Below are 57,069 nucleotides of genomic sequence, written 5' to 3' on the forward strand. Positions count from 1 at the left end.
ATCTGGGCCCCCCCCACACGTCGGGCGGGTCCCCATTGTTACGGGGGGGGCGCCGGGTGGTGCGGGGCGCCCGACCTTTTTCGTGTGGCTCGCGTGCTTGTTGAGCCTCAGCGTCGTTTCAGAGCCATCAAAGCCGCCGTATACGCAACGGACACTCATCAAGCGCGCGCGTTGCCGCGGTCGCGGCCGTGAGCTCAGCGCCGACGACGGCGGGCGCGGGCGTTCCAGCAGCCGGTGTGCCAGTGCCGCCGTTCATCGATCCCCGCACCCGTGAACGTCGAACTCTCGGTGGGCCACGCGACGATGTGCGGTGTCGCGGGCCTGATCAGCTGGTCACAGCCCGGACATCGGTACGGCTTGGTGGAGGCGCTGCCGGTGATGCGGCGGACCACCCAGTCTCCGTCGGGCCAGGACTCAACGTTCTCGTGCACCTGGATATCGTCTCTCATATGTTTGATCGCTGGGGCCGGGCCGTCGCCAGGCGTCGCCGATCTGTGCTTCTGGTGGCCGTCGTCATCGCCATCGTCGGTGGAGGTTTCGGGGTCGGTGTCTTCGACGCGACGGTCCAGGGCGGATACGAGGATCCGAACAGTGAGGCAGTCCAGGCCGAGCGGTTGATGGAGTCCGACCCGGCCGTGACGTCCGCCGACGTGGTCGCCGTCTACCGCGCGCCGGACGGCGGACGTGTCGACACCGAGGCGTTCGGTTCACGGGTCCAGGAGGCGATCGACCGTCTGCCGGAGGATGCGGTCGCCGGCGCGACGACCTACTGGGATTCCGGGGCGACCTTCCTGATCAGCGACGACGGTCGCAGTGCGCTGGCGCTGGTGACACTGGCCGGCGCCGACTCCAGCGAGAAACAAGAGCAGCTGGACGCGGTCGAGGAGATCCTCCAGGTCGAGGGTGCCCGCACGACGCTGACCGGCCCGGTACCGCTCGAGTCGGCGATGTCGGAACAGACCAGGGAGGATCTCTTCCGGGCCGAGGCGATCGCCCTCCCGGCGACGATGATCCTGTTGATCATCATCTTCGGCGGCCTGGTCGCCGCGTCGCTGCCGGTGCTCATCGGCGTGCTGACGGTTCCGACCGCGTTCGGAGTTCTCCGGTTGATCGCCGCCGCGACCGAGGTGAACGAGTTCGCCGTGAACGTGGCGGGCCTGCTCGGCCTCGGGATGGCGATCGACTACGGGCTGTTCATCGTCAATCGGTTCCGGGAGGAGCTGGCTGCCGGGAACGACACCGAGAGCGCCGTGGCACGCACCGTCGGCACGGCCGGACGCACGGTGGCGTTCTCCGCGACCCTGCTGGTGGTCGCGCTGTCCACGCTGCTGCTGTTCCCACAGAACTTCCTAGTGTCGCTCGCCTACGGCGGGATGGGTGCCGTCGCGCTGGCGGCGGTGGTGGCGCTCACGGCCATGCCGGCGATGCTCGCCCTGCTCGGACACCGTGTGGATGCCGGCCGGGTCCGCGTGCTCAGGGCCGAGCGCACCGAGCGGACCGCGTTCTGGTCGCGGCTGGCCGACGGCGTGATGCGGCGACCGATCCTCATCTCGGTGCCGATCCTCGCCGTCCTGGCCGTGTTGATCTCACCCTTCCTGAACACCACCTTCGCGACCCCGGACGAGCGGGTGCTTCCGGACGGCAGCCCGGCGCGCGTCGCCGTGGAGGAACTCGAGGCCGGGTTTCCGGCCATCGGAGGCGACAACATCGAGGTGGTGATGCACGCCGACGACGGCGATGTTCCCGACGACGCGGCCGCCGCCTTCGCCGAACGCGTTCAGGCCCTGCCGGACGTCACAGCCGTCGAACGCACCAGTCCGCCGCAGGCGTCACTGGTGGTGTTCGAGGCGCAGTACGACGGTGATTCGACCGGCGGCCCCGCTCAGCGCGCGGTGGACGACATCCGGGCACTGGAGCCGCCGCCAGACGCCGAGGTGCTGGTCGGCGGCATCACCGCACTCGACACCGACAGCCTGGACGCGATCGTCGAGCAGCTGCCGCTGATGGCGCTCGTCTTGGTCGGCGCCACGTTCGTCCTGTTGTTCCTGGCGTTCGGCTCCGTGGTGCTGCCGATCAAGGCGGCGATCATGGCGGCGGTCAGCCTCTCCGCCACGTTCGGCGTGCTGACCTGGATATTCGTCGACGGGCACGGGGCTGGGTTGCTCAACGTCACACCCCAGCCGATGGTGCTCGGCATGGTGGTGCTGATGGCAGCGGTCATCTTCGGGCTCTCCACCGACTACGAGGTGTTCCTGCTGTCGCGGATCGTCGAGGCGCACGCCGGTGGCGCCGGCACGGAGGAAGCCATCCGCATCGGGTTGGTCAAGTCCGGCCGGGTGATCACCGCCGCGGCGTTGCTGCTGATCGTGGTCACCGGAGCGTTCTCGCTCTCCAGCATTCAGATGATGCGATTCGTCGGAATCGGCATGATCTTCGCGTTGGCGCTGGATGCGACGGTGATCCGCATGCTGCTGGTACCGTCGGTCCTGAAGCTGATGGGTCCGGCCAACTGGTGGGCGCCGGGACCCTTCCGCCGGATCCAGCGCCGCCTCGCCCTCCGGCATTGATATCCATATGTTCGACGGGCTGTCGGCTCCCTACTGAGCTCTGACTCCGGGTCGTTTCGCCGACATGCCGCACACAACATCGAGAGGAGCATGTGCATGGCTGTGGCATCGCACGTGGTGACGGGAGGCGGGCGTGGTGTCGGCCGTGCCGTCGTGGAGCGGCTGCTGACCGGGGGCGACCGCGTCGTCGTCGTGGAGGTCGAGCACGAGCTGCTCGGCTGGGTCGACGATCATCCGGCCAAGGATCGCATCCATGCCGTCATCGGCAGCGCCGCCGAGGAGGACGTCGCGAACCGGGCGGCGGAGCGTGCCCAGGAGGGCGCCACCCTGTCCGGCTGGGTGAACAATGCGGCGGTGTTCCAGGATGTCTCGCTGCACGACGGGGACCTCGCCGCCGTGCTCGGCGCCATCGACGTCAACCTCCGGATGGCCGTCACCGGCTGCGCCGTCGCGGTCCGGACGTTCCTGGACGCCGGCACCGCCGGCGCGATCGTGAACCTCTCGTCGCATCAGGCGCAGCGGCCCGTGCCCGGATGCCTGCCGTACGCCACCGCCAAATCGGCCATCGAAGGGCTGACCCGGGCCGTCGCCGTCGACTACGGACACCACGGCATCCGCGCCAACGCGGTGGCTCTCGGCACCATCGCGGTCGAACGCTACGTGAACGACGTCGCCAGGTTCGGAGCCGAACACGGCTCGGCCTGGGCGCGCCAGACGGAGATGCTGCACGCCCTGGAGCGGGTCGGACGACCGGACGAGGTCGCGGGCACGATCGCGTATCTCCTCTCCGAGCAGGCGAGCTTCGTCAGCGGCACGGTCATCCCCGTCGACGGCGGCCGGGCCGCCCTGGCGCGGGAACCGGAGCTCCCGCAGTAACGACCCGGCGCCGTCGGCCTCCCGGCGGCGGCGCACCGCCCACCTGCCTGCCGGCCCCCGTCAGGCGGGCAACTCACCCCGCTGCAACAGCTTGTCGTAACAGAACGCTCCCAGCACACCACCCAGCGTCGGCGCGATCAGGTAGAGCCACCAGTGGGAGAAATCGGCCGCCACGATCATCGGTCCGAGCGTCCGCGCCGCGTTGAACGATCCGCCGGAGACGTTCAGGGTCACGATCACGCCGGCGGCGATCGTCAGGCCGATGGCCAGTCCGGTCCCTGCCGCCGTCGCACGCTCGTCGACCGCCGTCGCCATGACGACGATGACCAGGATCGCACCGAGGATCACCTCGGTGGCGAAGGCGGCGCCCCAGCCTCGATCACCGACCGCGGTGGTTCCGAGATTCACCGGATCCTCCCGTGCGACCCCGCTGAACATCATCCACAGCGCGAGTGCGGCGAGAACCGCTCCGGCCAGCTGTGCGGCGAGGTAACCGGGAACGAGCCGCCACGGGAACTTCCCTACCGCGGCCAGCCCCACGGTGACGGTCGGGTTGATGTGCGCACCGGAGACGTGCAGGAATGCGTAGACGCAGATCAGCACGGCGAAACCGAAGGCGATCCCGATGGCCAGCGCCGCCAGCGGCGGGAGGTCCACCGGACCCCCGACCGGCTCCTGCAGCGCCACCACCGTGCCTGCACCGAAGAACACCAGGATGAAGGTGCCGACGATCTCGGCGCCTACCGAAGCCAGCGCCGCTACCGGCGGAGCTCGGCGTGCAGCTGCTTGTCGCTCCGTCGTCTGTGGTTCCGTGGCCGCCTCGTCACTCATCTCAACCACCTCCTTGTGGACGAGCACCGGGCGGCGGCCCCGCCCGTTCTCAGGCGGCGGGCTTCAGCACGACCTTCGAGTAGCCTTCCTCGCGCCGGTCGAACCGGGCGTACGCGTCCGCCGCCTGGTCGAGGGGCACTTCCTTGGAGACCACGAAACTCGGCTCCGCCTTACCTTGGATGATCAGATCGCGCAGGAAATCCGAGTACATGCGCGAGTTGGCCTGGCCGGTACCCATCCGCAGGCCCTTCTCGAAGAACTTGCCGATGTCGAACAGCAGCCGTCCCTGCGCGGCGTTCTCGTCCGGCGCGCCGGGATCGGACGTCAGGTACAGGCCGACCACGCCGAGGGTCCCGGTCGGCCGCACCGTGTCCACCACATTGTTCAGCACCAATGCGGGCTGCTCTTCGCCTTCGGCGACGGTGGCCTGGTAGCCGACGGCGTCGATGCCCTTATCCGTCTGCCCGCCGTTGCGATCCTTGATCTGCTCGACGGCGTCGCCCTTCGAATAGTCGATCGGCACCGCGCCGATCCGCTCGGCGAGCCGGAGCCGGTCCGGCACCTTGTCCACCACGTAAACGGGGGCCGCTCCGCGGATGATGGCCGAGTACGCCGCCATCAGGCCGACCGGTCCGGCGCCGTACACGGCGACGGTCTCTCCAGGACGTACGTCGGCGAGCTGGGTGGCGTGGTAGCCGGTGGCGAAGATGTCCGCCAGCATGGCGAAATCCTGCTCGTGCTCCTCGCCCGGCGGAAGCTGGACGCAGTTGTAATCGGCGAACGGCACCCGCAGGTACTCCGCCTGCCCACCCCGGTACGGGCCCATGCCGACGTAGCCGTAGGCACCGCCCGCGCCCGGCGGGTTGACGGTCAGGCAGAACGCCGGGTTGCCCCCGCGACAGTTCTTACAGAACCCGCACGCCACGTTGAACGGCATCACGACGCGGTCACCCTGATTGACGGTGGCCACACCCGGTCCGACCTCCTCGACGACGCCGAGGTTCTCGTGTCCGAAGACGATTCCCGGCTCGGCGGCCGTCCGTCCCTCGTACATGTGCAGATCGCTGCCGCAGATCGCCGTGGTGGTGATCCGGACGATGACGTCGGTGGGATCCTCGATACGGGGATCGTCGACCTGTTGGACCTCGATCTCGTTCGGTCCTTGATACACGACGGCACGCATGGCTCCTCCTCTTGGAGACGCTTTGCTCCTGTTGACGACGCTTTGCCCCGGGCCCTACCCGGTACCGGCTCGGGTATGCGCCGCCCCCTGGCGCTACCTCGCGCGCCGCCGGAGGAACCGCCACCACCTGCGGCGACGTTCTCCAGCCGGGAGAGCATCGACGCCCGCATCCGTGGCGTCGGAGCTCACCTCACACCGGGGCGTGGCCGTGACGCCCCGGGCCGCACGCCAGCCTTCGACGATCTCGTCGACGTCGGCCAGCGGAACGATGATCCGCGGACCGGACGGGGCGCGCAGATGCTCCTTAATCTGCTGGTTGAGGGCGATCACCGCGTCCCGCACCGCCTGCTCGGTGCGCAGGTCACGCACCGTCTCCGGCAACCGGGCGAGCTCCTTGCGCAGCCGCAGCGGCGTCGGAAGCGCGTCTTCGGTGGAGAGCCCTTCGCTCTCCATCTTCTGCCGGATCCACCACATCTCGTCGTCGGACCGGCCGAGGTTGGTGAGCGGCTTGCCGGTGCCCGGGAGATCGTCGAACTCCCCGCGCTCCTCCGCCTCGCGGATCTGCTTGTCGATCCACGATTCGAAGCTCATGCCCCCGGGCTTGCGCTCGGTCATGGCTCCATTGTGCGAGGCACGACCCGCCCGGTGGCCACCGCCCTACGACCCTGTCCGCGAGCGGCCATCCAGAATCAGCATCGCCACATGCAGGGACGTGACCGACTCGGCATGCGACAGGCCGACACCGAGCACCTGCTCGATCCGGGCCAGGCGCTCGTACAACGCGGGCCGGGACAGGTGTAACGCAGCCGCCGCCGCGCTCTTACGTCCGCCGTGATCCAGATATCCGCGCAGGACGTTCATCAGTGTGGTGCCGTGCTGCTGATCGTAGGTGCGCAGCGCCCCTAGCTCCCGCTCCGCGAAGGCCAGCATGCGCTCGTCGTCACCGAGCAATCGCAGCAACCCGGGCAGCCGGACGTCCTCCAGCCGGTGGCAGTCGACATCCGCGCGGGTCGCGGCCCGCGCCGCTGCGGCGGCCACCTGCCGGGCTTCATTGAGGGTCCTGCGGGCGGCCTGCACCGCACTGACCGTCGTACCGGCGGCCACCAGCACCGGTACCGGGCGTGGCGCGGACGCGGCGGCCCGGCGGATCCGCCGCGCGAGCCCGTCGACGGTGCCGGTGCCGTCGGCGGTGCGCGGCAACGACAGCAGGCAGAGCACCGCCTCGTCGTCCACCACACTGGCGAGCATGGGCAACTCCGCGGCCCGGGCAGCGGCGGCAGCCACTTCGGTGAGGTCGCGCAGCTTGGGCGCGGACGGCGCGTTGTCGTCGGCGGGCAGGACCACCAAACCGACCAGTTGCCGGTCCGGCAACGGCACGCCCGCCGCGGCACAGCGGGCCAGCACCGCGTCGTCCCACGGGCGTTCGGCGGTGAGCGCGGCCAGCAGCGTCCGGTGTGTCTGCCGTTCGAGGCTCTCCCGATCCCGGGCGGCCAGGCGCTGCAACGCGAGCGCCGACGCGCCGCGCTCGGCAAGGACGACGAGCCGCTGCGGCGGCGTGTCCGGACAGACGATGATCAACCGGCCCCAGTCGTCGCCGCGGGCTCCGACCACGGTCACCAACCACCCGGTCGCCTCGTCATAGGCGGTGCGTTCCACCGGCGCCACCGACCTGGACCGGCGTTCCCAGCCGGAGATCAACTCGTCGACGTCGACGTCGATGTCGTCGTCGCCGGCGTCGAGGTGGAGGATGTGGTGCCGGGTGGACTCCAGCACGACCGGGTAGCCGGCCAACCTGCGGATCTCGGCGAGGATCTCGCCGGGTTCCGCGCCGGCGATGCTCAGCTCGGTGAACGTCTGGTGCATCTGTTCGGCTGCCCGCAGTTCGCCGAGTTGCGCATCGACCACCAGTTCGCCGATCGCCTCGGTGACCCGGGCGAAGCGCACCTCGCGCCGCCAGATGACCAGTGGCAGGTCGACGTCGTCGCACGCGTCCAGCATCGGTGCCGGCAGCTCCGACTCCCAGCGGCGACCGAGCTCGACGATCAGCCCGGCGGCACCGGCCTCGACCAGATCGGCCACGTACGCCGCGAGCCCGGCGTCATCCGACGGCAGCGCGATGCCGGTGGTGAGGACGAGGTCACCGCCGCGCAGCAGGCGCGCGATGTCCGACACCTCGGCGGAGTGGCTCCACCGTACGCGCCGATTCAATCCATCGACCCCGGCCACCACGTGTGGTCTCCCCTGGCGGACGGCGGGCAGCGACAGCACCTCCGCCACCGTCGGTAACATCCAGGAGTCTCCTGACAGTCTGTCGTGAATTGCTTGTAACGCCGACAGAATGCCGGTTGCCGGCTCCACAGGCAAGTTGTTCGATGAGTACGCGCGCCGCCCCGTCGAACCCCCACAAGCCTGAGGAACTCTCATGAAGGTCGGTATCCCCCGCGAGGTCAAGAACCACGAGTACCGCGTCGCCGTCACACCGGCAGGCGTGCGCGAGCTGTCCGAACGCGGCCACGACGTGTACGTCGAACGGCACGCCGGCGCCGGGTCCGCGATCGGCGACGACGACTACCTGGCCGCCGGCGCCAAGATCCTCGACACCGCCGACGACGTCTGGGCCGAAGCGGAACTGGTGCTCAAGGTCAAGGAGCCGGTGGCCGAGGAATACCCACGCATGCGCGCCGGCCAGGTACTTTTCACCTACCTGCACCTGGCTGCCTCGCGCGCCTGCACCGATGCGCTACTGGAACGCCGCGTGACCGGCATCGCCTACGAGACGGTCCAGCGCGCCGACGGCGCTCTGCCGCTGCTCGCCCCGATGAGTGAGGTGGCCGGCAGGCTGGCACCGCAGGTCGGTGCGTATCACCTGATGCGGTCCGCCGGAGGGCGCGGCGTGCTGCCCGGCGGGATTCCGGGCGTCCGGCCCGCCGAGGTCGTCGTCATCGGCGCGGGCGTATCCGGGATGAACGCGACGGCCATCGCGGTCGGTATGGGCGCCGCCGTCACCGTGCTCGATCTCGACGTCGACAAGCTCCGGGCGGTCGATGCCAGATATACCGGCCGAGTGCGCACGGTCGCCGCGAACGCGTACGAGATCGAACGGGCCGTCCTGGGGGCGGACCTAGTGATCGGGGCTGTCCTGGTGCCGGGGGCACACGCGCCACGGGTGGTCACGCTCGACACGGTGGCGCGGATGAAGGCCGGCGCCGTGCTGGTCGACATCGCCGTCGACCAGGGCGGCTGCTTCGAGGGAACCCGTCCGACGACGCACGACGCGCCCACCTTCGCCGTGCACGACACGGTGTACTACTGCGTGGCGAACATGCCGGGCGCCGTCCCGGCGACCTCCACGCACGCGCTGACCAATGCGACGCTGCCGTACGCACTCCGGCTGGCGGACCTCGGCTGGCGAGAGGCGGTACGACACGACGACGCGCTGGCCCGCGGACTGAGTACGCATGACGGCCGGCTGCTCAGCGCGCCCGTCGCAGCGGCATTCGATCTTCCCCACGACGACGGGCTGCTGGGCGCCGGGCGGTGACCGAGCCCTTGGTGGCGGGCAGCCACCAGGATGGACATGCTGTCATCCGCGACGGCGGCCGTCCGCATCGCCGGTCGCCGCCTCCGCCTCCGCCTCGCCGTCCAGGTCGGAGAGATCGGGTATCTGCCGCGATCCGGATCGGAGCAGATGGCTGAGCAGCCGGTCCACCTCGATCAGGAGAGTGCCGCAGTCGGCGATGGTCCGGGCGTCGGACGGGTGAGAGTCTCGCAGCATGCCAGACAGGTCGTCGAGGCGGTCGAAGGCCGCCTCGAGCGCCCCCCGCAGGTCGCCGTCCGTTTCCTCCAGAAGGCGGTGGTATTGACCGAACAGATGCACCGCCTCGGCTGCCGAGTCCAACAGGTCGGCGTACTGCGGCAGGAACTCGCCCAGGAACGTCTCCTTGATATCCCCGTCTTCGCGCTGCCGGGCGAACCGGAGCGCGAGCGTGACGCCCTGCAACTCCCCGGCGGACCGGCTGACCGCGTCGATCGCATCCCGGTAGTCGGTGAACACCGGCCGCTCGCGGTATCTCAGGCGCCGTGGGTTGAGGCGAGCGTTCTCCGCCTCGAAATCGATCTCCGTGCGCGCCCGCTGCACCGTGTCGGTCATCCGGTCGGCACGCTCTCGCCACGCATCGGCGTCGGTGAGCGGATCATCCTCGCGCAATCTGCCCGCGATCTCGTCCAGCATGTCGGCGATGGCGGAGCAGACGTTGTCCACGGCTTCCGCGGCGTCGGCGAACCGGATCGGTCGCACGAACGCGAGGTTGGTGACGGTCCCCACCACGGCACCGCACACCACGGTCAGCAGCAAGCTGACCAGGTAATCCATATCGTTGCCGCCTCCGGCCGCGAAGGTGAAGATCCCGACGATCGCCGCCTGCGGGCCGAACTCCCGCAGCCGGGGCCACTGACCGATGATCAGCGTCAGGGTGACCAGGACGGCCAGCGTCCACACCGTCTCCCCCAGAGTCAGACCGATAAGCCCGGCACACGCCAGCCCGACCACGACGGCGACCATGTAGCGCAGTGCATGCAGCACGGAGCGGTAGACGGTCACCTGGACCACCAGCAGTGCGGCGAACGGTCCGAAACTCGGCACCTGCGAATCGAGCACATACACCGCGAACAGGTAAGACGTCAGGCTGGCAATGATCCCTTTGATGACCTGAATCAGCGCGCTGCGTTCATCACCGCGCCGTCTCCATGCCCGCTGCACGGATTCGCGCGCCTGTCCCAATCTCGCCCAGCGCATGGGCAGGATGTTCCCCGCCGGGCGAGTCCGAAACGCGAGCGACCGGTCAGTCGGATGTGACGATGTCGACCATCCAGGCCACCCCGAAGCGGTCGACGCACATGCCGAACACGTCACCCCAGGGCGCCTTCTCCAGCTCCATGGTCACGGTTCCGCCTGCGGAGAGCTTGTCCCAGTAGGCGCGGAGCTCGGCCTCGTCGTCGCCGCTGAGCGAGATCGAGATGCTGTGTCCCTGCACGTATTCCATGCTGTTCGGGGTGTCGGCCGCCATCAAGACCAGGCCGCTCTCCGTCTCCAGCATGGAGTGCATGATCTTGTCCTGCTCGGCGGGGTCATCGCTGGCCTGGAACTCGGCGAAGGTGTTCATCCTGAGCTCGCCGCCGAAAACCGATTGATAGAACTCCATCGCCTGCCGCGCTGTGTCGCGGAAACTCAGGTACGGATTGAGACGGGTCCCCATGACGAACTCCTTGTCCGGCCGATACCTGCTCATTATGCGCCGCGTATGCGCCGGTGGGGAGGTGTCGCGGGCGCACGATCCGTGATCGGCGCCGGATGAGCGGCTCAGTGCTCGACGCGCTGCGCACCGATGAGCTCCATACGCTTCATCCCCCACTCCCCGAGCGGCTCCAGAGCCGCATTGAGCGAGACCCCGAGTTCGGTCAGCGAATACTCGACCCGGGGCGGCACCTCACGGTAGACCTCGCGGTGAACGATCCCGTCCTCTTCCAGTTCGCGTAGCTGCTGAATCAGCACCTTCTCGGAGACACCCGGCAGGCCGCGCCTGAGCTCACCGAACCGGCGCGTGCCCTTGTTGTCCAGCTCCCACAAGATCAGCGACTTCCACTTTCCGCCGACGACGTCCATCGCCGCATCGATACCACACACATATGGTCCGCATCGCACGTTCTGCACCGCACACCCCTGCCGCCTCGACACATACCTGACGGTAAGTATTGCACGAGAAAGTAGGTACTTGCCGTATGGGCGGCACAGGTCCACGCTCGAGTTCAGCACCTTGCGGCCGCAAGCGCGGTGCCGCACCTTCCACATCCCTCGACTCAGGAGCCATCACTCATGACCCACTCCCCGGACGCCTCCGTCACAGTTCTCGGCCTTGGCGCGATGGGCCGGGCCCTGGCCTCGGCATTCGTCCACGCCGGCCTCTCCACCACGGTCTGGAACCGCTCCGTCGGCAAGGACACGGAGCTGGTCGACGCGGGCGCGCAACGCGCCACGACCGTCGCTGATGCGGCGGCCACCGGTGGGCTTGTGATCGTCTGCCTGCTGAACCACGCGTCGATACACGAGGTACTCGACCCGGCCGCGCACGAGTTGCGCGGACGTGCGGTGGTGAACCTGACCAGCACCACGCCGGAGGAAGCCCGCGAGCTGGCCGCATGGGCCGCGGACCACGGCATCGACTACCTGGACGGCGGCATCATGGCCACGCCGGACATGATCGGCGGCCCGCATGCCTCCATCCTGTACAGCGGCTCGACGCACGTCTTCGAAGAGCATCGCCAGACTCTGGAGCTGCTCGGAACGGCCGAGTATTTCGGCGACGACGCCGGCCTCGCCGCACTCTGCGACTTCGCACTGCTGGCCGGCATGTACATCATGTTCGCCGGCTTCTACCACGGCGCGGCCATGGTCCGCAGCGCCGGAATGTCCGCCAAGGACTTCGCCGGCCGGGCGGAGGCATGGCTCACCACCGTGGCCGGCTCATTCGCTGAGCACGCTGTCCGCATGGACAGCGGCGACTACTCCACCTCCGACGAGCAGACGCTGGTCTTCACCAAGTCAGCGGTCGATGCCATCGTCCGGGCCAGCCGGGATGGCGGGGTCGCGCCGCACGTGATCGGGCCGGTGAAGGCGCTCGTCGACCAGCAGGTCGCCGATGGGCACGGCATGGAGGCATTCGAGCGGATCTACGAGGGCCTCATCACCGGGCAGGAGAGCGACCGGTGATGAGGTACTGCATCCGCACGTCGTGGCCGTCCGCGACGCCGAACCGGCGGTCGAGTTCCAGCAGCTCGGGTAACGGCTGCACGGTGACCGCCTCGAACCCGGCGGCGCGGATCCGGGCCGCGGAGTCGTCGATCGTCGCCGATTCGGCCAACGGCAGCGCCGCTACCACCGCGCGGTTGTAGCGCTCGGCGAACTCCGGGAGTGCTCGGGTGGGGTCGCTGGCCACCCGGCTCTCCTGGATGCCGTCCGGGAACCACGTGCTGTCCACCACGGCGAGCGTGCCGTCGCGGCGCAGAAGGCGCAGCCAGCGCTGGACGGCGAGCTCCGGAGTGCGCAGCGTCCAGAGTACGTAGCGCGCCGTGACCGCATCGAAGCTTCGCGGCTCGACATCCGGATCCACGGCGTCGCCCGGGAGGAAGACCGGCGGCCGCTCCAGCCCGCCGGCCTTGGCTCGGGCCTGTTCCAGCATGCCCGGCGCCAGGTCGATACCGACCACGTCGTACCCGAGCTCGGCCAGAAGCAGCGCCACGTGCCCCGTGCCGGTGCCCACATCGAGGATCCGCGCCGGGGACGGCGGCAACGCCCGGCTCCACACGTCCACCCAGGCCGCACGGATCTGTGCGTTGGAGACTTGGCGGACATGGTTCGCGTTGTAGCTCGCGGCCCGGTCGTCCCAGTAACGGTTGATGGTGTGCTGCACGTCGGCTGCGACGTTCGTCGCCGACGCGGACTCTCCGATCACGTGGTGCTTCCCGTCCTCGTCCGTTCTTCTTTCCGGTTGCCGTTCGATCCGGCGGCGACGAACGCGGGACTGAACAGCAGCTGGAAGCCGTCCTCGGTCTCCACCCGTTGCACGCCGATCTGGTAGACCGGTTCCAGCACCTCGGCACGGAGCACCACATCCGGCGGGCCGGCAGCCGCGACCCGTCCGGAGTCCAGCAGGATCAGCTCGTCGCAGTACCGCGCGGCCAGGTTCAGATCGTGCAGCACCACCACCGTCGTCACCTCCAGCTCGCGTACCAGCTGCAGGATCTCGTGCTGATACCGGATGTCCAGATGGTTGGTCGGCTCGTCGAGCAGCAGATGCCGGGCGCGCTGCGCGAGCGCACGAGCGATCAGCACCCGCTGCTTCTCGCCCCCGGAGAGCCGGCCGAACGCACGGTCGGCCAGGTGGCGCGCTCCCACCCGGGTCAGCGACTCCGCGGCGATCCGGAAATCCTCGCGCGTGTGCCGGGCGAACGTGGACAGGTGCGGAGCCCGGCCGAGCAGCACGACGTCGGCGGCGGTCAACGGCAGTTCGGTATCGCCCTCCTGCGCCACCACGGCCATCCGCAGCGCCAGCTCACGCGGCTTCATCGACGCCACCGGCTCGTCGTCCACCTGGACTGTCCCCGTCCGCGGTTCCAGCGCGGCGTAGAGCGTCCGCAGCATGGTGGTCTTGCCGCTGCCGTTGGGCCCGATCAGACCGACGATCCGGCCGGCATCCGCGGTCAGCGCAACGCGGCTGACCACGTCGACGTCGCCGTAGGCGAACGAGACGTCGTCCGCGCGGATCATCCGCCACCACCGAAGTGCTCGGCGATCCGCTCCAGGCCGTCGATGGAGACCGGCGTCGGCGGTTCGGTGAAGTTGAACAGCTGGACGAGGATGTCGTCGTTGGCGACGGCGGTCAGCGACTCCGCTCCGGGGAGGTTGACCACGGCATCCTTCACCGGCCCCGGCTCACCGTCAACGTGCAGCAGCACCAGCACGTCCGGGTCGCGGGAGATGAGCTGTTCCAGCGTCACCTCGAAGACACGCTCGTCGACGTCGTCGAAGACGTTCTCGAACCCGGCCGCCTCCAGCTGCGGGTGCGCCATGCTCTTATTGCCGTAGGCGTAGCCACTGCCGCCGCCGACCGTCGGATACAGCACGGCCGCGGTGCGGCCGCCGCCCTGCTTTTCCGCGGTGGCTCGCACGTCCTCGACCCGGCCGTTCAGCTCGTCGACGAACGCGTCCGCCTCGTCCGTGCGGTCGAAGATGCGCCCGTACGTCTCCACCTGCTCGTAGATGTTCTCGAACGTCGTGGCGCCCTCGGCGTCGGCGCAGAATGTCGGTTGTTCGAGGACCTGAATGCCGGCGTCGGTGAGACCGTCGCGGCTCATGCCGTCCGGCAGCCCGAAGACCAGATCGGGTTCGGCATCGATGATGGTCTCCAACGAGATCTGCAGGTGCCCCTTGTCGTCGAGTTCGTCGCCCATGGAAGGGATCTTCTCGATCGCCGCATTGGTCTCGGCATCGTAATAGGCGGGCGGGAACGCACCGGCCCGCAGCACCACCGAGTCGAGCACGCCCAGACCCTCGAGGATCGTCACCGGCGCGCTTTCCAGCAGGATCACCCGGCTGGGTGGCTCGTCGAAGGTGACGTCGATGCCGCAGTTCTCCACTGTGACCGGGAACCCTTCGGCGCTCTCGCCGTCGGTCGACGCCGCGCCGGCGCCGCCGCACGCCGCGATCGTCGACGCCGCGGCCGCTGCCAGCAGGGTGATCCGAACTCGGCTCCGTCGTCGCGTCGTGGACTGCATGCTGTGCGTCTCCCCAAGATCGAAAGGACGGTTCGGTCAACCACTGAACGCGTGGAACCGGCGGACGAGGATGAGCAGGAACGGAGCGCCGACGAGCGCGGTGATGATGCCGATCGGCAGCTCCTGCGGCTGAAGTGCGACCCGCGCGACGACGTCCGCCCATACCAAGAAGATCGCCCCGATCAGCGCGGCGACCGGTATCACGCGCCGGTGCACCGCTCCGACGAACCGTCGCGCGATGTGCGGGATGACCAGGCCGACGAAGCCGATCCCGCCCGCTGCGGCGACGACGGCGCCGACGCAGAGCGAGACGACCACCAGCAACCGCACCCGCAGCGCCGTGGCCGGCACCCCGAGGGTGCGCGCGGTGTCATCGCCGATGGCGAGCGCGTCGAGCTGCCGGCCCCACAGAGTGAACAGCCCGATCGCCGCCGCGGAGATCACGACGACTGTCACGAACGCGACCGACCAGCGAGCCAGCCCGAGCGAGCCGAGCAGCCAGAACAACACCGAACGTGCACCCTCGGCGGAGTCCGACGCGAAGATCAGGAAGCTGGTGGCCGCATACAGCGCGTAGCCGACCGCCACCCCGGCCATGAGCAGCCGCAGCGACGTGATCCGGCCACCGGCACGGGCCACCACAAAGACGACGATCGACGCCCCGAGCGCACCGGCGAAGGCACTCGCCGAGAGGGCGTTCTCCCCGAGACCGGCGCCGAAGCCGAACAGGATCGCCCCGGCGGCCCCGGTGGACGCTCCGGAGGTGACGCCCAGCAGGTACGGGTCGGCGAGCATGTTGCGCACCATCGCCTGGAGCACGACGCCGCTGACGGCGAGAGCAGCGCCGACGACCGCGGCGAGCAGCACCCGCGGCAGTCGGACCCGCCAGACGATCGATTCCTCGGCCGCGCTCCAGGTCACCTGCTCCGGGACGCCGGTCACGTGATGCAGGATGATCCGGGCGACGTTGGCGGGGCTGACGGCCACCGCGCCGATACCGACGGCCAGCAGCAGGCTGACGACCAGCCCGAGGCCCAGTCCGGCGATCCAGGTGACGGTGCGGCGGCGCCGGTCGGCGTGGCCGAGGTCGTCGTCCGGCGTCGTCTCGGCGAGGAACGGGGGTTCGGCCCGCGTCTCGACCGTCACCGTCGCCTTCCCTCCCCCGCAGTCCTGCCCTGCCCAAGCTATGCCCAGCCAGGTCGCACAACAATGTCGCACATGCGACTAGGTCGCGTCAAAGGTCGAACGCGTGAACGGCAGGCATCCCCGACGTCGCCGGACGAGCCGGTTCGGCCGGGGTACGATTCAGCCGGCGTGCCATTCGCCCGACGGGCGATTCAGCCGGCATCGCGGCAGGCCCGGCAGGTGCCGGAGAGCGCGACGTGGCGCGGATCGAGCTCGAATCCAAGCCGGTCGCGTAGCTCCTTGCTCACCGCGTCGAGCAGGCCGTCCGGAAGATCCATGATGCTGCCACAGACCCGGCAGCTGGCGTGCAGGTGCGGATGGATACCGACGTCGCTGGTGAGATGGTAGGCGGTTGCGCCGCCACTGATGTGCACGTGGGTGACGATGCCGAGGTCGGTCAGCGTCTCCAGCGTGCGGTACACGGTCGCACGATGAATGGCCGGGTGGCGCTCACGGATACGGTCGCACAGCTCTTCGGCACCGGGATGACCGTCGACGCCGGCCAGCGTCGCGATGACAGCGTGGCGCGCCGGGGTGACGCGGTGCCCGCCCTCGCGCAACGTCGCCAGGGCGCGCTCGAGTGCGTCGTCGGCCATGCTCTGTTACCTCGCCTGCCGGTCACGGAATGTCTGCCAGCCACTGTACGCGGCGGCCGCGCGCCGGCTCGACATGAGCACCGTGCGCCCAGCGGCGCCGTCGTCACGGGAAATGTTTGCGATAACCACCAACACCGAGGCGAAGGCCGCTCGGGCCGCCTTTGAACTGGCGCAAACGGGCGGTCGACCCTTGACAGCGATGCGAGTTAGCGCAAACATGACAGCCACGTACATCCGTTGTAAAGGCAGACCTGTCCGCTGAAGGGAGGCCCCGGAGCACCACCGAGTTCTGCCCCTCGCGTACGGCGCGCTGCGGCATCGTTCTTCACGAGCGGAGGCCCCGTCGGTCCGAACGACGCACGGCCGCTGCCACAGCCGCCCAGACCTCCGGAGGTTGTGCTTGATGCACAGGCCCTTGTCCAGAATCCTGATCAGTGCACTTCTCACTGTCTCGTTCTCAGTCCCGGCCGTGGTCCACAGCTCCCCGCCGCCCAGCACCGACAGATCCCCTGCAGTCGCGTCGTTCACGAACCCGGTCGGCGGCGATACGATCCCCAACTTCGCCGACCCGACCGTGATCCGCGGGCGCGATGGCTACTGGTACGCATACGCCACGGCTGATCCGCTGTTTCCCGGAGACGACTACCGCAAGATGAAGATCGCGCGCTCCGACGACCTCGTCGACTGGGAGTACGTGGGTGACGTGTTCACGCCCGAAACCGAGCCGCGTTACGACGGTTTCGGCGAGGACGCGCGCCGCATGTACTGGGCGCCCGATATCGAGTACTTCGGTGGCCGATACCACCTGTACTACTCGTACGTCGTCAACCCTCCCGGCGGAGGCCAGAACTGGACCGCGATCGGGGTGGCCACCGCGCCGAGTCCGGCCGGACCATGGACCGACTCCGGGGCCTTCGTGACCGGTCCGGAGCGTTGGGAGCCGAGGCCCGGCGAGCAGGCCTGGCGAAATGTGATCGACCCCGAGGTGGCGTCCGCCCCAGACGGCTCCCGCTACCTCTACTACGGCTCGGTCCTCGGCGGTGTCACGGTGGTGCCGTTGTCCGAGGACGGCCTGCGCGCCGAGGGAGAACGGACGCCCATCACCCTCGAGAACAAGTACGAGGGCGCCCACATCGTCTACCGCGACGGGTACTACTACCTCTTCCTTTCCGTCATCGGTGGCTGCTGCGCCGGGCCGGTCTCGGCCTACCCCGTGCACGTCGCCCGCTCCAAGAGCCCGCTCGGGCCCTTCCTCGACCGAGACGGGAACTCCGTCCTGGGCCGGCACAACGGCGGCACGCCCGTGCAGGCACCGAACGGGAACCGGTGGGTCAGCGTCGGTCACAACACCGTCGCCACCGACCTGTCCGGCCAGCAGTGGCTGGTGACCCACGGCATCGACCGGCACGATCCGTACCTGCAGGGCACCACCCTCAGCGCACGGGCGCTGGCCATCAGCCGGCTGGACTGGATCGGCGGCTGGCCGACGGCCAACGCCGGACGCGGCCTCCTCGACGGACCGCAGACCGCTCCGGCCATGGACGCCCGGACATCGGACAGTTTCGAGAGCGGTTCGCTCTCCCCACGCGTCTGGCAACGGTCGCCGGGCTGGCAGATCGACACCGAACCCGCGGGCGGCCATCTCCAGAGCCCCCAGGCGGACGGGACCCATGCGCTGTATGCGCGCAACGCCGTGGCGGGCGACTCTCGAATCAGGGGCGCCGTCCGGCTCGGTTCCGAGAGTGGCGGCTCGGCGGGGTACGTCGCGTTCGAGCAGGGGCCGCAGAGCAAGGTACGCGCGTTCATCGACGCCGACGCCGAGGCCCTCGTCGTCGAGGCACGGCGTTCAGGCGAGACCGTCGACCGGGACACACAACCCTTGCCTGCGAACTTCCAGTACGACGACTGGCACGAGCTCGATCTCCGTGTCCGCGACGATGCGCTCGAGGCGACCGTCACCGACGCCGGGCTCGACGACCCGCTCGCCGTCGCGGCGATCGACGTTCCGGAAGGCCTCAGAAGCGGCCGCTTCGCGCTGCTCTCGGACCACGCGTCGGCCTCCTTCGACGACATCACGGTCGCCGACCTGTACACACCGGTGACGACGAAGGAGCCGGACCCGCAGGTCGGCCAGCTCGATCCGGAGTCGAGCGACGAGTTCGAGGGCGAGCTCGGGGCCGGCTGGACAGGCATCCGCGAGCCCGACGCCACCATCGAGGACGGCCAGCTGACTCTTCCCATCCAGCAGGCGGAGCTGATCGATCAGCGCCCGCTCGCCGACGACGGGGCGGCGCTCCTGCTCCGGGACGCCCCAGAAGGCGACTGGACGGCCGAGACCCGTGTCACCATCCCGTTCGGCGACACGTATCCGCTCGCGTGGCCGCAGGCCGGATTCGTCGCTCACGCGAACGACGACGAGTTCGTCACGCTCGGCTATGCCGCCGCCCGGCGCACCCGGCACGTCACATTCGGAAAGGAGATGCCCTGGGAGGATCGTCTGGTCTATGCCGACGCCCGCCTCGGGCCCACCACTTCCGACACGGTGTGGCTGCGGCTGAAGCACTCCGTCGACGCCGGCACGGGCGAGCACCGCTATCGCGCCGCCACCAGCGTCGACGGCGAGAACTGGGTGTGGCACGGCGTGCGGACGCTGCCTGCCGGGTCATCGCCCCGGATCGGGCTGGCGGCGTTCGGTATCGAAGGAGAGGACAGTCTCACCGCGGAGTTCGGCTACGTGCGCTTCTACCAGCAATAGCGCGCACCATCGAGGGGTCGTCACTCGTGCGTGACGGCCCCTCGCAACGGCAGGCGATACTCGGTGGTGACCGCGCCCTGGCGCACTGACGTCTCTCCCGAAACCGACCAGCTCGCGCTCCTCGCGATATCGCTACGATGATCACCTATGGACGATGGCCGTTTCCTCGATCCGATCGCCGACGCGCTGTTCAGCCTGCGGAACGTCGAGGCCGTGACGCTCGGTGGCTCCAGAGCCCAGGGAACGCACCGGGCTGACAGCGACTGGGACATGGCGATCTACTATCGCGGCGACTTCCAGCCGCAGGAGCTCCGCGATCTCGGGTGGGACGGCACCGTGTCCGAACTCGGGGAATGGGGCGGCGGCGTGTTCAACGGGGGCGCCTGGCTGCGCGTCGAGGACAGGCCGGTAGACGTGCACTATCGAGACCTCGATGTGGTGGAGCAACAGATCGTCCGGTCGAGGGCGGGACAGTTCCACATCGAGCCGCTGATGTTCCATCTCGTCGGCATCCCGAGTTACCTCGTCGTCGGCGAATTGGCGATCAACCGGGTGCTCCGCGGTTCGCTCCCGGAGGTGGCGTTTCCAGATCCGCTACGGCACAGAGCACGCGAGGTGTGGTCCGGACAGGCTGAGCTGACCCTGACCTACGCGGAACACAACCATGCGCCGGCCGGACGTGCGGCACAATGCGCCGGGATGCTCGCCGTCGCCGCGTCACAGTACGCACACGCGATCCTGGCGTCGCGCGGCGAGTGGATCACCAACGAGAAGACCTTGCTGGACCGCTCCGGCCTGCGTGCGGTCGACGACGTCATCGTCTCGGCCACGCGGGAGCCGGAGTCGCTGACCGATACGGTCGCTCAAGTGCGCCGTATGGGCCGGGCTCAGCTGGCCGTCGCCTGATCTCGCTCGCGCAGCGCGGGCAGGACCTCCTGCTGGTAGAAGCGGAAGAAGTCGTCCTGGTTCGGGCCGATCTGATTCACGTAGATCTCGTCGAAGCTCATGTCACGATACGACTGGAACGCCTGCACATGGGCGTCGACGTCCGGGCCACAGGTCACCGCAGACTTGAGCTGGTCGCGCTGGACCAGGCTCGACGCCTGCATGATGTGCTCGGGCGTGCGCAGGACCTGGGAAAGCTCGCCGGGCAGGCCTTCGTTGGGCCAGCGCTCATGCACGACGTCGAGCCCTTCGTCTTCCGTCGGAGCGAAGCACACCTTCAGCCCGCCCTGTTTCGGTTTGCCCTTGCCTCCAGAGGCGTCGAACCGTTCGACGGCCTGGCCGATCGGCGCGGTGGCGATGTAGCCGTCGGCTATCCGGCCGGCGACCTCGGCGGAGCTCGTCCCAAGCGCCGAGATGTATACCGGGGGCGGCTCCTCGGGCACCGTGTACAGACGAGCGTGCTCCACTGTGTAGTGTCGGCCGTGGTGGGTGATGACATCGCCCGTCCACAGTCTGCGCATCACCTCGACGGCTTCCTCCAGCATGTCGAGCCGTACTGCGGCCGGCGGCCACGAAGCGCCCGTGACCTGCTCGTTCAACGCTTCACCGCTACCCAAGCCGAAGGTGAACCGGCCGTCCATCATCACCGATGCGGTCGCCGCCGCCTGCGCGTTGATCACCGGGTGCATCCGGACGGTCGGGCAGGTGACCGCCGTGGTAACGGGTAGAGATCCACAGCGCATCGAACCCGGCTTGCTCAGCCAGGTTGGCCTGGCGGATCAGCTCCGTCGGCCGCCACTCTTCGCACGACAAGAAGTATCCGAAACGGATCACCGCGTTCACCTTTCACTGACGACGTCACAGCGTGCTCTGTTGTCAGCACCACTACCCGCGGCGCTGACCGGCAATCCGAGGTGCCAGTTGCCTGCAACATCACACTTTTAACTACCATAAAGCTTCGCTTACGCAAGTAACAAACTGTTTGTCACTGATTGCACTCGAATAACTGTGGATGATCATTTATGCTCGAACGTACGAGCGGTTCCGTAGCGCCCGCTGGGGTGGTTGCCGAGCTGGCTGGTCTGATCGACCGGCTGGCCGGGCTGCCTGGTGCGGTGGACGATGCGGAACGTATCGACCGGATCGCGGTGCTGGAGAAGCTCAAGGCCGCGGTGTTCGCGGCGCAGGTGGGTGAGCAGGTCGACTTCGACGCCTCGCAGCAGGCGATCAACCAGGCGAGGGGTTTGCGTGGGGATCGGGCCAGGCGGGGGATCGCCGAGCAGGTCGGGCTCGCGCGTCAGCTCTCCCCCGCCTCGGCGGCCAGGCAGCTGACCAACGCGCGGGTGCTCATCCGGGACATGCCTGCCACATTGGCGTTGCTGCGCCGGGGTGAGGTCTCGGAGTTCGTGCCACCCTGGTGGTGAACGAGACCTCCCATTTGGGTGCGGACGAGCGCCGGGCGGTCGACGCGCGGCTGGCCGAGGAGTTGGCGGGGTTGGGGCCGACGAAGGCCGCCGCCATGGCGCGCAGGTTGGCGATCGAGGCCGACCCCGCCACCGGGATCGTGCGTGACTGCGACCCCCGCCGGCGTCGCTTCGACGGCGTGCTCGCCAAGCTGTTGCACTACCGCGGTGCCGGCGTCCGCCGGAACCCGTACTGCGACGCCGACATCCACGAGTACGACCACGTGCGCCCCTACGCCGACGGCGGAGACACCATGCCGGCCAACGGACGCGGCGTGTGCCAACGCGGCAACCACACCCGCTCCCGGGAAGCGAAACCGCACCAAGAAGAGTCGCCGCCAGAAGGGCCCGGATTGTCCTACCTAACTCGGCGGAAGCATCCGGGCGTAGACGACGACGTTGTCACTGAACCCACGGCTCTCGGGGTCGTAGTCGCCTGCGCACGTGATCAGCCGAAGCTCGGGGCCCTCCGTGTTGCCGTAGACGCGTGCGGTCGGGAACCGATCCTTGCCGTACTGCTCTACACGGCTGACGGCGAACCGCGCGGTGCTGCCATCGGCTCGGATGACCTCGATCGGATCACCCACGACAAGGGTGTCCAGGTTACGGAAGATGCCATCGACACCGTTCCAGGTCAGATGGCCCGCAAGCACCGATGGACCGGTCTGACCGGGAGTCGGGCTGTATTGGTACCAGCCCACTGGCTCCGCCGCCTGAGGCACTTCCATCGAGCCGTCCGTGGCTTTCCCGAGCGGGATGATCTCCTGGTCGACGCCGAGCGCATCGATCCGCACACGCTCAGGCGGACTGGCGTCGAGCGCCGCCGTGGTCTCCGCGCGTGGTGGCGGATCCTCTGTACGCTCGGCGGTGGGCGACGGGCTCGCGTCGGTGACGATGCCCGGTTCCGGGAGGGGGGTGGACCCGGGCCTCCGGTCGGTCGACGCGCCTGGGGCCGCCGAGCACCCGGCGAGCACGGCGATCAGGACCACAACGACGACCGGAACCAAGAATGGCCGGTTCGGGCCGGGAATGCGTCCGACCCGAACCGGTGTCTGTGATATCCCGGTCACCGGGCCTCGGTCCGGAAACGGCGGTACGCGACAGCTCCGATGGCGGCCCCCATGCCGAGCCCGGCACCCGCCACCAGGACGATGCCCTGCTGGTCGACGGCAGGGCCATCAGCTGTAACCAGCTGCCCGTTCCCGGTGTCGACTCCACCGCCAGGGATGTCGCTGATGTTGGAGCCCTCGATCATGCCGCAGGACGCCGGAGCAGTCGCTTCCAGCGGCAGTTCGGGATCGAGCGAGCTCTGTCCCGCATCGGCGTCGTACTCACCGTTGCCGTTCACGTCGATCCCGTGTTGCACGATGTGCAGGTTCCGGATCGCTGCCGCCGTTCCGTCGGGCAGCTCGTCGGCCGAGAACGTCCGCGAGTACTCCAGGTTGCCGTTGTCGTCGGCGACCGGCATGCGTTCCACGGCCAGCCCAGAGTCAGGGGACGAGTCACCCTCAGTCGTCAGCGAGATGTGAATGTCACCATAAGCGGGCAGGCCCTCGGCGGTGCTGACGATGCCATCCCCGTCTTCGTCGGCGTCGGGTCCAGGACAGGTGAAGTCCGTGTCGAGATCGGTGCTGCCGTGGATGTGCTGTGCGTGTGGTTGCCCAGGCACCAGGCCGGACGCCTCCACATGGACGGCCAGATCGCCGTTCTCCTCCAGAGTGATGACGGCGGAGCCCTCGACACCGCTGCCGTTGAGTTGTTCCACAGTGATGCTGTAATCCCCAGCTGTGCCTTGGCTGGTGTCGCCTTGGGCCGCATGAGACTCGTCCGCGAACGCGGATCCCACCGCGGCCGCCGAGAATGCCATTGCCAGTGGTAATGCAAGGAGCGGGCGACGTGGTCGCATGGTGGTGTACCTTTCCTCGGAAGACGTCCCTGAACGGGCTGTCACGAGGCATTCGCCACTGTCGCGGCTCCGGATTGGTGACTCTCCGGATCAGATGTCCAGGGCCTTCGGTCAATGCCACGCCGGTCACCGAAACACAACCGGCGGCTGGCGAAGGAACGACATCGCGGTCACGATGACGACCACAATGCATGCTCCTTATGCGGTCGTGACGCGGGTCAGCGCCTCATGCTCGCGGTGAGCCACTCATCGCGCGTGATCTCGTACCACACTTCGCCGTGTTCGGTACCGGGCAACGGGTCGTCGACATGCACATGGAAGGTCTTGGCATGCCGCATCCCGCTCTTCTCCATCACCCGGCGCGAAGCGGTGTTGACGAACATGGTCTGCGCCGTGACACTCTCGGCGCCGAGGTTGATGAAGGCATGGTCGATGAGCGCGCGAGAGCCCTCGGTGGCCAGTCCGCGGCCCCACGCTTCCCGCCGGAGCCGGTACCCGAGTTCAGGCGCGGCCGGTCCGGCGGCGCCGACGGTCAGGCTGAACCATCCGACGAACCGTCCGTCGGCGCCTTCGGCGATGAAGCGACCGTGGCCCGGGTTCGCCTCGGCGGCAGTGATGAGGTCGGAGACCTCGTGGACGATCTGCTCGCGCGTCGGCGGTTCCCAGGCCAGGTACTGCATCACGCCGTCGTCGGCGTTGAGTTCGACGAGCTTGCCGACGTCGTCGATCGTCAGGTGCCGCAGGTCAAGGCGTCCGGTGCGCATGCGGATCTTCGACACGGAGGCCAGTGTAAGACCCAGACACCCCTGTCAACGCTGCGCGAGCGCGGCGAGGAATCCGCCGACGAACGCGTCGCCGAGACCGATGGTGGTCGGGTACGGCGTGGTGAGCTGGAAGGCGGGAACGCCACAGGCCGCCGGACCCAGCCCGGCTTCGAGGGCGTGGACGACGGCCGCGCCCTGCTGGTGGACGGGGTATCGCTGGACGGCGCGGTAGCGGTCGGCGTCGGCGTCGTCCCCGAAAAGGTAGCGTGCGCTGGCCATGGTGACGCCGCCACACAGCGCCGCACGGAAGCCGGGCGCCGACTCGCCGACGGCCACCGACCAGTACGTGGTGTGCACCACCAGCGTCCGCCCCGGAACGATGGTGCGCAGGTCCCGCAACGCCCGAGCCACGTCGGCGCTGTCCAGCAGATCCACCTGCCGTCCGAGATAGCCCTGCATCTCGTCCTCGTTCATCGACAACACGGTGAACAGATCGCCGAGCGCGTCGTGCACCACCCGCCGCAACACCGGCTGGTGAAAGCCGGCGTCCTCGTAGAAGACGAGCGCGGACTCCGGGAGCCGGCGCATATGCGCGCGGAGTTCCTCCAGCCGGACGGCGAGCGCCTCCGGCTCCTGGATCGAGTTGAAGCCCGACACCAGGAAGATCTCGGCGTTGCTCAACACGTCCCCCAGCTGGGGGTGCAGGCGTAACTCCCGGTTCGGCGGATCGTGCACGTAGATGATCCGGTTCGAATGCGGTGCGCACAGATCGAGGTCATTGGCCCGGATGCGGACACCTGCCACATATTGCACGATCAGGTGCGGGTCCAGGCTGTCCCGTTCCGCACTGCACACGGAGGACACGCTCGCCGGCAGCAGCCGGCGCACATGATCGTCGATGCTGACCAGGTGCACCGTGCTGCCCACGCCCAGCTTGTCCATCGCCAGAGCGCACCGCACACCGGTGCCGCCCAGGGTGATCTCCTTGTCGAACCTGTCCGCGAACCGCTCGATAAGCTCGGAGGACGCGACCCAACGCTCGCCGCCCACGCCGTCGCGCAGGAACGCCAGCAGCGAGCAGAGCAGGTTCCGCTCGCTGTCGACGGCCACGTCGGTGCTCAGATCCTCGGACCGGATGCCATGGTCGACGACGAGCCGCTCGATCGTCGCGGAGTCCCAGACGATCTCGTAGTCGACGTTGTCGCCGAGCCCGAGGACGATGCGTTCTTTCATGGTGAGGAGCTCAGTAGAGCGAAGCCTTGCCCGCGGCGTCGAACAATGCGATCTTCTGCGCTGCGGTCACCTTCATGGCTTCAATGCACGGCGGCTGAATCGTGTTCGGCTCGCGCAGGCCGACGTCGGCGAGGACCTCGCGCATCTTCTGGTGATACGCCACCTTGATGTCAGACGAGATGTTGATCTTATTGATGCCGAGCTTCACCGACTGCGCGATCTCCGCATCCGGGTTGTTCGAGCCACCGTGCAGGACCAACGGCATATCGAGCTTCGCCTTGATCCGTTCCAGCAGGTCGAGCTTGAGTTCGGGCTTCAGCGTGGCCGGGTAGATGCCGTGCCGGGTCCCGATCGCCACGGCCAGCGAGTCCACGCCCGTCTCGTCGATGAACGTCACCGCGTCGTCGGGGTCGGTGTAGATGATGGTCGACGTGCCGTACTCCGCCTCGGAGTCGGTCGACCCGATGGTGCCCAGCTCTCCTTCGACCGAGATGCCGACCGCGTGCGCGGCCTCGACGACCTTCCGCGTGATGGCGATGTTCTCCTCGAACGGCAGCATCGAGCCATCGATCATCACCGAGGTGAAGCCGGTCTGGATGGCCAGCAGGATCTGTTCGTACGTGGTGCCATGGTCGAAGTGGATCGCTGCCGGCACCGTCGAACGATGCGCGCGGGCGATGATCGACGCCATGATGTCCGTTCCCGTATGGCGGAGCTCATCGGGGTGGATAGCCACGATGAGCGGCGCGTGGTGTTCCTCGCTGACGTCGAAGATACCGTTCAGCATGGCATAGTCACTGATATTGAACGCGGGAACGGCGAAGTCGTTCTCGTTCGCCACAGCCAGCAGATCGCGGCCATTGATGAGCATGTCTCGAATCTCCTTGATATGCGGAAGCCAGGGATGGGGGCAAAGCGTCTAGATCTTCACGGCACCAGCGGTCATCCCTCCGATGAAGTAGCGCTGGAAGAAGAGGAAGAGCGCCAGGATGGGAATGCAGCCGAGCACGCTCATCGCCAGCATCTCGTTCCACTCATACGAGTGCTGCCCCATCAGCAACTGAATTCCGATGGGAACAGTGCGCATATCCTGAGTCCGGGTCAACGTCAGCGCGAACAGGAACTCGTTCCACGCGATCATGAACGTGTACAGGCCGACCGAGACCAGGCCCGGAACCGACAGCGGCACCAAGATCCGCCACAACGCCGAGAACGGTCCCGCGCCGTCCACCTTGACCGCCTCGTCCAGCTCGCGCGGGAGCGTATTGAAGTAGCCGGTCATCATGATGATGGCGTAGGGCAGGGTGAACACCATGTAGGTGAAGATCAGACCCGGATAGGTGTTGTACAGCCCGAGTGTCACCATCAGCCCGAAGTAGGGGATCAGCAGCGTGATGGGCGGCAACGCCTGCACACTGATCACGACGACGTTCAGCAGCCGTTTCAGCGGGAAGTCGTACCGGCTGAACGCATACGCCGCGAACACCGCCAGAATCAAGGTCAGCACGGTGACGGACAATCCGACCACGTAACTGTTGAAGAAGAAGCGCAGCTTCACCGGGTCGGTGAGAATCGTCGCGTACGCATCGAACGAGAAGTTCTCGGTGATGATCCGCGGCGGAAACTCGAAGATCTCGGTGTTGGACTTCACCGAACTCAGCGCCATCCACACCACCGGGAAGCCGGCGAAGGCCGCGCCGAACATCAGACCCAGAATGACTCCGGCCCGCTTCAGGCCGCGCCGTGTGATGACATCCCGCCCCACCGAACCCGCGGTTACATCCCGCCCCACCGAACCCCCGGTTACGTCCCGCCCCACCGAGCCCCTGGTATTGCTCTGGTTCATGTCAGTCCCGTGCTTTCTGATGCCGGACGTAGAAGAAGGCCAGGATCATCGACAGCGCCAAGACCACCACGGCACTCGCCGAGGCCAACGAGAACTCGTACCTGGAGAAGGCGAGCTTGTAGGTGAATGTGCTCAGCATCTCGGTGACGTTGATCGGGCCGCCGCCGGTCGTCATCCAGATCAGTGCGAACTGCTGCGTCGTCCAGATGAAATCCAGCAGCACCATGCTGATGATGATCGGTTTGAGCTGCGGGATGGTCACGTGCCAGAACTGGTGGGCGGCACCGGCGCCGTCGACCCGCGCCGCCTCGTACAGGTTCTTCGGTATGCCCTGCAGACCGGCCAGCAGGCTGACCATGAAGAACGGATAGCCGGCCCAGATATTGATGAACGTGATGGCGTGCAGGGCGGTATCCGGATTGGCCAGCCATTCCACTTTCGAGTCGATGAACCCGGCCACGTCCAGCAGGTAGTTGATGACACCGTTCGGGTTGAGCAGCAACCGCCACAACACCGCGATGATCGCGACCGTGAACAGCCACGGAAGCACGTAGATCATCCGGAACACGGCCCGGATCCGACCACTGACCAGGCCGCTGTTGAGCATCAGCGCGAATGCCAGACCTAGGACAAGGTGTGCGGCGACGCTGACGACGGTGAAATAGATCGTGTTGCGCACCGCGGTGTGGAACACCGGGTCGGTGACGACCTCGACGTAATTCTCCAGCCCCACCGGCTGCGGGTTCTGATTGGTGATGACGTTGTCCATCACCGAGTAGCCGACGACCATGATGATCGGCACGACCATCAACAGGACCATCAGTGCGAGGGTCGGTGCCAGATACAGGTACGGCGTCAGATGCCGCCGCAAGCGCCGTCTCCGCCCCCGCGGCGGGACGGTGGGGGCCGGAGCCTCCACCGTCACCGGCGGCGGTGCATTCAGTCTGGACAAGGCGACCCTTCTAGAACTCGCTGAGCCAACGTTGCTGCGCGGCGTCGAGCGCCTCGGCCACGGACTGGTCGCCGTCGAGCGCGCGCTGGAACTCCTCGCCGAACATGCGCATCAGCTCCTCGGCCACCGGAAGTCCGGTGAACTCGTTCGCCGGATAGCCGCTCTGGTAGATCTCGAACGCGGTGGCGAACATCTCGTCGTCCGCCACGAAGTCCGGAACCGACGACGTGTTGCCGGGGAACGCGTTGGCCAGCGAGGAGAGCTCCGAGTTGACCTCCTCACTCATGAGGAACTCGACCAGCTTCCAGGCCTCGGCCTTGTGCTCGGAGTTCTCGGCGACGCCGATCCCCCAGGACGCATACGGGATGCCCCGTTCGCCGTCGTAGGAATCCTCGGCCGGTATGGCCGCAATGCTGAACTCGAGATCTGGATTGGACTCCCGGATCGTGTTCACGTGCGCCAGCGAGCTGATCATCATGCCGACCCGGCCGTTGGTGAACTCCTCGACCTTGTCCTGCTCCTTCATGGTGAACGCCCCGGGCGCGACGACGCCCGCGTCCCATAGCTGCTGGATGTACTCGGCGGCGCCGGTCACCTGCGCGTTGGTGAGGTCGGGCTGGCCGTCGGCGAGCATGCTTCCGCCGGAGGCCCACACCCACGACATCACGTCGTTCTGGACTCCGTTCGGCGCCTCCAGCGACAGTGGGAGCGCCCATCCGCTCACGTCATCGCCCAGGTCGGTGATGGCTTGGGCGGCATCGGCGAATTCGGTGCGGTTGGCCGGCGGCGCGTCCACCCCCGCCTCCGTCAGGAGCGCGTCATTGGTGATGAGCGGATAGACGAAGTTGACCACCGGGATCATGTAGGTCGCACCGTCGATCTGGATCTGGGACGCCAGCTCGCCGTCGTCGTAGCCTGCCTCGGCCATGAGGTCGGTCAGGCTGGTGATCGACCCCTGCCGGCTGAAGTCGTTCACCCAGGCACCGTCGAGGCCCACGACATCGGACATGGTCCCGGCGGCGGCCCCGGCCACGACCTGTTCCTTGGTCGATGCGTACGGGCCGCTGAGGAGTTCCACGGTGATCCCCGGGTTCTGCTCTTCGAACTCGTCCATCAGCGCGCGCAGCGAACCTTCCGGCAGCTCAGGCTCCCACCATTGCGCGAACTCGAGCGTGACCGTGCCGCCGGCTGCGCTTTCGTCCGTGTCTCCGCCGCATGCCGCGGTCAGTGCGAGGGCGGATGCGCCCACCAGCACCACCACTCGCCGCCTTGCACGAGCACCTGTGCCCATCTTCTCCACTCTCCCTCGGGTGGTTTGCGAGATCATGCCCATTAATGCGTGTTTCTGCGACGTCGCCGCAAACATAGCCCTCTCTGCCGCCCTCGTCAAGCACGTCGCAGAACACGCACGCACCGGCACGACACCCGAAAGCACCCGGAATGCGGCCAGAGACTCGCCTCCCACCAGCAGCGACGCTTTCCCAGAGGAGCACACCGACGACGAGCGTCGACGACACACACCTCGATCGGCAGGCGTGCAAGAAAGTGCGGGTGTGTGCTAGAAATCTCGGTATGGCGGATGATCTCACGCCGGATAGCGACAGCACGGGACAGAGCCGACGGTTGCCGGCGGGCCGCAAGGCGGAGCTCGCCGCTTACGTGGCGGAGGTCGGTCAGGTCACGGTCGCCAAGCTCGCCGAACGCTTCGCCGTCTCGGCCGACACGATCCGACGGGACCTGGATCAGCTCGACGCGGACGGCCTGCTCATCCGCACGCACGGCGGAGCCGTCAGCCTCTCGGCCGTGCCGCGACCGGATACCGGCCTGGACGTCCGGATGCGGCTGCAGACCACGGCGAAGGAGAAGATCGGCGCGCTCACCGCAAGCCTGGTGCAAGACGGCACCGCGGTGGTGATCAATGCCGGCACCACCACGCTGGCCGTGGTGCGCCAGCTACGCGAACAGCGCGAACTGACCATCGCGACCAACAGTCTGCGCATACCGGCGGAGATCTCACCGGAGGTGTACCGGGATCTGTACGTGTTCGGCGGTCAGGTCCGGCTCAGCGCGCAGGCCACGGTCGGTCCGGTCAGCTTCAAGACGGCATCCGCCGGCGGTGATGTCGAGGTGCGATTCGATCTCGCGATCATCGCCGTGGGCGCCATCGATGCCGAGGGCGGGTTCTCGACCAGCAATCTCGGCGAGGCGGCGATGATGGCCGAGATGATGGACCACGCCACCACGGTGGCGGTGCTGGCCGATCATTCGAAGTTCGGCAGGCGCCTGTTCGCGCAGATCGCCGATCTCGGCCGCGCCGACTATCTGCTGACAGACAGTGAGCCACCGCCGGAGGTCGCGGACGCACTCGACGAGGCAGGCGTCAAGGTGCTGGTGGCCTCCACCGAGGACAGCTAGCCGCTACTCGGCGGCGACCGTCCCACCCTCCCCAGATCGGACCCGGCGATAGTGACGGGCCACCCGCGCCCGATTGCCGCAACCCGGCGAGCACCATTCGCGGCGGCTGTGCTCGCGCACGAAGTACAGGACGCAACCGGGGCCGTAGCAGGCACGGAGCTTGGCGTCCGGAACAGTGAGCAGTTGGGCGCCCTCGCGCGCCAGTGACGCGAGATGATCCTGCACCGATTTCGAGGCAGGCTCGGCCCAGGCCAGCACGAATCCGGTCCCTGCATCCCACCGCAGGTTCGGGCTCCCACTGGCTAACCAGGCGTTCACCATCGCCAGCGCGTCTTCCAGGCTCGTCTCGTCCACTCGGGTGCGCCCTCGGGAATCATCGGTCGCCTGAGCGGCGAGCCGTCGCAATGCACCGCGGAGCTGCCGGTACTGCCCGAGAGCGTCGTCCGTGGCCGGCACGGCGGGCTCGAAGCCGATCAGCGACCACCAGGCCGCAAGCTGCCCGGTGGTCAGCAGGCTGTCGTGCACCCCGGAGCGGTCTGCCCACACCGTGTTCATCAGGCGCACGGAGGGCGGCTCGCCCGGATAAAGATCGGGCACGTCGGCCATCCGAACTCCCCTCTCCCGCACATCTCACCCCACACTAACAGATAGTCAGTTGACAACCGTTAGAACGCATGCCTAGAGTGCTAATGTATCGTGCCACATTATCCATTAGTTGGACGGAGTTCCCCGTGAACGCACCCGCACTCAGGACCGGCCACGTCGCCTTGAACGTGACCGACCTCCGCCGCTCGATCGACTTCTACAGCCGCCTCTTCGACTTCGAGGTCATCGCCCAGGAGCCCGACGGCGACCGCGCATTCGCACTCCTGGCCAGCGGAGGAGCCCTGCAGATCACGCTCTGGCAGCAGAGTTCGGGGACCTTCCCCGCCGGGCTCCCCGGCCTGCATCACCTGTCCTTCGAGGTCGCCGACATCGAAGCGGTCCGCCGCGCCGAGGCGACCCTCAAGGAGCTCGGGGTGGAGTTCGCCTACGACGGCGTCGTACCGCATGGCGAAGGCGCGTCGTCAGGCGGTGTCTTCTTCTTCGACCCGGACGGCATGCGTCTGGAGATCTACGCACCGTCCGGCGCCGACGGCAGTTCCGCGCCCACGCAGGGTGCGCCGACCTGCGGATTCTTCTGACGCCGCGTGGACTGAATCGAGGCAGACATGTTTCATCCCGGTGAGAAGGCGGTCCAGATCCGCGCCGGCGTCGACGCGGCTGACTGGGGCTCGGCCGGTGTGGGCGGCACCGTCCCGCCGATCGCCGCCGAGTTCCTCCAGGCGCAGGTGTTCGTGGTGATCTCAGCTGCCGACAGATCCGGCGCGTTATGGACGACGCAGCTCACCGGAGAACCCGGATTCGTCCACGCTGCGGCCGAGGACGAGGTGCACATCCGCGCCGTGCCGCCGCCGACCGATCCCCTGCACGACGCCCTGAACGCCACGTCCAGCACGGAACCGGCCGACGTCGGGCTGATCGCGCTCGAGCCGTCGACCCGCCGCCGCATGCGGGTCAACGGCACCGCGCACCGTGACGGCGACCGCATGATCGTCCGCACCGAGCAGGTGTACTCGAACTGCCCGAAATACATACAGACTCGCAGGCCGAGACCGCTGCTCACCCCACAGCGGTCGAGGCCGATCCGGCACGAATCCCACGATCTCACCCAGCATCAGAGGAGCTGGCTCTCCCGCGCCGACACGTTCTTCATCGGCACCGCCTCGCCGCATCTCGGGCTGGACGCGTCGCACCGCGGCGGCAACCCCGGATTCGTCCACGTCGACGGCTCCCGCCTCAGCTGGCCCGACTACGTCGGCAACTCCATGTACATGACCTTGGGGAACCTGGAGCTGGACAGCAGAGCCGGCCTGCTCTTCCTCGACTGGGAGCAGGGCCACTCGCTGCACCTGTCCGGACGGGCACGGATCGATTGGAGTCCGTCGCGCGCGGCCGGCACGCCTGGAGCGCAGCGACACATCGACTTCGACCTGGACCGAGTCGTCCAAGTCGACCACAGCACCCCTCTGACCTGGACATTCGAGAAATATTCGCGGTTCAATCCCCACTGACCTCGGCGCCGGGCGACGCACGCCCGCTGCCCATTTCCTGCAAAGGACTCTTCGACATGCATGTGACCGTGGATCGAGGCCGGTGCGACATACACGCACAGTGCGTCTTCGAGGCGCCCGCCGTCTTCCAGCTCGACGATGACGACGAGCTCGTCTACGACGAACGACCGGAGGCAGTCCACCGGCCGGCCGTCGAGCGCGCCGCCACGTCCTGTCCCGTCGCCGCCATCCGCATCAGCGAGCGGTGACGATGCGCCGCGTCGTCATCGTGGGAGCGGGCCCGGCCGCCATGAGCGCGGTCGCCGAGCTTCGGCGGCAGGACTACCAGGGATCGATCCTGGTGATCGGGGCCGAACCGCACATGCCGTACCGACGGCCGCCGTTGTCCAAACACCCGTTGCCGACGTCCCACGCGCAGCTGGCGTTGGACCAGGCCGGGCGGGCCGAGGCCACCTGGTTGCTGGGCCGATCCGCGCACCACCTGGATCGGCAGAACCGGGTCCTCCTGCTCGACGGCGGCGACGAGATCCCGTACGACGGACTCATCATCGCTACCGGAGTCCGCGCCAGACGGCTCCCGGGCCGCCTGCACCAGGGCCGGCCGGAGGTGATGACGCTGCGCGGGTTCGGCGATCTGGCGCGGCTCCACGGTCGCCTGCAGCGAGTGACGCGCGTCGTCATCCTCGGCGCCGGCTTTCTCGGCTCCGAACTCGCCGCCACGATCCGCAGGCTCGGCTGCTCCGTCGACCTCGTCGAGCGCGATCGGCTACCTCTCCTGGGCCCGCTCGGTCCCGTGCTGGCACAGCGGATCGCCGACGAACACCGCCGCCATGACGTCCGTCTCCACCTCGGGCGAACCGTCGACCGACTGCACGGCACAGACCGTCTTGACGCCGTCCGTCTCGACGACGGAACCACACTGCCGGCCGATCTGCTGATCACCGCCCTGGGGTCGATACCGGAGACCGGCTGGCTCGCCGGCTCGGGACTGGTGCTCGACGATGGTGTCCGGGTCGACAACACGGGAAGGGCAGCCCCGGGGATCGTCGCGGCCGGCGACGTCGCCCGGTGGCCGCATCCGTGGCCCGCCGGCGAGAGTGTTCGCGCCGAGCACCACGACGAAGCCGTCGCCCAGGGGGCGCACGTCGCCCGCACCTTGCTGGGTGACCCGGCACCCTACGCCCACACGCTCGCGTTCTCCACGCATATCCACGACATGCGACTGCACTCCGTGGGTTTCACCGGCAAGAACTATCGCCTGCACGTCGTCAAGGAGGGCCCGGGCGGGCGCATGCTCGCCGAATACCGCCACGCGGGGCGACTCGTCGGCGCCATCACCCACGGATACATCCGAGACCTGACCACCACCTACCGCGACCTACCTGCGAGGAGCTGCCATGAACCGTCCGCCACTTCCCCCGTTCACGCTGGACAGCGCGCTGCTCAAGGTGCAGGCGGCCGAGGATGCGTGGAACACGCGTGACCCGTACCGGGTCGCCCAGGCGTACACACCCGACTCTGTCTGGCGCAACCGCGACGAGTTCATCACCGGCCGAGCCGCTATCCAGGACTTCCTCCGGCGCAAATGGGAGCGCGAGCTCGACTATGTGCTCCGCAAGCAACTCTGGGCGTTCACGGAGAATCGGATCGCCGTCCGTTTCCAGTACGAGTGGCACGACCACAGCGGCCAGTGGTGGCGCAGCTACGGCAACGAGCAATGGAGCTTCGCGCCCAACGGTCTGATGGAGCGCCGCGAGGCAAGCATCAACGACGTGCGGATCGAATCGGACCAGCGGCGGATCTTCGGCGCCCGTCCGGCGCACGACACCACGGACCTGCCGGTGCATTGACGACGCGTGTCGCGGTACCGATCGTCGCGCGGTGCGAGGCGCGTTACGGTGGCTCGATGAACGAGTTGGCGGCCCGCCGGTTCAAGGCATACGCACGCGACTGCATCGGCTATGCGGCGATCGCCGCGGCCACGGCTCCGCTCGGCGTCGCGATGCGCAACGCCGGGCGGGGCAGGAGCCGTGCCTTCGTCCTGGCGGTCAGCGCCGTTCCGCCGATCCTGGCGACGCTGCGGGCGGCCCGCCAGGAATCCACGTCCGGAGCCACCGAGGGGAAGCGCCACTACGGGCTGCACGTGACGAACCCGCACCACGGGGTGCCGTCGTTCGGACGCGCATTGATACGCAACGCCATCAAGATCGGCATCCCGTGGCAGACCGGCCATGTAGTGGCCGTCGGCGCCGCCTTCGGTGGTTTCGAGCGACGGGACCCGCTGACGGTCTCCGCCGCCGCGGTCACCTATCCGATGATCGGTGTGCTGGCTGCGGGGGTGGCGGTCGGTTCCGGCCGCGGGATCCACGATCGCGCCGCTCGAACCCGCGTGCGGAGTGTCCGCTGAGCTCAGTGGGACGCGTGGATCACCTGCAGCGTCTTGCGCCCGCTCGGGCGCTCGACGGCTCGGACGTCGTTCAGGCCCAGGCGTTCCAGATGCGCGATCACCTCGGCGGTCTGCGCGGCGGTGATCCCATGACCGGGCCGCTTGAGCAGGCGCTCGGCGATCAGCAGCCGTCCACCGGGAGCGAGCTTGGCCGCCTGCTCGGCCAGGCCGGCTTCGCGGTCCGGCCAGTGGTGCATCGATGCGATCGACCAGATGGCGGTGAACGTGCCGTCGTCGAATGGCAGCTTCTCGGCGCTACCCTCCCGGATGTCCGCGCCGGGCACCCGATCACGGACCATATCCACGAAGGTGGATGACGGATCCACGGCGGCGACCCGATCGGCGCCGATACGTTCCGCCGCGAGTGCCACAGCCGTGCCCGGGCCGCAGCCGACTTCCAGGACGCGATCACCGTCGCGGAGTTCCAGCAGCTCGATGACCACCGCGTTCGACGGTGACCTGCGGTACAGCCACCCGTACACCCGCGCCGCGACCGCTCCGAAACCTCGCACGACCATCAGGCTACTCAGCACCCCGCACGCCGGCTAGCGACCACGCCCGTATCAGCCGGGTCATCTCCGAGTAGCGAGCCGGTCCACTGATCGCCGCCTTGGCGTCATCGTGCCGCTATGTCGTCGCTCTAGCGTTGCCGGCACTTGCAGTCGTGGGAGGAGTGCCTTCATGGACCTGCACCTCGGACGTCGACGTTTTCTCCAGCTGGGCGGGGTCACCGCGGCCGCGGCGCTGACGCCTGCCGCCATCGCTACGGCGGCACCGGCCCGGTCGCGGAGGCTTCCGGACGGTGTCTTCTCGCTGGGCGTAGCCTCCGGCGATCCGCTACCCGATCGGGTGGTCATCTGGACGCGTCTGGCTCCGGATCTGCTCGCGCTCGACGGCTCCGGCGGTATGCCCGCATGGGACGTGCCGGTGCAGTGGCAGGTCGCCCATGACGAGCGGTTCTCCGACGTCGTGCGGGGCGGCGTGGCACGAGCCACGGCGGAGGACGCGCATTCCGTGCACGTCGACGTCGCCGGCCTGGAGCCGGCCCGCTGGTACTTCTACCGGTTCCGCACGCAACGGGAGATCAGCCCGGTGGGCATGATGCGTACCGCTCCCGCGCCGGGCCAGACGCCGAACTCGTGGCGGTTCGCGATTGCCAGCTGCCAGAACTACGCGGCCGGTTACTACACGTCGTACCAGAACATGCTCAAGGAGAACCCGGACATCGTCTTCCACCTCGGCGACTACATGTACGAAGGCGGCGCGCAAGGCAGCCTCGGCCGGGGTCACGTCCCCTCGCACGAGGTACGGGATCTCGCCGGTTACCGGGTGCGATTGGCGCAGTATCGAAGCGACCCCGACCTGATGGCCATGCACGCCGCGGCGCCGTTCGCGGTGACCTTCGATGACCACGAGGTGGAGAACAACTGGAGCGCCGAGGACGCCGATCCGGACGTGCCGGCCGAGGAGTTCGCCCGCCGCAAGGCCGAGGCGTTCAAGGCGTACTGGGAGCACATGCCGCTGCGGGAGGCACAGCGTCCATCCGGCGCGCACATCCAGCTGTACCGGCGGCTGCACTGGGGCGAGCTGGCGACGATCAACCTCCTGGACACCCGCCAATACCGCAGTGACCAGGTCAGCGACCCGGAGGCCGATTCCCCGGAGGCCTGGGATCCGGACCGGAAGATGCTCGGGGACGCCCAGATGCAGTGGTTGCTCGATGACCTGGCGACGTCGACGGCCCGCTGGAACGTGCTGGCTCAGCAGGTACCGTTCTTCGAGGATCCCGACGTCGGGCTGGAGAGCGACAAGTGGGACGGTTACCGCGTCGCACGTCAGCGCATCCTCGACGAACTGGCCTCCGGCCGGGCACGCAATCCGCTCGTCCTCTCCGGCGACATCCACGCCAACCGCGCCGCGGACATCAAGGCCGACTTCCAGGACCCGGAGTCCGCGACCGTGGGCACGGAGTTCACCGGCACCTCGATCAGCAGCGGCGGCGACACGAATCAGTCCGCGGACCTGGATCCCGACCCCGACAACCCGCACATCCGCCTCAAGGGCACCGGCCGGGGCTATGTCTCGTTCCACGTCACCGCTGAGGCGTGTCGCGGTGACTTCCGCGTGGTGGACACCGTGGAGCAGCCCACCTCCGGCGCGCGGACGGCTGTGTCGTTTGTGGCCGAGGACGGCGTCCCCGGGCTCACCCGCGCCTGATCCCAGGCGGCCGGAACCGGCCGCAGGGTCAGGCCAGGGCGACCGGCAAGGGCGAACAGCAGGAGCGGCCAGTACGTTGGTCCGATGAGCGAGTCAACGACGACGGATCTTCGCGTGGGAGTCCTGGGCCTCGGCAATCGCGGACGGCTGGCCCGACACGCCCATCGGCCCGGCGACGGCGCCCGGGTGGTGGCCGCGGCCGATCCCAACCCGGCCACGTTCTCCGCCGCCCGGAACTGGTTCGGCCAGGAGCTCACGACCGTCGCGGATCATCGCGACCTCCTCCACGCCGGGCTCGACGCCGTCATGATCCTCACGCCGGATCACACCCACGAGGAGCTCGCCGTGAGGTTCCTCGAGGCCGGGATCGCCGTGTACCTGGAGAAGCCGATGGCGATCACGGTCGACGGCTGCGACCGGATCCTGCAGACCGCGCGGCGGCACGGCACCCGCCTGTACGTCGGGCACAACATGCGCCACATGCCGGTCGTGCTGCTGATGCGCGAACTCATCCAGAACGGGGAGATCGGCGAGGTAACCGCCGTCTGGTGCCGGCATTTCGTCGGACACGGCGGTGACTTCTACTTCAAGGACTGGCACGCCGAGCAGCGCTACAGCACCAGTTTGCTGCTTCAGAAGGGCGCGCACGACATCGACGTCATCCACTGGCTGGCCGGCGGATACACCAGCAGGCTCACCGCCATGGGCGCGCTCACCCTCTACGGCCGGATCAGCGACCGGCACGACAACACCGGCCTGGCCGCCGCCGACCTGCGCCGGCTCGACCGGTGGCCGCCGCTGGCGCAGACCGGGCTCAACCCCACCATCGACGTCGAGGACCTGGAGATGGTGACCATGGCGCTGGACAACGGTGTCTTCGCCACCTACCAGCAGTGCCAGTACACACCCGACTACTGGCGCAACTACACCGTCATCGGCACCGAGGGCCGCCTGGAGAACTTCGGCGACACCCAGCCGGGCGCCGTCGTACGGGTATGGAACTCCCGCACCGGCTTCAAACCGGGCGGAGACAAGGAGATCCCCGTGCCCGTGCCCGTCCCCGGCACCGCCCGAGACGGGCACGGCGGCGCCGACGCCGCCATCCTGGACGAGTTCCTCGGCTTCGTCCGGCACGGCGGTACGACCAACACCTCGCCCGTCGCCGCTCGCCACAGCGTCGCCACCGGCGTGCTCGCCGCTCGTTCCCTGCGCTCCGGCGCGGTTCCGCTCGACGTTCCGCCGCTGCCCCCCGATCTCGTCTCGTACTTCGACGACGGTCAGCCCGCACGGCCCTAGCGGCCCCGCCGAGACGGGTCAGCCGCCGACGTCCGCGGTCCACTCCGTGTGCCGGCGGCGGAACCGCTCCAGCTCGCGGTCAAGGTCGTCGGCCAGTTCGGAGTGGTCGGCGGAGATGTCGGTCGTCTCCGCGTGATCGGCGATGACGTCGAAGAGCGCGCGATCGACGACGTACGGCGGCGTCATCCCTTCCTGGCCGTGATGGACGCGTTTGAACCGGCCGCGGCGCACCGCCCACTGCCCATCGTGGGTCCAGAACACCGAACGCTCGTCGTTCTCCGTTCCGCTCGCGGCCGTCTGCCAACCCTCCAGCACGGAGCGGCCGTCGACCCCATCGAGTGCGCCGGGTTCTCCGTCGACGGCGTCGAGGACGGTCGGGAGCACGTCCATCATCATGCCCACGCCCTGGTACTCGACCCCGGACGGCAGCTGCCCCGGCCACGACACGATCGACGGCACGCGGATACCGCCCTCGAACACGGAGCCCTTCGTTCCCCGGAGCCCGCCGGTGGATCCGCCGTCGTACGACACTTCCTCACCGTCGAGCCAGTTGCGGCTCTCCGCCGAGGGACCGTTGTCGGAGGAGAAGAAGACCAGCGTGTTGTCCCGCAGGCCCAGCCGGTCGAGCGTGTCGATGATCCGTCCGATGGCGTCGTCCATCGCGGCCACCATGGCGGCCTGCAGCCGGCGGCCGCCGGGCAGGTGCGCGTACCGGTCGACGTACTCCGCGGGAGCGTGCATCGGATAGTGCGGCGCGTTGAACGGGACGTAGCAGAAGAACGGCCGGTCGGCGTTGCTCTCGATGAACTCCGCCGCACGATCGCCGATCACCGTGGTCAGGTACTCGCCGTTGAGCCACACCTCGTCGTCGCCGTCCCAGAGGTCGTGGACCGGATTGTGCGCACCCCAGTAGTAGATGTGCGAGTAGTAGTCCACGCAGCCCGCGCGGAATCCGAAGCTCTCGTCGAACCCGTAGCGCGTGGGGCTGTACTCTTCGGCCGCCCCGAGGTGCCACTTACCGAAGATCCCCGTCGCATACCCCCGGCGACGCAGCTCGCTCGCCAGCGTCTCCTGCTGCGGAAGGCCGGCGGTGCGACGCGTCCCGCCCAGGATCGTCTCCACGCCCGCATGAGCCGGATACCGCCCGGTCAGCAGCGACGCCCGCGACGGCGAGCAGACCGGCGAGTTCGAGTACCACTGCGGCAACCGCACGCCCGAGTCGCACAGCCGGTCGATGGCTGGCGTGGCCACGTCGTCGGCCCCGAAGCATCCGACGTCGCCGAAGCCGAGGTCGTCGGCGTAGATGATCACGACGTTAGGTCTCATCGCGTTCGGCGCTCCTCCTCTCGATCGCCGCGGTCCTGTTCTGAGCGGCGCGGATCCTGTCCAGGTCGAACTTACTGCTGCGGTCGAAGGCGAAGATGCCGTTCTGCTCCTGGAACACGTCCGTCAGCTGGGTGTAGCAGTACCCGAACATGTCCGGGTGGTCGAGCAGGGCCGCGACCAGACCCTCGAACCGGGTGTAGAACTCCTCGATGTTCCGCACCCGGTCGCCGTACCCCCACGACTCGCGGACGGACTGCGGCCGGTCCGCCTCGTCGGGGTTCCACCAGATGCCGCCGAACTCGCTGACGAAGAACGGCTGCCCGCGATAGGCGATCGACCAGGACTCACCGGTGAGGTCGGAGCGGTTCACATACGGATCGCCCTCGGCCAGACGTGCGTAGTTCGCCGCGAAGGCCTGCGGATCCTGCTCGTAGTCGTGGCTGTCGAAGACGTCCGACTCGGCGATACGGTGCGCGTAACCGGACGTGTCCAGGACCGGGCGCGACGTGTCGAACGCCTTCGTCGCCAGGAACATCCCGCGCATCACGTCGTCCAGCGGGGTGATGCGGTCGCCGTAGGCCTGCCAGGTCTCGTTCATCGGGCACCAGCCGATGATCGATGGGTGGGAGTAGTCCCGCTCCAGCACCTCCAGCCACTCCTGGACATAGGAGGCGTCCGGCTGTTGATTGGTGCTCATTCCCTCCCACGTGTTGCAGCCCCAGTCGCCGAACTCACCCCAGACCAGGTAACCCAGCCGGTCGGCATGGTAAAGGAATCGCTCCTCGAACACCTTCTGATGAAGTCGCGCCCCATTGAAGCCGGCGGCGAGGGAGAGCTCGATGTCGCGCACCAGGTCGTCATCGCTGGGTGCGGTCATCAGGCCGTCCGGGTAATACCCCTGGTCGAGGACGAGCCGCTGGAACACCACCTCTCCGTTGAGCCGGATCTCCCTGCCGGTGATCCCGACGCTGCGCAGCCCGGCGTAGGAGTCCACCCCGTCCACCAGCCGCCCGTCGGCGTCCCGCAGTTCGAACCGGATGTCGTAAAGGAACGGATAGGTCGTCGACCACAGGCGTATCCGCTCGTCCGGCAGGACGAGGCTGAGCCGGGGCGCCAGGTCCAGATCGGCACGGACCTCGGCCCGAGCCGCCACCCCGGTGTTGTCGGACACGACGACCCGGACGGCGCCACCCGGCAGGTTCGCCGAGAGGGGCACCTCGACGTCGAACGATCCGGCCGCGATGTTCGGCGTGATCCGCGGGCGCCGGATGGCGGTCGGCGGCACCGGTTCCATCCAGACCGTCTGCCAGATGCCCGTCGTCCGCCAGTACTTCGCCGCCCGGGGGGCGTACTCCTGGGACTGCTTGCCGCGCGCCTGCGGCGCATGCGGCTCGTCCCGGGCACGCACCACCAGGGGCACCTGCTTCCCCGCGGGTGCGGCGTCGGTGATGTCGACGGTGAACCCGGAGAACCCGCCGCGATGCCGCCCCACCTCGATACCTCCGACCCACACGGTCGCGTCATGGTCGACCGCGCCGAAATGCAGAAGCACTCGGCTGCCGGCCCAGTCCTCCGGGACTTCGATCATGCGCCGGTACCAGACGGCGCGCATGAAGTCGCGCTCGCCGACTCCGGAGAGTGCGGCCTCGGGCGCGAACGGCACCAGGATCTCGCCCGCCAGGTCGGCGTCGCGCAGGCCGCGCTCCAGCCCGCTGTCCGCCCGATCGATCTCGAAGCCCCAGCGGCCGTTGAGGTTCAGCCATCGTTCCCGGCGGAACTGTGGCCGCGGATACTCGCCGCGGGGCGTGGGCGGCTGCTGATCGGGCATGGGTGTCCTTTCCGGGTCGGGGGTCACGCGGCAGGGTTGCGGAACCGCAGCGTGAGCAGCTCGAACGGGCGCAGCAGCAGATCGACGCCGGAGCCAGTGCGCACGCCACGCACGGTCTGGCTCGGCTTCTCGCGCTCGAGCAGATCGGTCGCGGCGACGTCGCTCCACGCGAAGGACGTGTGCACCGTCGCCGCGGAGCGATTGCCGTGTGCCTCGTAGAGCCGTACGACGACGTCACCGGAACGGTCTTCGGCCAGCTTGACACTCTCGACGACGACGGCGGGGTCCGTGACCCGAAGCAGCGGTTCGACCGGAGCGCCCCTGGCCACGCGCAACGGCAGATGCTGTGCGTAGCCGTCGGCGATCGCCTCGGGTATCCCGCCGGGGCGCAGGCTCACCGTGAACGAGTGCCGTCCCTGGTCCGCACCTGGATCGGGGTAGCGGGGCGCCCGCAGCAGCGAGAGCCGGGCGGTCGTCATCGGCCGTCCGTCGGGAGCCTGGCCGTTGCGAACGTCGTGCCCATAGACCACGTCGTTCGCGATGGCGACACCGTAACCGGGCTCCCCGACATGGATCCAGCGATGCGCGACCGTCTCGAACTTCGCCGCGTCCCAAGACGTGTTCTGATGGATCGGCCGGTGCAGATGACCGAACTGGATCTCCGACGTTGCCCGCTCGGCCCTGACGTCGAGCGGGAACGCGAGCTTGAGCAGCTTCTCCGACTCGTGCCAGTCGATCTCGAAACCGTACTCGACGCGCCCGTCCACCAACCGGATGGTCATCTCGATCGACGTGGCACCCAGCTCGTGCCGGACGAGGACCGCATCGTCGGCGATACCGACGGAGACCGGCTCACGCAGGTCGCGCCCGCTGCGTTTGTCCTCGTCGTTGATGTCCCACGCATCCCACTCGCGCGGCGTGTCCCGGAAGAGCTGGAGGACGCCGCCCGGAACGCCGCCGGGCAGCAGCTCGCGTTCGGTCGTCCGGTCGACGACGGAGGAGAGCGTGCCGTCCCGGTCGACCTCGACGCGCAACGACGAGTCCTCCAGGACGAACCGGTCACCGTCGGCGTACGGGGCCGCCGGCGCGATCTCCGTCGCCACCGAGATACCGCATGCGGGGACGCCGTGCCGCGCATACGGGCCGGCGTTCGCCGCGAGCGGGGTGTCGCCGTCGCCGCCGAGCGTGTCCAGCGACGTGTCGATCAACCGCGTCAGATCCGCGGCGACCCGCTGGTAGTTGCGTTCCGCCTCCTGATGCACCCAGGCGATCGAGGTGCCGGGCAGGATGTCGTGGAACTGTTGCAGCAGCACCGTCTGCCACGCACTCTCCAGCGCGTCGTACGGGTAGGGGGCGCCGCGCTGCACGGCCGCGGTCGCCGCCCACAGCTCGGCCTCACGGAGCAGGGCCTCGCTGTGCCGGTTGCCGCGCTTGCTCCGCTGTTGCGAGATCAGGGTGCCGCGGTGGAGTTCGAGGTACATCTCGCCCACCCACACCGGGGGGTCGGACAACTCCTCCTCGGCCGTGGTGAAGAAGCTGTGCGGGTCGCTCAGCCGGACCCGCGGCGAGCCGTCGAGGTCCTGCTTGCGCTCCGCGGCGGCCAGCATCTCCCGGGTGGGTCCGCCGCCGCCGTCGCCCCAGCCGAACAGGCCGAGGACGTGCCGCGCCGCGCCCTTCTGCCGGAAGGACCGCTCGGTACGGGCCAGATCGTGGGCCCCGAGGTCGGAGTTGTAGGTCTCCGCCGGCGGAAAGTGCGTGAACACGCGGGAGCCGTCGATGCCTTCCCAGTGGAAACTGGAGTGCGGCATCGGGTTGGTCTCGTTCCACGACGGCTTCTGGGTGAGGAAGTAGCGCGCACCCGCGGCCCGCACGAGCTGCGGGAGCGCGGCGCTGTACCCGAACGAGTCGGGTAACCAGACCTCCTCGCTGTCGACGCCGAACTCCTCCAGGAAGAACCGCTTGCCGAGGACGAACTGCCGCGCCAGCGCCTCACCGCCGGGCATGTTGGTGTCCGACTCGACCCACATGCCGCCGACCGGACGGATCACGCCGGCGGCCACCGCCTTGCGGACGCGCTCGAACAGCGCCGGCTGGCTCTCCTTGAGCCATGCGTACTGCTGGGCGGAGGAGGCGGCGAAGACAAAGCCGGGATGGCGTTCTGCCAGGTCGAGCACGTTGGCAAAGGTCCGCGCGACCTTCCGCACGGTTTCCCGGGTCGGCCACAGCCAGGCGCAGTCGATGTGCGCATGTCCCACCGCCGAGACGATCAGTGAGCTCTCGGCCGCGCGACTGGCCAGCACCGGAGCGAGCGCCTGGCGTCCGAGCGCCGCGGTGCCGGGCACATCGTCCGGGTCCATGACGTCGACCATGCGCTCGAGCGCGTGCACGATCTCGGCGCGACGCGACCCGGCGGCCGGCAGCACGTCAACGAGCCCGTCCAGGGTGACGATGTCTTGCAGCAGTTCCCAGACGACCCGGTCACGCCGGGACACCGACACCTCGGCGAGCCGGTACTGTGGCGCGTCGCCCGCCGTGGCCTTGTCCCCGAGCGTGGTCGGCTCGTATTCGTACGGCACCTGGACGACGGGATTCGCCGCCGCCTCGATCAGCAGCCGGAACGGCCCCGGCTCGGGCAGCGGAACCCAGGCGTTGAGTGGTTCGAGTCCCTTGACGACCGTCCCGTCCGGTCGATACACCGTCCCCTCTGCCTGGAAACCGGGCTGCTCGTCGGTGAAGCCGAGGTCGACCACGAGCTCCGTCTCGGCCGGGTCCCAGTCCGCCGGGACCTCGCCGCGGACGTCGAACCAGACCGTGTCCCAGGGCCGTCCCCACTCCTGACCGATCGAGAACGGTTCGAACGGCTGCGCCACGGCATGCTCGAAGGGGACCGGCTCGCCGCCTACCGTCCACGCCGCCAGTTGGACGGAGCGGGAATCGCGGTAGACCGCGGGCCTGATCCGGAACGTGGTGAACCGTCGTACCCGCAACATCGCGAGCGCGGTCGCGTCCAGCTGGACGCGGCCGTGGGGATTGAAGTCGTCAGCCAAGATGTATCTCCCGGGGGAAGTGAACGTACTCGCGGCACGGCGCTGTGCTCGCTGCCTACGGCTGGTTGGGGACGGATCGATCAGCCCTTGAGCGCCCCGCCGAGGCTGGATCGCAGCAGGTGTCGCCGGAGGAACCCGTAGAGGATCGCCGGCGGCACCATGTAGACCATCGCGCTGGCGGCGAGCACGCCCCAGTCCACCTGGTTGAACGCGGTGAAGGCGCGGAACAGGCCGATGGACAGCGGGTACAGGTCGGGATCCTGCAGCAGCACCAGCGGGGTGAGGAAGTCGCCCCACACGGCCATGAACGTCAGCATCGCTGCGGCCCCGAGACCAGGGCCCACCAGCGGAAGGATGACCTTGTGGATGGCTCCCAGGCGGGTGCTGCCGTCCATCCACGCGGCTTCCTCGAGCTCGAACGGTATCGCGTCGATCGTCCCCTTCAGCAGCCACAACGTGATCGGCAGAGCGGCCGCCGCCTCCACCAGAATCAGGCCGAGGTAGCTGTTGTCCAGCTGCATCTTGACCATCATCAGGTAGAGCGCCACGATCGTCGCCGGCGGCGGGATCACCCGGATGAGCAAGATCGAGAACATGAAGAACTTGCGCCCCCGGAAGCGGAACCGGGACAGCGCGTAGGCGCCGAGGATGCCGCAGGCGAGGTTGAGCGCCGTGGCCGATACGGAGATGATGAGGCTGTTCGCAAGCAGGCGCGGGGTGTCGGCCTCGGTGAAGAAGTCGACGAAGTTGCCCATGGTGAACGCTGGGGCGCCGACCGTGGGGCCGGCGTGGGCGTCCACCGCGCTGAGCGCGACCCACGCGAACGGCACCAGGCAGAACAGCGCGAGCATGATCAGCAGGACATACTGCATGCCCCGCTGGATGGCCCGCACGGACGTCATGCGCCGCTGCGGCCTCCTGCTGCGCGTGCTCGCGTGGTCTCGCATCGTCGTGGTGGCCATCAGACGTCCACCTTCGCGAGCCGGACGTAGGTCAGACCGAACACCATGAGGATCACCAGAAGGATGACGGAGGCCGCGCTACCGAGGCCGATCTGCGAGTACTGGAACGCGTGCTGGAAGATGTAGATGGACGTCAGCTGCGTCGCGGAACCGGGCCCGCCCTGGGTGAGGAAGTACACCAGGCCGAACACGCCGACCGTCGTGATCGTCGTCAGCAGCAGGTAGAGGAAGACGGGCCCGCGGATCAGCGGCAGCGTGACGTACCGGAACACCTGGACGGCGCCGGCACCGTCCACGCGGGAGGCCTCGATGAGCTCGTCCGGGATGTCCTCGAGGGCGGCCTGGAACATGATCATCGCGAACGCGATACCACGCCAGATGTTCACGATGATGATGGAGAGCATCGGGGACTCTTGCAAGGGTGCCGCCGCCGCTCCACCGAAGAGGCCGATCAGCCGGTTGAATGTGCCGTCCTCGCGTGGCGACAGCACACTCGCCCAGGTCAGCGAGGCGACGACCTCGGGTACCACCATCGGTAGCAGGATGGCGGCGCCGAACAGTCCCTTGCCGCGTAGCCACGTGCGTCGCAGCAGCAGCGCGGCGGCCATCCCGAGCACCGTCTGACCGATGATGGCGGAGAAGAACACGAACTGTCCGGTGTGCCCCAGCGAGGCGAGGAACTCGTCCGAGCTGAGCAGGTTCCGGTAATTGTCGAGCCCGACGAACTGCGGGTCCCTGGCGGCGAAACCGGTGAGTTGCGTGTTGGTCAGGCTGAGATAGACGCCGTAGATCGCCGGCGCGATGACGAACACGGCAATGAGCACCACCGACGGCCCCAGCAACAGTGGCAACAAGCCACGCTCCTGGAGCCGCCGGCTCGGCCTGGCAGCCAAGGCCCGGGTCGATGTCACTGCGCGACCAGACTGTCGCCGAGCAGTTCCGCCGCGTCCTCGGCGAACGCGGCGGCCGCTTCCGCGCCGTCGGCGTTGCCGAGAAGAATGCTCTCCGTCGCGCTCTGTACCGCCTGCGATACCTGGTCGGCGCCGTCGCCCGTCGGCGGGGCCACGCTCGTCTTGAGCTTCTCCTCCGCATCGAGCAGCGACGGCTCGTCCTTGTACGGTGCGACGTCCGCGATACCCGCGCGCGGAGCCGCGGAACCGATGGCGACCAATTGCTCGGCCATCGCCTCACCCGAGCTGAGCCACATGGCGAGCTCGGCGGCGGCGTCGGCGTGCTCGGAGTCGGCGTTGACGCCGTAGGCGAAACCGCCGCCGCTGACCGAGTACGGGTCGGTGCCCGGCACCAGCGCCGGATAGTCCCAGGTCGCGACCTTCTCCTGGACGTTCTCGATCGGTGCGGAGCCTTCCGGGCCCCAGTCGTACCGCCAGCCCCAGGTCCCCTGGGCCGCGACCGGCAGTGTGCCCTCCGGGAACTGCACGTACTTGGTCGGTTCCCACGGGTTCGGGTTCAGCAGGTCCTGCACGGGCAGCAGGCCGGCTTCGGTGAGCTCGGCGTAGAGATCGAATGTCGCCGACAGGCCTTCGCTCTCCAGCCTCCATCCACCGGATTCCTGGTCGTAGAACGTGCTACCCGTGCCGGCGACCAGCGGCAGGAAGCCCTCGGACCAGGTTCCGCCTCCCCAGGCGGTACCGGCCGGGATCACGATCGACGGCTCGCCCGTCTCCGCGGTGACCTGCGTGAGCCGGTCGATCAGCTCGTCCCACGTCTGCGGCTGGGAGGTGTCGACGCCCAGCTCTTCCAGGACGTCCTTGCGGTAGAAGAGACTCTGCACGCCCGCCTCATGCGGGAGGGAGTAGATGTGTCCGTCGACCTGAACCGCCTGCTCCTTGACGGAGTCGTAGTAGTCGTCCCAGCCGGACCATTCCTCGAGGTATTCGTCCAACTGAAGCAGATAACCGGCCCCGGCGAATCCGGTGACGTGGCTCCCGCCCATGTCGACGACGTCCGGCCCGGTCCCCGAATGGAACTGCTGGGTGATCTTGGTCCGGAACTGCTCGTCGGTGAGGATGTCGGCGACGAGCTCGACCGTGATGTCCTTGCCCTGCTCGGCCATGGCCTGCTCGAACTCGGGAATCAGCTGCTCGGCGACGTCGGCACGGGCCTGCTGGTACTCGAGGAGCGTGATGGTCACCGGCCCCGACTCGGCGTCGGTCTGCTCGCCGCTGTCCGAACATGCTGCGAGTCCGACCACGAGTGTGGCAGCCGTCACAGCCAGGAAGACACGTTTGCGCTGCATTGCGTCACCTCTCCGCACGCTTCCCGGGTGGGAACTTTGTCTACTGGATAGATAAAAGCGGGTCTGATGCTAGGCTCAGTTTTCGGTCAGCGTCAAGCCCAATGTCGACGAACCACGAGCCATACGCAGCACAGTGCGGACTCACCCCGAGATGCTGTGGCGAGCGCGCAGGCGTCGAAGATTAATCAATCTGCTAGAATAAATGTCGACACGACGCGCCGCTGGGCTGGCTAACATGCCTTGATCAGGAAGGAGTCGCATGCGGCGAGGCAGCAACCAACTCCGCCTGGCGGACTTCAACCAGGCCGTGGTTCTCGACGTGCTCCGCCGCTCCCCGGGTGCCAGCCGCGCCGACCTGCAGCGCGCATCCGGGTTGAGCCCGCAGACCATCTCGAACATCACTCGCCGGTTGATCGACGACGGCCTGATCCGGGAGAGTACCCCCAGCGGTAGCACGCGTGGCCGGCCGAGCATCCCCCTCGTGATCGACCGGGACGGTGCGTTCTCCGTCGGGGTGCACATCGATCCCGCGCGGCTGACCATGGTGCTGCTGGATCTCGAGGGTGAGGTACGGCATCAGCGGCAGCAGCGCACGCCGCAGGCGACGAACCCACCCCAGGTGACCGCGCTCATCGCCGACTCCGTTGACGCGCTGATCGCCGATGCCGGCGTCGACCGCGAACGCGTGCTCGGCTTGGGGATCGCTGCGCCCGGGCCGCTCGACGTCCAGGCGGGTGTCATCCTCGATCCGCCACAGCTCCCCAACTGGCGTAACGTCAAGCTCCGATCGGACCTTCATCACGCGACCGGCCTTCCCGTCCTCCTGGACAAGGACGTGACCGCTGCCGCCACCGCTGAGCTGCGCTCGTCGGCAGAACCTCCCGACGCGTTCGTCTTCCTCTATCTGGGGTCAGGCGTCGGCGCATCCGTCGTCATCGATAATCAGGTGTTCCGGGGGACGACGAACAACATCGGCGAGGTCGGCGACCTCATCGTCGACCCCGACGCCGAGCAGCTCGAATGGAGCGGTCGTCGTGGCGGCCTGGCCGCAGCGTGCGTGCCCGAGGCACTGGTCATTCAGGCCGCGCGCCTGGGTTTGCTGCCGTTGCCGAACCTGAACGACTACCTCGCCATCGACGACTCGTGCACGGCACTGTGCGATCTCGCCGCGGGCGGAGACGGCGGAGCGATACGGATCCTGGAGCGCGCCGCCAAGCGCGTAGCCGTGGGACTCGGCGTGCTGGTGAACATGCTGGACGTGCCCCGCGTCGTCCTCGGCGGCCCGCTCTGGACCCGGCTCAGCGGCGCGTTCCTTCCGGTGCTCCCCCAGCATGTGGCGCGCGAACTCGTCGTCGCACGCGACATCGTCGTCGAAGGCTCCGCGGTCGGCGAGCCGGTAGCCGCACTGGGCGCCGCCGAACTCGTCATGGACCATTTCCTGGCGCCGAATCCCTCGGCGCTCATGGTCGGTGCCTGAGGTAGCCGAGGCGCTCAAGTGGCGACGATCGCGAAGCCGGCCGGCGGCAACGTGACCGACGCCGGTCCGCTGATCGTCCGGTCCGCCACCAGTGCGCCTGACGTGTCGTAGATCCGTACGACGCTGGAAGTCCCCGCCTGACCGACACCGACGCGCCGTGGCGTACGCGCCGCCGAGTGAATCAGCTCGGCCGAGACGCCGTCCCCGGCCAGCGCCACCCTGGAGATCACCGGTCGCACCAAGAGCGCGTCGAACGCCACGCTGTCGCCGCGAGCGGTGACCGACACCGTGTCGAATCCCGCCGGTACCCGCATTCTCAGCGGTTGCGGAAGCAACGCTCCCGGCACCGCGCTGATCCCCTGCTCGCCGACCGTGTGGTGGAGAGCGCCCAGCGGACGGCGACCGGACCACCACTGCGAACGTGCCGCCGTGCCGTCCTCGGTCAGCCACGACACCGGCTCGACGAGCCGGTCACCGGTACCCGGCGCGAGATCGAAGCGGGCCGTCTGGCGAGGTTCGAGCCGCAGGTACTCGCCGCTCCACAGCGACTCGCCGGTCCACGCCGGCTCCGGTGTGGCGACCGTACCCGTGGTTTCCACCGCGTCCTCGGCCTCGACGACGGAGAGGCCGTCCCGGCCGGCGACCGATGTGAGCGCCAGGGCCCGATCACGGATATCGGGGTGTGCATCGAGCGCGAGCATGGACAACAGACCGTGGATGGTGCTCTCGGCGCCGCTGTTCCGGTTGATGCTCCCGTCGGCCTGTACACCGTCGAAGGTGCGGCCGGTGGTCGCGTCGTACATCGCTTCCCCGGCCGGGTTGGCCCCGAAATACCAGGCGGCCATCAGCACCGCCAACTCCCCGAAGCCGCCGCGCCCGGTGGCCTCCCCGACGGCGAGCAGCGACTGCAGGCGCGAGTCGACACCGTAGGCGATCTGCACACGTTCGGTGGGCGTGGGTAGCCAGCCGTTGTCCGGGCCGCCGGCGCTCATGAGCACAGGCGTGAACGTCGCCGTATCCGTGACTGCCGGGTCGAGAAGCGCCGCGTCGTCCAGCACGCCGGATGCCTGAGCCAAAGCGGCGGGCATCTGCGAGGCCCAGGCATGCCACACCGAGCGGGACTGTGCCCACGGCAGGATCGCGCCGTACGGCCACGACCTGGCGTCTCCGGCACCCATAGCCGCGACGCCCTCGCTCAGCTTCACCAGCGCGTCGCGCGCCGCTGCGTCCCCGGGAGCCGCCGTGACGTATGCGGAGAGTCCGAGCACGGCCTCTGCGGTCGCGTCGGCGCCGTCGACGATCAGCCAGGACGGCACCCGCTCCCCGTCCACGGTGACGAACTGCCCGTAACCGTCGAGCACCTGCCGGTCGACCGCGTCGACGGCGAGGCGCAGCCGGTCCTGCAGGAAGCCCGCGAACTCCGGGTCCGACCTCTCGAACGCGGCGTATCCCTCGCCGAACGCCCAGATGGTTCGGGCCAGCCAGTAACTCGGACCGGAATCCGACGGGTCCGGCAGCTCGATGGGTTCGGCACTCGGGTTGAGCGTGCCATCCGATTGAATCCACAGGACCACGTTGCCCACGTTGGGGCCGCTGCTGGTCTGCAGGTAGGCAAGGGAGCGCAGCAGCTCGTAGGCGTTCTCACGACTCGTCGGAGCGCCGGTCTGCTGCCAGTGCCGCAGATAGACCACGGCCGCCCGGGAGATGTCGTCGGCGTTGTACGCGCCCTGCGAGTAGTGGCCGGTCTCCGGATCCAGCCGGCCGCCCCCGACGCGCTGGAACGTACCGTCCGCGCGTGGCTCGGCATAGGTCCACGGAAAGGTGAGGTCCGGTTCCTCGCCCAGCCGGTACGTCGTGTGATCGTCCAACTCAGGCGGCGCGGCCTGGTCGAGCAGGAAGTCGAGATGGGCGAGATGGGCGAGATCGGTCCGGCCGTCCGCCGCCTCAGACGCCGACGAGGACGGGCCGGACAGTGACGTCGATGCGGTCGACGTCGTGACCGCACCCGGCGCCAGGACGAACGCGGCCAGGACGGCGCCCGTCACCGAACGGATGATGCTCCTCATTGAACACTCCTTAGCTGGGCAGGTAGTGCGCAACTCGCGGGTTCGCTGGTCAGCTGGTGCGGTCCAGGCGAGCGACGCCGATCTTGCTGTCGGCCATGCCGTAGAACACGTAGTGCACTCCGTCGATCTCCTCGACGGCCGTGGGAAAGACGACGTTGGGGACTGTCCCGGCACGCTCGTCGTCGGTCTCCGGCTGCAGCAGCGGCTCAGCGGTACGGGCAAGCACCTTCGACGGGTCGTCGGCGTCGAGCAGGATGGCGCCGGCGGCATAGTTGACCTTCTGCTGTTGCGCGAATCCCTTGGCGAGCGTGCCGGTCACCCCGTGGTGCAATAGCAGCCAGCCCTCCGGTACGCGCAGTGGCGCCGGGCCTCCACCGATCTTGATCTGCTCGAACGGATACTCCGGTCCGGCCAGGAACCGGTGCCCGCGCCAGTGGACGAGGTTGCGGATGTCGGCGGCCACGGCAGTTAATGGCACGTAGCTGATCCAGATGCTCTGCCGGGAGTCGGTCACACCGGCGGGCACGACGACGCCCTGGCCGTCCCGGATCTCGCCCAGGTCCCACATTGGGCGATGCAGGACAGCCAGGCTCTTCACGCCGTCGGGCGCGGTGACCGGCTCGGGGAAGAAAACAGTGTCCTTGTTGTGGAACAGGTTCAGGTCGATGTTCAGCTCGTCGTCGTAGGCGAACAGCACCGGGCCGAGCCGCCGCCAGTTCCGCAGATCATCCGAGACGGCGACCGCGGTGCGCGGCCCGAGCGGGCCGTAGGCGACGTAGGTCATCACGTGCACGCCGAGTAGCGGGATGAACGTCACCCGCGGATCCTCCACCCCGGCATGCGACGCGCCCCGTTCCCAGCTGCGGTCCGGCTCCAGCACAACACCCTCACGTTCGACGCCCACCGGCACACCGTCGTCGACGACGACGCGCGCGAGCCCCACCCGCGAGACGTTTCCCCGCGCCACGAGCCTTGGAAGCAGATAGAGGACGCCGTCCGGGCCGTGGCCGGACGCGGGATTCAGGACGCCCTCCTCCTCCAGGTGATTGCCGTCTTCGGGCGTCATGACCACGCCGACGCGGGTGAGGGTGTACGGGATTGCAGTAGAGACGGGCATGGGTGAGCCTCTCAACCTTTCACGCCTGAGCCGATATTCGAGGAGGTGAAGTAGCGCTGGAACACGATGAAGAGCCCGACGGCCGGCGCCGCCAGCACCACCGCGCCTGCCAGCACCGCGCCGAAGGGGTTCGCGGCGGTGGCGGCGACGTTGGAGATGTAGTTCGCCAGGGACACGGCCAGCGGCTGCTTCGAGGCGTCCTTGGTGATCAGGAACGGCCAGAGGAACTCGTTCCACGGCCCGATGAACGTGATCAGGACGACCGTCACCAGTACCGGCCGCACCAGCGGCAATGCGACGCTGCGCAACAGCCGCAGCTCCCCGGCGCCGTCGACGCGGGCAGCGTCGAACAGGTCCCGCGGCAGCTGCAGGAAGTACTGCCGGAACACGATCACCGCAGTCGAGTTGATGGCGAACGGAAGGATCATGCCGAGGTGGGTGTCGGCCAGCCCGTAGTCACGAGCGATCAGCACGTACAGCGGGATCATGAGCAGCTGGAACGGCACCACCTGCACGAGCAGTGCCAGCGCGAACGTGAGGCCGCGGCCCCGCCACTGAAGTACGGCGAGCGCATAGCCGGCGAGCACGCCGAACACCACCGTGCACCCGATGACGCCGCCGGTGAAGATCCCTGAGTTCACCAGACCTTGGAGGAGGTCGATGCGGCTGTTGATGTCGGCGTAGTTGTCGAGGGTCAGATTCGATGGGTCGGGAAATGCGCCGGTCGGTGTGGGGTCCGGCTCGGCCTGCAACGAACCGATGATCATGTAGTAGAACGGAAACAGGAACGCGATCGCGCCGGCGGCGAGCACGACGGTGCGCAATACCGTCTGCGCACGGCTCGTCCCGTCGCCGCTCAACTTCACTGGTCGCGCTCCGCTCCTCGCTCCCTCCGCGGGCGGCTCCACTCGTCCCTCGCTCCACCGACCACTCCGCTCGCTCGTCCCGTCGCCGCTCAACTTCTCTGGTCGCGCTCCGCTCCTCGCTCCCTCCGCGGGCGGCTCCACTCGTCCCTCGCTCCACCGACCACTCCGCTCGCTCGTCCCGTCGCCGCTCATGTTTCATCACCGCCTGCCAAGCGGCGCTGCAGCCAGCCGATCAGTAGCACGAAGACGATCAAGATCACTCCGATGGCGGCGGCCACGTCCGGCGAGTTCTGCTCGATCCCCAGCTGGTACATGAGCAACACCGGCGACATCGACGCGCCGTTCGGGCCACCACCGCCGGTGAGCAGGTAGGGCTCGGTGAAAAGGTTGGCGCCGATGATGGTGGACAACAGCAGCACCAGGACGGTGGCCGGCCGCACCGCAGGAATGGTGATGGAGAAGAAGGTCCGGATCTTTCCCGCGCCGTCGGTCGCGGCCACCTCGTACAGCTCCCTCGGCACGTTCTGCAACGCCGCCAGGTACAGCAGGATGTAGAAGCCGAGTTGTTTCCACGTGACGTACAGAGCGATGGCCGGCATCGCCCAGGTCGAGTTGATCAGCCACGACGGGTCCGGCGCGAGCGGTCCCAGCACCCGGTTGACCAGGCCATTGCTGTTGAACAAGAACAGCCACACCCCGACGACGGCCACCGACGCCGTCACGTACGGCACGTAATAGCCGACACGCAGGAACGTGCGCAGCCGCGTGGCCTGGTTCAGGGCCGTGGCCAACAGCAGCGACAGCGCCACCGTCAGCGGCACGTTGATGAGCAGGAACACCGCGACGTTGCGGAACGAGCGCCACACGTCCGGATCGCCGAGCACGTCGCGGTAGTTGTCGAGCCCGACGAAAGGGCGGTCCACCTCGGCGCCGGGAGCGGCGAAGAAGTAGTCGTGGAACGAGATCCACACCGCGAAACCCAGCGGGAAGGCGAACACGGCCAGCACGAACGCCAGGTACGGAGAGCTGAAGAGCAGACCCAGCGGCTGGCGGCCGAGCAGCCCACGACGTCTCCGCCGGACGGGAGACCTGTATCGGGCTCCCGCCCGGTGGCCAGCGGGGACGGTGGTCATGCCGGACGCCGGACGCCGGCTCAGGACTGACCGACGAGGTCGTCGATCTCCACGGCGGCATCCTGCAGCGTCTGGCCCAATTCACCCTCGCCGGAGATGACGGCTCGTGAGTAGGCGTCGCGGAAGGCCTGCCAGACGGCCACCGAGTTCGGCACGTTCGGCACCTCGACCGTGCGGGACGCCTGCTCGCCGAAGGCCTCGTACGCGGGGTTCTCCGCGAAGTAGTCCGGGTAGGTCTCGGCGAGGTCCTGGCGCATCGGCATCTGTCCGGTGATCTCCAGCAGCTTCCCGTCCTGCTCCTCGCTCGTGGCGAACTTCAGGACGTCCCATGCCGTGTCGCGGTTCTCGCATGCGGTGTACAGGCCGATGTTCTTCGCGTCGCTGAACGTGTAGGTCTCCTCCGGCGGGGTGCCGCCCGACGTCGGGACCGGCACGGCGCCCCAGTCGACCTGTTCGCCATACACGGAGATGGCCCACGGGCCGACGATCGCCATCGCGGCCTCGCCGTCGGCGAACGCGTCGCCCTGATACTGCTCGCGGCCGGCCAGTTCCTCGTCGTACAGCGTCTTCCAGAACTCGGCGACGGCGAGTCCGGCGTCGCCGGCGAACGTCGCCGAGCCGTCCTCCACCAACTGTGTACCCCCGGTCTCAGCGGCATAGAGCGGGTAGAAGTCGAACCAGCTCTGGAAGAACTCGCTGGTAGGCGCCGGCCGGATCGCATTCGGGGCGGCGCCGCTGGACACCAGCCTGCGCGCGGTGTCCAGGAACTCGTCGTGCGTGCCGAGCGGCGGGTTCTCCGGATCGAGGCCGGCCTCGGCGAACATCTCCTTGTTATAGAAGATCATGACCGGGTTCGACTTCCACGGCATCTGGACGTACTCGCCATCGGCCGACTGGTACTGGGCGGCCACATCGCCGGTGCGCTCCTCGATGTAGGTCGCCCCGTCCTCGAAGCTGGAGAGCGAGACCAGGCCGCCTTGCTTCTCGAAGTCCGGCACGGCCACGGGTGCCGTGTTGAAGATCAGGCACGGTGCGTTGCCGGCGGCGATGGCGGCGGAGATGACCTCCTCGCTGCTGTCGCCGGCCGGGATCTCCTGGGCCTCGATCTGCTCGTCCGGATGGCCGGCGTTCCACGCCTCCACCATCTGCTCGCCCCAGGCGATCTCGGCTTCGTTGTTCGAGTACCAGATGGTGATGTCGCCACGGGCCTCGCCGGCCTGGGCGTCGTCGTTGTCGCCGTCTCCGTCGCCGCCACCGCATGCGGCCAGGACCAAGGCGCCCGCGACGGCGAGCGCCATTCCCGCGGCCGCGGCGGGCCGTGCCGTGGTCTCCCGGGCATTGTGAACGTTGACTGTGGTGCGTCGTTGCACTGTTGTCTCCTCTGCTATGGGGTCCTCGGAGCCGGACCGGAGGACTTCCGCCGCACGAACCGTGCGGGTGGGAGATCCACGTCTTCGGTCGGATCCCCGGCGATCATCCGCAGCAACACACGGGCCGCGGCCGAGCCCCACCTGACCGGGTCGGCCACGATGGTGCTCAACGCCGGGTACACGTGTTCGCCGATGTCGGTGCCGTCGAACCCGGTAATGGACAGATCACCCGGCACGTTCAAGCCGGCGTGCTGCGCCACCCCCAGCCCGGCGATGGCCATCGGGTCGTTGGCGTAGACGATGGCGGTGGGCCGGTCCGGCCCGGCGAGCAGGTGGCGGGTGGCGCGCGCTCCGTCGGCCGCCTTGAAATCGGTCTCGATCACGAGATCGGGCTCCAGGCCGGCTCGCCGCATGGCCGTATCGAAGGCCTGCCGCCGGTGACTGCCGTGCAGCATGCGGGCCGGCCCTGCGACGTGGGCGATCCGGCGGTGACCGAGGCCGGCCAGGTGGTCGACGGCTTCCTCGATGCCCGCGGCGTCTTCCATGGCGACCGCGGGGATGCTCGACACGCCGGGCCGTGACTCGGGGCGGCCGAGCGTGACCGCAGGCAGGCCGAGCTCCTGCACGAGGCCGAGACGCAAGTCGTCGTGGCGGAGGTCGGTGATGAATGCGCCGTCGATGCGGCCGTCGGCCACGAGCT

At 68.3% G+C, this 57,069-nt stretch carries 52 protein-coding genes and 1 pseudogene (1 of these 53 only partly in view); 17 read left to right on the plus strand and 36 right to left on the minus strand.

Annotated features, from left to right (window positions below; genetic code table 11):
- Window positions 1-194: 194 nt before the first annotated feature.
- A complete protein-coding gene (locus G1H10_RS12440; protein WP_163737681.1) occupies window positions 195-449 on the minus strand; it encodes an Rv1322 family protein in 255 nt (84 codons plus the stop codon).
- On the opposite strand from G1H10_RS12440, the gene G1H10_RS12445 reads away from it, so the two are divergent.
- Entirely contained in the window at window positions 450-2,567 is a 2,118-nt protein-coding gene (locus G1H10_RS12445) for an MMPL family transporter (protein WP_163737683.1), read from the plus strand.
- A 96-nt stretch (window positions 2,568-2,663) separates the two neighbouring features.
- Window positions 2,664-3,443, plus strand: a complete 780-nt coding sequence (locus tag G1H10_RS12450; RefSeq protein WP_163737686.1) for an SDR family NAD(P)-dependent oxidoreductase — start codon at window positions 2,664-2,666, stop codon at window positions 3,441-3,443.
- Between the two features lie 60 nt (window positions 3,444-3,503).
- Here the strand turns inward: G1H10_RS12450 and G1H10_RS12455 are convergent, their stop codons facing one another.
- From G1H10_RS12455 to G1H10_RS12470, 4 genes are all read right to left on the minus strand, one after another.
- Window positions 3,504-4,274 carry an MIP/aquaporin family protein gene (locus G1H10_RS12455; protein ID WP_163737688.1) on the minus strand — a complete coding sequence of 257 codons (771 nt, stop codon included), beginning with the start codon at window positions 4,272-4,274 and terminating at the stop codon, window positions 3,504-3,506.
- A 49-nt stretch (window positions 4,275-4,323) separates the two neighbouring features.
- Entirely contained in the window at window positions 4,324-5,457 is a 1,134-nt protein-coding gene (locus G1H10_RS12460) for a glutathione-independent formaldehyde dehydrogenase (RefSeq protein ID WP_163737691.1), read from the minus strand.
- A 93-nt stretch (window positions 5,458-5,550) separates the two neighbouring features.
- Complete coding sequence (locus G1H10_RS12465) at window positions 5,551-6,072, minus strand: DnaJ family domain-containing protein (RefSeq protein WP_163737694.1); 522 nt, start codon at window positions 6,070-6,072, stop codon at window positions 5,551-5,553.
- A 42-nt stretch (window positions 6,073-6,114) separates the two neighbouring features.
- Window positions 6,115-7,746 (minus strand): PucR family transcriptional regulator, encoded by a 1,632-nt coding sequence (locus tag G1H10_RS12470; RefSeq protein ID WP_163737697.1) that lies wholly within the window; start codon window positions 7,744-7,746, stop codon window positions 6,115-6,117.
- A 133-nt stretch (window positions 7,747-7,879) separates the two neighbouring features.
- Between G1H10_RS12470 and ald the strand changes: the two genes are divergently transcribed.
- The gene (gene ald, locus G1H10_RS12475) at window positions 7,880-8,998 is read left to right on the plus strand and encodes an alanine dehydrogenase (RefSeq protein WP_163737700.1); all 1,119 of its coding nucleotides are present in this window, start codon (window positions 7,880-7,882) and stop codon (window positions 8,996-8,998) included.
- A 42-nt stretch (window positions 8,999-9,040) separates the two neighbouring features.
- On the opposite strand, the gene G1H10_RS12480 is transcribed toward ald, so the two are convergent.
- The 3 genes from G1H10_RS12480 to G1H10_RS12490 all read right to left on the minus strand — a co-directional run bounded on the left by G1H10_RS12480 (window position 9,041) and on the right by G1H10_RS12490 (window position 11,119).
- Window positions 9,041-10,252 carry an FUSC family protein gene (locus tag G1H10_RS12480; protein ID WP_163737703.1) on the minus strand — a complete coding sequence of 404 codons (1,212 nt, stop codon included), beginning with the start codon at window positions 10,250-10,252 and terminating at the stop codon, window positions 9,041-9,043.
- Window positions 10,253-10,298: 46 nt separating this feature from the next.
- Window positions 10,299-10,712: a VOC family protein gene (locus tag G1H10_RS12485; protein WP_163737705.1), complete on the minus strand. Its 414-nt coding sequence runs from the start codon at window positions 10,710-10,712 to the stop codon at window positions 10,299-10,301.
- Between the two features lie 104 nt (window positions 10,713-10,816).
- On the minus strand, window positions 10,817-11,119 hold the full coding sequence (locus G1H10_RS12490) for a winged helix-turn-helix transcriptional regulator (RefSeq protein WP_163737707.1): 303 nt from the start codon (window positions 11,117-11,119) through the stop codon (window positions 10,817-10,819).
- A 210-nt stretch (window positions 11,120-11,329) separates the two neighbouring features.
- Between G1H10_RS12490 and G1H10_RS12495 the strand changes: the two genes are divergently transcribed.
- The gene (locus G1H10_RS12495) at window positions 11,330-12,223 is read left to right on the plus strand and encodes an NAD(P)-dependent oxidoreductase (RefSeq protein ID WP_163737711.1); all 894 of its coding nucleotides are present in this window, start codon (window positions 11,330-11,332) and stop codon (window positions 12,221-12,223) included.
- Here G1H10_RS12495 and G1H10_RS12500 read toward each other — a convergent pair.
- The 5 genes from G1H10_RS12500 to G1H10_RS12520 all read right to left on the minus strand — a co-directional run bounded on the left by G1H10_RS12500 (window position 12,198) and on the right by G1H10_RS12520 (window position 16,568).
- The gene (locus G1H10_RS12500; protein ID WP_163737714.1) at window positions 12,198-12,965 is read right to left on the minus strand and encodes a class I SAM-dependent methyltransferase; all 768 of its coding nucleotides are present in this window, start codon (window positions 12,963-12,965) and stop codon (window positions 12,198-12,200) included. The genes G1H10_RS12495 and G1H10_RS12500 overlap by 26 nt on opposite strands.
- Complete coding sequence (locus tag G1H10_RS12505) at window positions 12,962-13,780, minus strand: ABC transporter ATP-binding protein (RefSeq protein WP_163737719.1); 819 nt, start codon at window positions 13,778-13,780, stop codon at window positions 12,962-12,964. The genes G1H10_RS12500 and G1H10_RS12505 overlap by 4 nt, the downstream gene beginning before the upstream one ends.
- Window positions 13,777-14,787 (minus strand): ABC transporter substrate-binding protein, encoded by a 1,011-nt coding sequence (locus tag G1H10_RS12510; RefSeq protein WP_163737721.1) that lies wholly within the window; start codon window positions 14,785-14,787, stop codon window positions 13,777-13,779. The genes G1H10_RS12505 and G1H10_RS12510 overlap by 4 nt, the downstream gene beginning before the upstream one ends.
- 36 nt (window positions 14,788-14,823) lie before the next feature.
- Window positions 14,824-15,933, minus strand: coding sequence for a FecCD family ABC transporter permease (locus G1H10_RS12515; RefSeq protein WP_163737724.1), 1,110 nt, complete (start codon window positions 15,931-15,933; stop codon window positions 14,824-14,826).
- 191 nt (window positions 15,934-16,124) lie between these two features.
- Entirely contained in the window at window positions 16,125-16,568 is a 444-nt protein-coding gene (locus G1H10_RS12520) for a Fur family transcriptional regulator (protein ID WP_163737726.1), read from the minus strand.
- Window positions 16,569-17,037: 469 nt separating this feature from the next.
- Here G1H10_RS12520 and G1H10_RS12525 point away from each other — a divergent pair, with 469 nt between their 5' ends.
- On the plus strand, window positions 17,038-19,323 hold the full coding sequence (locus G1H10_RS12525; protein WP_163737728.1) for a family 43 glycosylhydrolase: 2,286 nt from the start codon (window positions 17,038-17,040) through the stop codon (window positions 19,321-19,323).
- Window positions 19,324-19,470: 147 nt separating this feature from the next.
- The gene (locus tag G1H10_RS12530) at window positions 19,471-20,229 is read left to right on the plus strand and encodes a nucleotidyltransferase domain-containing protein (RefSeq protein ID WP_163737731.1); all 759 of its coding nucleotides are present in this window, start codon (window positions 19,471-19,473) and stop codon (window positions 20,227-20,229) included.
- Here the strand turns inward: G1H10_RS12530 and G1H10_RS12535 are convergent.
- A pseudogene (locus tag G1H10_RS12535) lies at window positions 20,211-21,102 on the minus strand (TIGR03557 family F420-dependent LLM class oxidoreductase). The gene G1H10_RS12530 and the pseudogene G1H10_RS12535 sit on opposite strands and share 19 nt — an antisense overlap.
- 188 nt (window positions 21,103-21,290) lie before the next feature.
- On the opposite strand from G1H10_RS12535, the gene G1H10_RS12540 reads away from it, so the two are divergent.
- Complete coding sequence (locus G1H10_RS12540; RefSeq protein ID WP_163737734.1) at window positions 21,291-21,692, plus strand: hypothetical protein; 402 nt, start codon at window positions 21,291-21,293, stop codon at window positions 21,690-21,692.
- Between the two features lie 401 nt (window positions 21,693-22,093).
- Here the strand turns inward: G1H10_RS12540 and G1H10_RS12545 are convergent, their stop codons facing one another.
- The 8 genes from G1H10_RS12545 to G1H10_RS12580 form a co-directional block, all read right to left on the minus strand.
- Complete coding sequence (locus tag G1H10_RS12545; RefSeq protein WP_163737738.1) at window positions 22,094-22,720, minus strand: class F sortase; 627 nt, start codon at window positions 22,718-22,720, stop codon at window positions 22,094-22,096.
- 77 nt (window positions 22,721-22,797) lie between these two features.
- Window positions 22,798-23,598 carry a superoxide dismutase family protein gene (locus tag G1H10_RS12550; protein ID WP_216853202.1) on the minus strand — a complete coding sequence of 267 codons (801 nt, stop codon included), beginning with the start codon at window positions 23,596-23,598 and terminating at the stop codon, window positions 22,798-22,800.
- Between the two features lie 257 nt (window positions 23,599-23,855).
- The gene (locus tag G1H10_RS12555) at window positions 23,856-24,416 is read right to left on the minus strand and encodes a GNAT family N-acetyltransferase (RefSeq protein WP_216853203.1); all 561 of its coding nucleotides are present in this window, start codon (window positions 24,414-24,416) and stop codon (window positions 23,856-23,858) included.
- Window positions 24,417-24,446: 30 nt separating this feature from the next.
- On the minus strand, window positions 24,447-25,634 hold the full coding sequence (locus G1H10_RS12560; protein ID WP_163737743.1) for an ADP-dependent glucokinase/phosphofructokinase: 1,188 nt from the start codon (window positions 25,632-25,634) through the stop codon (window positions 24,447-24,449).
- Between the two features lie 10 nt (window positions 25,635-25,644).
- Window positions 25,645-26,505, minus strand: a complete 861-nt coding sequence (locus G1H10_RS12565) for a ketose-bisphosphate aldolase (RefSeq protein WP_163737745.1) — start codon at window positions 26,503-26,505, stop codon at window positions 25,645-25,647.
- Between the two features lie 48 nt (window positions 26,506-26,553).
- Window positions 26,554-27,339 carry a carbohydrate ABC transporter permease gene (locus G1H10_RS12570; protein ID WP_376778605.1) on the minus strand — a complete coding sequence of 262 codons (786 nt, stop codon included), beginning with the start codon at window positions 27,337-27,339 and terminating at the stop codon, window positions 26,554-26,556.
- Window positions 27,340-27,481: 142 nt separating this feature from the next.
- Window positions 27,482-28,423 carry a carbohydrate ABC transporter permease gene (locus G1H10_RS12575; RefSeq protein WP_376778606.1) on the minus strand — a complete coding sequence of 314 codons (942 nt, stop codon included), beginning with the start codon at window positions 28,421-28,423 and terminating at the stop codon, window positions 27,482-27,484.
- 19 nt (window positions 28,424-28,442) lie between these two features.
- Entirely contained in the window at window positions 28,443-29,723 is a 1,281-nt protein-coding gene (locus G1H10_RS12580) for an ABC transporter substrate-binding protein (protein WP_163737751.1), read from the minus strand.
- 149 nt (window positions 29,724-29,872) lie between these two features.
- On the opposite strand from G1H10_RS12580, the gene G1H10_RS12585 reads away from it, so the two are divergent.
- A complete protein-coding gene (locus tag G1H10_RS12585; RefSeq protein ID WP_216853206.1) occupies window positions 29,873-30,847 on the plus strand; it encodes a DeoR/GlpR family DNA-binding transcription regulator in 975 nt (324 codons plus the stop codon).
- Between the two features lie 3 nt (window positions 30,848-30,850).
- On the opposite strand, the gene G1H10_RS12590 is transcribed toward G1H10_RS12585, so the two are convergent.
- Window positions 30,851-31,453 (minus strand): CGNR zinc finger domain-containing protein, encoded by a 603-nt coding sequence (locus G1H10_RS12590; protein ID WP_163737754.1) that lies wholly within the window; start codon window positions 31,451-31,453, stop codon window positions 30,851-30,853.
- 83 nt (window positions 31,454-31,536) lie between these two features.
- On the opposite strand from G1H10_RS12590, the gene G1H10_RS12595 reads away from it, so the two are divergent.
- From G1H10_RS12595 to G1H10_RS12620, 6 genes are read left to right on the plus strand one after another with little or no spacing between them, the layout of a single operon-like run.
- Window positions 31,537-32,031: a VOC family protein gene (locus tag G1H10_RS12595; RefSeq protein ID WP_163737962.1), complete on the plus strand. Its 495-nt coding sequence runs from the start codon at window positions 31,537-31,539 to the stop codon at window positions 32,029-32,031.
- Window positions 32,032-32,058: 27 nt separating this feature from the next.
- A complete protein-coding gene (locus tag G1H10_RS12600) occupies window positions 32,059-32,961 on the plus strand; it encodes a pyridoxamine 5'-phosphate oxidase family protein (protein WP_163737757.1) in 903 nt (300 codons plus the stop codon).
- Window positions 32,962-33,017: 56 nt separating this feature from the next.
- Complete coding sequence (locus G1H10_RS12605) at window positions 33,018-33,209, plus strand: ferredoxin (protein WP_163737760.1); 192 nt, start codon at window positions 33,018-33,020, stop codon at window positions 33,207-33,209.
- Between the two features lie 2 nt (window positions 33,210-33,211).
- Window positions 33,212-34,444 carry an NAD(P)/FAD-dependent oxidoreductase gene (locus tag G1H10_RS12610; protein WP_246219476.1) on the plus strand — a complete coding sequence of 411 codons (1,233 nt, stop codon included), beginning with the start codon at window positions 33,212-33,214 and terminating at the stop codon, window positions 34,442-34,444.
- Complete coding sequence (locus G1H10_RS12615; protein WP_163737765.1) at window positions 34,359-34,811, plus strand: nuclear transport factor 2 family protein; 453 nt, start codon at window positions 34,359-34,361, stop codon at window positions 34,809-34,811. Before G1H10_RS12610 ends, G1H10_RS12615 begins: the two co-directional genes overlap by 86 nt.
- Before the next feature lie 56 nt (window positions 34,812-34,867).
- Window positions 34,868-35,368, plus strand: coding sequence for an RDD family protein (locus tag G1H10_RS12620; RefSeq protein ID WP_163737768.1), 501 nt, complete (start codon window positions 34,868-34,870; stop codon window positions 35,366-35,368).
- A 2-nt stretch (window positions 35,369-35,370) separates the two neighbouring features.
- On the opposite strand, the gene G1H10_RS12625 is transcribed toward G1H10_RS12620, so the two are convergent.
- Window positions 35,371-35,919, minus strand: a complete 549-nt coding sequence (locus tag G1H10_RS12625) for a class I SAM-dependent methyltransferase (RefSeq protein WP_163737771.1) — start codon at window positions 35,917-35,919, stop codon at window positions 35,371-35,373.
- Between the two features lie 169 nt (window positions 35,920-36,088).
- Between G1H10_RS12625 and G1H10_RS12630 the strand changes: the two genes are divergently transcribed.
- Together G1H10_RS12630 and G1H10_RS12635 are read left to right on the plus strand one after the other, a co-directional pair.
- Entirely contained in the window at window positions 36,089-37,624 is a 1,536-nt protein-coding gene (locus G1H10_RS12630) for an alkaline phosphatase D family protein (protein ID WP_163737774.1), read from the plus strand.
- 84 nt (window positions 37,625-37,708) lie between these two features.
- Window positions 37,709-38,920, plus strand: coding sequence for a Gfo/Idh/MocA family protein (locus G1H10_RS12635; RefSeq protein WP_163737777.1), 1,212 nt, complete (start codon window positions 37,709-37,711; stop codon window positions 38,918-38,920).
- An 18-nt stretch (window positions 38,921-38,938) separates the two neighbouring features.
- On the opposite strand, the gene G1H10_RS12640 is transcribed toward G1H10_RS12635, so the two are convergent.
- The 6 genes from G1H10_RS12640 to G1H10_RS12665 form a co-directional block, all read right to left on the minus strand.
- On the minus strand, window positions 38,939-40,246 hold the full coding sequence (locus tag G1H10_RS12640) for a sulfatase-like hydrolase/transferase (RefSeq protein WP_163737780.1): 1,308 nt from the start codon (window positions 40,244-40,246) through the stop codon (window positions 38,939-38,941).
- On the minus strand, window positions 40,236-42,074 hold the full coding sequence (locus G1H10_RS12645; RefSeq protein ID WP_163737782.1) for a glycoside hydrolase family 2 protein: 1,839 nt from the start codon (window positions 42,072-42,074) through the stop codon (window positions 40,236-40,238). Before G1H10_RS12645 ends, G1H10_RS12640 begins: the two co-directional genes overlap by 11 nt.
- A gap of 23 nt (window positions 42,075-42,097) precedes the next feature.
- Entirely contained in the window at window positions 42,098-45,064 is a 2,967-nt protein-coding gene (locus tag G1H10_RS12650) for an alpha-mannosidase (protein WP_163737965.1), read from the minus strand.
- Window positions 45,065-45,201: 137 nt separating this feature from the next.
- On the minus strand, window positions 45,202-46,083 hold the full coding sequence (locus G1H10_RS12655) for a carbohydrate ABC transporter permease (protein ID WP_163737784.1): 882 nt from the start codon (window positions 46,081-46,083) through the stop codon (window positions 45,202-45,204).
- Window positions 46,083-46,937, minus strand: coding sequence for a carbohydrate ABC transporter permease (locus G1H10_RS12660; protein ID WP_216853209.1), 855 nt, complete (start codon window positions 46,935-46,937; stop codon window positions 46,083-46,085). Before G1H10_RS12660 ends, G1H10_RS12655 begins: the two co-directional genes overlap by 1 nt.
- 53 nt (window positions 46,938-46,990) lie before the next feature.
- Window positions 46,991-48,340 carry an ABC transporter substrate-binding protein gene (locus G1H10_RS12665; protein WP_163737789.1) on the minus strand — a complete coding sequence of 450 codons (1,350 nt, stop codon included), beginning with the start codon at window positions 48,338-48,340 and terminating at the stop codon, window positions 46,991-46,993.
- A 259-nt stretch (window positions 48,341-48,599) separates the two neighbouring features.
- On the opposite strand from G1H10_RS12665, the gene G1H10_RS12670 reads away from it, so the two are divergent.
- Window positions 48,600-49,817 (plus strand): ROK family transcriptional regulator, encoded by a 1,218-nt coding sequence (locus G1H10_RS12670; RefSeq protein WP_163737792.1) that lies wholly within the window; start codon window positions 48,600-48,602, stop codon window positions 49,815-49,817.
- A gap of 14 nt (window positions 49,818-49,831) precedes the next feature.
- On the opposite strand, the gene G1H10_RS12675 is transcribed toward G1H10_RS12670, so the two are convergent.
- From G1H10_RS12675 to G1H10_RS12700, 6 genes are all read right to left on the minus strand, one after another.
- Window positions 49,832-51,883: a hypothetical protein gene (locus tag G1H10_RS12675; RefSeq protein ID WP_163737795.1), complete on the minus strand. Its 2,052-nt coding sequence runs from the start codon at window positions 51,881-51,883 to the stop codon at window positions 49,832-49,834.
- Window positions 51,884-51,932: 49 nt separating this feature from the next.
- Window positions 51,933-53,000: a glycoside hydrolase family 130 protein gene (locus G1H10_RS12680; protein WP_163737797.1), complete on the minus strand. Its 1,068-nt coding sequence runs from the start codon at window positions 52,998-53,000 to the stop codon at window positions 51,933-51,935.
- Window positions 53,001-53,011: 11 nt separating this feature from the next.
- Window positions 53,012-53,866, minus strand: coding sequence for a carbohydrate ABC transporter permease (locus tag G1H10_RS12685; RefSeq protein WP_216853210.1), 855 nt, complete (start codon window positions 53,864-53,866; stop codon window positions 53,012-53,014).
- A 188-nt stretch (window positions 53,867-54,054) separates the two neighbouring features.
- The gene (locus G1H10_RS12690; RefSeq protein WP_163737799.1) at window positions 54,055-54,999 is read right to left on the minus strand and encodes a carbohydrate ABC transporter permease; all 945 of its coding nucleotides are present in this window, start codon (window positions 54,997-54,999) and stop codon (window positions 54,055-54,057) included.
- Between the two features lie 20 nt (window positions 55,000-55,019).
- Window positions 55,020-56,297, minus strand: a complete 1,278-nt coding sequence (locus G1H10_RS12695) for an extracellular solute-binding protein (RefSeq protein WP_163737970.1) — start codon at window positions 56,295-56,297, stop codon at window positions 55,020-55,022.
- Window positions 56,298-56,383: 86 nt separating this feature from the next.
- Window positions 56,384-57,069 carry the 3' portion of a LacI family DNA-binding transcriptional regulator gene (locus tag G1H10_RS12700; protein WP_163737802.1) on the minus strand. 352 nt of this gene lie beyond the right edge of the window, so 686 of the gene's 1,038 nt are visible here — the last part of the coding sequence; its start codon lies off the right edge, out of view — the gene reads right to left on this strand; its stop codon occupies window positions 56,384-56,386.

It is taken from the genome of Phytoactinopolyspora halotolerans (assembly GCF_010550675.1).
Classification (GTDB): Bacteria; Actinomycetota; Actinomycetes; order Jiangellales; family Jiangellaceae; genus Phytoactinopolyspora; species Phytoactinopolyspora halotolerans.

Bases quoted from the DNA above. Each gene is read 5' to 3' on its own strand.
- G1H10_RS12605 (WP_163737760.1), top strand. From the start codon at position 33,018: ATGCATGTGACCGTGGATCGAGGCCGGTGCGACATACACGCACAGTGC.
- G1H10_RS12540 (WP_163737734.1), top strand. From the start codon at position 21,291: ATGCTCGAACGTACGAGCGGTTCCGTAGCGCCCGCTGGGGTGGTTGCC.
- G1H10_RS12450 (WP_163737686.1), top strand. From the start codon at position 2,664: ATGGCTGTGGCATCGCACGTGGTGACGGGAGGCGGGCGTGGTGTCGGC.
- G1H10_RS12680 (WP_163737797.1), bottom strand. From the start codon at position 53,000: ATGCCCGTCTCTACTGCAATCCCGTACACCCTCACCCGCGTCGGCGTG.
- G1H10_RS12530 (WP_163737731.1), top strand. From the start codon at position 19,471: ATGGACGATGGCCGTTTCCTCGATCCGATCGCCGACGCGCTGTTCAGC.
- G1H10_RS12630 (WP_163737774.1), top strand. From the start codon at position 36,089: ATGGACCTGCACCTCGGACGTCGACGTTTTCTCCAGCTGGGCGGGGTC.
- G1H10_RS12580 (WP_163737751.1), bottom strand. From the start codon at position 29,723: ATGGGCACAGGTGCTCGTGCAAGGCGGCGAGTGGTGGTGCTGGTGGGC.
- G1H10_RS12470 (WP_163737697.1), bottom strand. From the start codon at position 7,746: ATGTTACCGACGGTGGCGGAGGTGCTGTCGCTGCCCGCCGTCCGCCAG.
- G1H10_RS12495 (WP_163737711.1), top strand. From the start codon at position 11,330: ATGACCCACTCCCCGGACGCCTCCGTCACAGTTCTCGGCCTTGGCGCG.
- G1H10_RS12695 (WP_163737970.1), bottom strand. From the start codon at position 56,297: ATGGCGCTCGCCGTCGCGGGCGCCTTGGTCCTGGCCGCATGCGGTGGC.
- G1H10_RS12635 (WP_163737777.1), top strand. From the start codon at position 37,709: ATGAGCGAGTCAACGACGACGGATCTTCGCGTGGGAGTCCTGGGCCTC.
- G1H10_RS12610 (WP_246219476.1), top strand. From the start codon at position 33,212: ATGCGCCGCGTCGTCATCGTGGGAGCGGGCCCGGCCGCCATGAGCGCG.
- G1H10_RS12465 (WP_163737694.1), bottom strand. From the start codon at position 6,072: ATGACCGAGCGCAAGCCCGGGGGCATGAGCTTCGAATCGTGGATCGAC.
- G1H10_RS12480 (WP_163737703.1), bottom strand. From the start codon at position 10,252: ATGCGCTGGGCGAGATTGGGACAGGCGCGCGAATCCGTGCAGCGGGCA.
- G1H10_RS12595 (WP_163737962.1), top strand. From the start codon at position 31,537: ATGTATCGTGCCACATTATCCATTAGTTGGACGGAGTTCCCCGTGAAC.
- G1H10_RS12650 (WP_163737965.1), bottom strand. From the start codon at position 45,064: ATGTTGCGGGTACGACGGTTCACCACGTTCCGGATCAGGCCCGCGGTC.
- G1H10_RS12670 (WP_163737792.1), top strand. From the start codon at position 48,600: ATGCGGCGAGGCAGCAACCAACTCCGCCTGGCGGACTTCAACCAGGCC.
- ald (WP_163737700.1), top strand. From the start codon at position 7,880: ATGAAGGTCGGTATCCCCCGCGAGGTCAAGAACCACGAGTACCGCGTC.
- G1H10_RS12440 (WP_163737681.1), bottom strand. From the start codon at position 449: ATGAGAGACGATATCCAGGTGCACGAGAACGTTGAGTCCTGGCCCGAC.
- G1H10_RS12690 (WP_163737799.1), bottom strand. From the start codon at position 54,999: ATGACCACCGTCCCCGCTGGCCACCGGGCGGGAGCCCGATACAGGTCT.
- G1H10_RS12640 (WP_163737780.1), bottom strand. From the start codon at position 40,246: ATGAGACCTAACGTCGTGATCATCTACGCCGACGACCTCGGCTTCGGC.
- G1H10_RS12675 (WP_163737795.1), bottom strand. From the start codon at position 51,883: ATGAGGAGCATCATCCGTTCGGTGACGGGCGCCGTCCTGGCCGCGTTC.
- G1H10_RS12645 (WP_163737782.1), bottom strand. From the start codon at position 42,074: ATGCCCGATCAGCAGCCGCCCACGCCCCGCGGCGAGTATCCGCGGCCA.
- G1H10_RS12570 (WP_376778605.1), bottom strand. From the start codon at position 27,339: ATGTTCGGCGCGGCCTTCGCCGGCTTCCCGGTGGTGTGGATGGCGCTG.
- G1H10_RS12590 (WP_163737754.1), bottom strand. From the start codon at position 31,453: ATGGCCGACGTGCCCGATCTTTATCCGGGCGAGCCGCCCTCCGTGCGC.
- G1H10_RS12615 (WP_163737765.1), top strand. From the start codon at position 34,359: ATGAACCGTCCGCCACTTCCCCCGTTCACGCTGGACAGCGCGCTGCTC.
- G1H10_RS12655 (WP_163737784.1), bottom strand. From the start codon at position 46,083: ATGGCCACCACGACGATGCGAGACCACGCGAGCACGCGCAGCAGGAGG.
- G1H10_RS12485 (WP_163737705.1), bottom strand. From the start codon at position 10,712: ATGGGGACCCGTCTCAATCCGTACCTGAGTTTCCGCGACACAGCGCGG.
- G1H10_RS12620 (WP_163737768.1), top strand. From the start codon at position 34,868: ATGAACGAGTTGGCGGCCCGCCGGTTCAAGGCATACGCACGCGACTGC.
- G1H10_RS12455 (WP_163737688.1), bottom strand. From the start codon at position 4,274: ATGAGTGACGAGGCGGCCACGGAACCACAGACGACGGAGCGACAAGCA.
- G1H10_RS12560 (WP_163737743.1), bottom strand. From the start codon at position 25,634: ATGAAAGAACGCATCGTCCTCGGGCTCGGCGACAACGTCGACTACGAG.
- G1H10_RS12510 (WP_163737721.1), bottom strand. From the start codon at position 14,787: ATGCAGTCCACGACGCGACGACGGAGCCGAGTTCGGATCACCCTGCTG.
- G1H10_RS12585 (WP_216853206.1), top strand. From the start codon at position 29,873: ATGCGGCCAGAGACTCGCCTCCCACCAGCAGCGACGCTTTCCCAGAGG.
- G1H10_RS12600 (WP_163737757.1), top strand. From the start codon at position 32,059: ATGTTTCATCCCGGTGAGAAGGCGGTCCAGATCCGCGCCGGCGTCGAC.
- G1H10_RS12550 (WP_216853202.1), bottom strand. From the start codon at position 23,598: ATGGCATTCTCGGCGGCCGCGGTGGGATCCGCGTTCGCGGACGAGTCT.
- G1H10_RS12505 (WP_163737719.1), bottom strand. From the start codon at position 13,780: ATGATCCGCGCGGACGACGTCTCGTTCGCCTACGGCGACGTCGACGTG.
- G1H10_RS12665 (WP_163737789.1), bottom strand. From the start codon at position 48,340: ATGCAGCGCAAACGTGTCTTCCTGGCTGTGACGGCTGCCACACTCGTG.
- G1H10_RS12520 (WP_163737726.1), bottom strand. From the start codon at position 16,568: ATGGCCGACGACGCACTCGAGCGCGCCCTGGCGACGTTGCGCGAGGGC.
- G1H10_RS12460 (WP_163737691.1), bottom strand. From the start codon at position 5,457: ATGCGTGCCGTCGTGTATCAAGGACCGAACGAGATCGAGGTCCAACAG.
- G1H10_RS12490 (WP_163737707.1), bottom strand. From the start codon at position 11,119: ATGGACGTCGTCGGCGGAAAGTGGAAGTCGCTGATCTTGTGGGAGCTG.
- G1H10_RS12565 (WP_163737745.1), bottom strand. From the start codon at position 26,505: ATGCTCATCAATGGCCGCGATCTGCTGGCTGTGGCGAACGAGAACGAC.
- G1H10_RS12445 (WP_163737683.1), top strand. From the start codon at position 450: ATGTTTGATCGCTGGGGCCGGGCCGTCGCCAGGCGTCGCCGATCTGTG.